Source organism: Pedococcus sp. P3_C7 (genome assembly GCF_056402615.1).
Window position 1 is genome coordinate 169624 of the sequence record NZ_JBFUHC010000006.1, and the last position, 57216, is coordinate 226839.

General features: G+C 69.7%; 52 protein-coding genes and 2 pseudogenes (2 of these 54 cut by a window edge). 11 read left to right on the top strand and 43 right to left on the bottom strand.

From position 1 onward, the window contains the following. The 5 genes from ilvC to AC1DS4_RS09155 all read right to left on the bottom strand — a co-directional run. A protein-coding gene (gene ilvC, locus AC1DS4_RS09135; protein WP_477615546.1) for a ketol-acid reductoisomerase crosses the window boundary here: on the bottom strand, positions 1–341 show its start. It extends 688 nt beyond the left edge of the window; the window shows 341 of its 1029 coding nt (coding positions 1–341); its start codon is at positions 339–341; the stop codon falls past the left edge of the window. A 116-nt stretch (positions 342–457) separates the two neighbouring features. Beyond that, positions 458–970 (bottom strand): acetolactate synthase small subunit, encoded by a 513-nt coding sequence (ilvN, locus tag AC1DS4_RS09140; protein ID WP_140741388.1) that lies wholly within the window; start codon positions 968–970, stop codon positions 458–460. 6 nt (positions 971–976) lie between these two features. After that, positions 977–2866, bottom strand: coding sequence for an acetolactate synthase large subunit (locus AC1DS4_RS09145; RefSeq protein WP_477632738.1), 1890 nt, complete (start codon positions 2864–2866; stop codon positions 977–979). Between the two features lie 264 nt (positions 2867–3130). Further along, a complete protein-coding gene (ilvD, locus tag AC1DS4_RS09150; protein ID WP_477632739.1) occupies positions 3131–4858 on the bottom strand; it encodes a dihydroxy-acid dehydratase in 1728 nt (575 codons plus the stop codon). Between the two features lie 124 nt (positions 4859–4982). Further along, entirely contained in the window at positions 4983–5507 is a 525-nt protein-coding gene (locus tag AC1DS4_RS09155) for a SixA phosphatase family protein (protein WP_477615549.1), read from the bottom strand. Between the two features lie 204 nt (positions 5508–5711). On the opposite strand from AC1DS4_RS09155, the gene AC1DS4_RS09160 reads away from it, so the two are divergent. After that, positions 5712–6821 carry a PLP-dependent cysteine synthase family protein gene (locus AC1DS4_RS09160; RefSeq protein WP_477632740.1) on the top strand — a complete coding sequence of 370 codons (1110 nt, stop codon included), beginning with the start codon at positions 5712–5714 and terminating at the stop codon, positions 6819–6821. Positions 6822–6906: 85 nt separating this feature from the next. On the opposite strand, the gene AC1DS4_RS09165 is transcribed toward AC1DS4_RS09160, so the two are convergent. The 3 genes from AC1DS4_RS09165 to AC1DS4_RS09175 all read right to left on the bottom strand — a co-directional run bounded on the left by AC1DS4_RS09165 (position 6907) and on the right by AC1DS4_RS09175 (position 9308). Further along, positions 6907–7191, bottom strand: a complete 285-nt coding sequence (locus tag AC1DS4_RS09165) for a MoaD/ThiS family protein (protein ID WP_477615551.1) — start codon at positions 7189–7191, stop codon at positions 6907–6909. Next, positions 7188–8276, bottom strand: a complete 1089-nt coding sequence (locus AC1DS4_RS09170; RefSeq protein WP_477632741.1) for a WD40/YVTN/BNR-like repeat-containing protein — start codon at positions 8274–8276, stop codon at positions 7188–7190. The genes AC1DS4_RS09165 and AC1DS4_RS09170 overlap by 4 nt, the downstream gene beginning before the upstream one ends. 114 nt (positions 8277–8390) lie before the next feature. Further along, positions 8391–9308, bottom strand: coding sequence for a 2-hydroxyacid dehydrogenase (locus AC1DS4_RS09175; protein ID WP_477632742.1), 918 nt, complete (start codon positions 9306–9308; stop codon positions 8391–8393). A gap of 107 nt (positions 9309–9415) precedes the next feature. On the opposite strand from AC1DS4_RS09175, the gene AC1DS4_RS09180 reads away from it, so the two are divergent. Next, the gene (locus AC1DS4_RS09180; protein WP_477632743.1) at positions 9416–10606 is read left to right on the top strand and encodes a PQQ-dependent sugar dehydrogenase; all 1191 of its coding nucleotides are present in this window, start codon (positions 9416–9418) and stop codon (positions 10604–10606) included. An 81-nt stretch (positions 10607–10687) separates the two neighbouring features. Here the strand turns inward: AC1DS4_RS09180 and gatB are convergent, their stop codons facing one another. From gatB to gatC, 3 genes are all read right to left on the bottom strand, one after another. Beyond that, a complete protein-coding gene (gatB, locus tag AC1DS4_RS09185) occupies positions 10688–12223 on the bottom strand; it encodes an Asp-tRNA(Asn)/Glu-tRNA(Gln) amidotransferase subunit GatB (RefSeq protein ID WP_477632744.1) in 1536 nt (511 codons plus the stop codon). A 5-nt stretch (positions 12224–12228) separates the two neighbouring features. Beyond that, on the bottom strand, positions 12229–13746 hold the full coding sequence (gene gatA / locus AC1DS4_RS09190) for an Asp-tRNA(Asn)/Glu-tRNA(Gln) amidotransferase subunit GatA (RefSeq protein ID WP_477632745.1): 1518 nt from the start codon (positions 13744–13746) through the stop codon (positions 12229–12231). A gap of 107 nt (positions 13747–13853) precedes the next feature. Next, positions 13854–14150 (bottom strand): Asp-tRNA(Asn)/Glu-tRNA(Gln) amidotransferase subunit GatC, encoded by a 297-nt coding sequence (gene gatC, locus AC1DS4_RS09195; RefSeq protein ID WP_477615557.1) that lies wholly within the window; start codon positions 14148–14150, stop codon positions 13854–13856. An 82-nt stretch (positions 14151–14232) separates the two neighbouring features. Here gatC and mce point away from each other — a divergent pair, with 82 nt between their 5' ends. The 3 genes from mce to AC1DS4_RS09210 all read left to right on the top strand — a co-directional run bounded on the left by mce (position 14233) and on the right by AC1DS4_RS09210 (position 17523). After that, a complete protein-coding gene (gene mce / locus AC1DS4_RS09200) occupies positions 14233–14673 on the top strand; it encodes a methylmalonyl-CoA epimerase (RefSeq protein WP_477615558.1) in 441 nt (146 codons plus the stop codon). A gap of 113 nt (positions 14674–14786) precedes the next feature. Next, entirely contained in the window at positions 14787–16127 is a 1341-nt protein-coding gene (gene ccrA, locus AC1DS4_RS09205) for a crotonyl-CoA carboxylase/reductase (protein WP_477632746.1), read from the top strand. Positions 16128–16176: 49 nt separating this feature from the next. Beyond that, entirely contained in the window at positions 16177–17523 is a 1347-nt protein-coding gene (locus AC1DS4_RS09210) for an AI-2E family transporter (RefSeq protein ID WP_477632747.1), read from the top strand. Positions 17524–17658: 135 nt separating this feature from the next. Here the strand turns inward: AC1DS4_RS09210 and AC1DS4_RS09215 are convergent, their stop codons facing one another. The 3 genes from AC1DS4_RS09215 to AC1DS4_RS09225 all read right to left on the bottom strand — a co-directional run bounded on the left by AC1DS4_RS09215 (position 17659) and on the right by AC1DS4_RS09225 (position 20277). Further along, complete coding sequence (locus AC1DS4_RS09215) at positions 17659–17958, bottom strand: hypothetical protein (protein ID WP_477623303.1); 300 nt, start codon at positions 17956–17958, stop codon at positions 17659–17661. Between the two features lie 51 nt (positions 17959–18009). After that, complete coding sequence (locus AC1DS4_RS09220) at positions 18010–19788, bottom strand: 3-hydroxyacyl-CoA dehydrogenase family protein (protein WP_477632748.1); 1779 nt, start codon at positions 19786–19788, stop codon at positions 18010–18012. An 84-nt stretch (positions 19789–19872) separates the two neighbouring features. Further along, positions 19873–20277, bottom strand: coding sequence for a hypothetical protein (locus AC1DS4_RS09225; RefSeq protein ID WP_477615563.1), 405 nt, complete (start codon positions 20275–20277; stop codon positions 19873–19875). A 79-nt stretch (positions 20278–20356) separates the two neighbouring features. On the opposite strand from AC1DS4_RS09225, the gene nucS reads away from it, so the two are divergent. After that, entirely contained in the window at positions 20357–21052 is a 696-nt protein-coding gene (nucS, locus tag AC1DS4_RS09230) for an endonuclease NucS (protein ID WP_477615564.1), read from the top strand. Between the two features lie 30 nt (positions 21053–21082). Here nucS and AC1DS4_RS09235 read toward each other — a convergent pair whose 3' ends face one another. The 5 genes from AC1DS4_RS09235 to AC1DS4_RS09255 all read right to left on the bottom strand — a co-directional run bounded on the left by AC1DS4_RS09235 (position 21083) and on the right by AC1DS4_RS09255 (position 25777). Further along, positions 21083–21706, bottom strand: coding sequence for a histidine phosphatase family protein (locus AC1DS4_RS09235; protein WP_477632749.1), 624 nt, complete (start codon positions 21704–21706; stop codon positions 21083–21085). Positions 21707–21808: 102 nt separating this feature from the next. Beyond that, positions 21809–22618 (bottom strand): DeoR/GlpR family DNA-binding transcription regulator, encoded by an 810-nt coding sequence (locus tag AC1DS4_RS09240; RefSeq protein ID WP_477623300.1) that lies wholly within the window; start codon positions 22616–22618, stop codon positions 21809–21811. Then, positions 22615–23505, bottom strand: coding sequence for a carbohydrate ABC transporter permease (locus tag AC1DS4_RS09245; protein WP_477632750.1), 891 nt, complete (start codon positions 23503–23505; stop codon positions 22615–22617). The genes AC1DS4_RS09240 and AC1DS4_RS09245 overlap by 4 nt, the downstream gene beginning before the upstream one ends. After that, a complete protein-coding gene (locus AC1DS4_RS09250) occupies positions 23502–24506 on the bottom strand; it encodes a carbohydrate ABC transporter permease (RefSeq protein ID WP_477632751.1) in 1005 nt (334 codons plus the stop codon). Before AC1DS4_RS09250 ends, AC1DS4_RS09245 begins: the two co-directional genes overlap by 4 nt. A gap of 2 nt (positions 24507–24508) precedes the next feature. Further along, positions 24509–25777 carry an extracellular solute-binding protein gene (locus AC1DS4_RS09255; protein ID WP_477615569.1) on the bottom strand — a complete coding sequence of 423 codons (1269 nt, stop codon included), beginning with the start codon at positions 25775–25777 and terminating at the stop codon, positions 24509–24511. A gap of 300 nt (positions 25778–26077) precedes the next feature. On the opposite strand from AC1DS4_RS09255, the gene AC1DS4_RS09260 reads away from it, so the two are divergent. Beyond that, the gene (locus AC1DS4_RS09260; RefSeq protein ID WP_477632752.1) at positions 26078–26974 is read left to right on the top strand and encodes an SIS domain-containing protein; all 897 of its coding nucleotides are present in this window, start codon (positions 26078–26080) and stop codon (positions 26972–26974) included. Beyond that, the gene (locus AC1DS4_RS09265) at positions 26971–28173 is read left to right on the top strand and encodes an N-acetylglucosamine-6-phosphate deacetylase (RefSeq protein WP_477632753.1); all 1203 of its coding nucleotides are present in this window, start codon (positions 26971–26973) and stop codon (positions 28171–28173) included. Before AC1DS4_RS09260 ends, AC1DS4_RS09265 begins: the two co-directional genes overlap by 4 nt. A gap of 64 nt (positions 28174–28237) precedes the next feature. On the opposite strand, the pseudogene AC1DS4_RS09270 reads toward AC1DS4_RS09265, so the two are convergent. The 4 genes and pseudogenes from AC1DS4_RS09270 to murA all read right to left on the bottom strand — a co-directional run. Further along, positions 28238–32227 (bottom strand): annotated as a pseudogene (locus AC1DS4_RS09270) (S8 family serine peptidase); the annotation flags it as partial. 177 nt (positions 32228–32404) lie between these two features. Then, positions 32405–34417, bottom strand: a complete 2013-nt coding sequence (locus AC1DS4_RS09275; RefSeq protein ID WP_477632770.1) for a protein meaA — start codon at positions 34415–34417, stop codon at positions 32405–32407. 153 nt (positions 34418–34570) lie between these two features. Then, positions 34571–34936 carry an STAS domain-containing protein gene (locus tag AC1DS4_RS09280; protein WP_477615572.1) on the bottom strand — a complete coding sequence of 122 codons (366 nt, stop codon included), beginning with the start codon at positions 34934–34936 and terminating at the stop codon, positions 34571–34573. 102 nt (positions 34937–35038) lie between these two features. Continuing rightward, on the bottom strand, positions 35039–36322 hold the full coding sequence (murA, locus tag AC1DS4_RS09285; RefSeq protein WP_477623296.1) for a UDP-N-acetylglucosamine 1-carboxyvinyltransferase: 1284 nt from the start codon (positions 36320–36322) through the stop codon (positions 35039–35041). An 81-nt stretch (positions 36323–36403) separates the two neighbouring features. Between murA and AC1DS4_RS09290 the strand changes: the two genes are divergently transcribed. Further along, complete coding sequence (locus AC1DS4_RS09290) at positions 36404–37036, top strand: cob(I)yrinic acid a,c-diamide adenosyltransferase (protein WP_477623295.1); 633 nt, start codon at positions 36404–36406, stop codon at positions 37034–37036. 45 nt (positions 37037–37081) lie between these two features. On the opposite strand, the gene AC1DS4_RS09295 is transcribed toward AC1DS4_RS09290, so the two are convergent. The 11 genes and pseudogenes from AC1DS4_RS09295 to AC1DS4_RS09345 all read right to left on the bottom strand — a co-directional run bounded on the left by AC1DS4_RS09295 (position 37082) and on the right by AC1DS4_RS09345 (position 45594). Then, on the bottom strand, positions 37082–37510 hold the full coding sequence (locus AC1DS4_RS09295) for a DUF2550 family protein (RefSeq protein WP_477615575.1): 429 nt from the start codon (positions 37508–37510) through the stop codon (positions 37082–37084). Positions 37511–37550: 40 nt separating this feature from the next. Further along, positions 37551–37820, bottom strand: coding sequence for a F0F1 ATP synthase subunit epsilon (locus AC1DS4_RS09300; RefSeq protein ID WP_477615576.1), 270 nt, complete (start codon positions 37818–37820; stop codon positions 37551–37553). A gap of 161 nt (positions 37821–37981) precedes the next feature. Beyond that, entirely contained in the window at positions 37982–39439 is a 1458-nt protein-coding gene (gene atpD, locus AC1DS4_RS09305; protein ID WP_477623294.1) for a F0F1 ATP synthase subunit beta, read from the bottom strand. Between the two features lie 18 nt (positions 39440–39457). Continuing rightward, entirely contained in the window at positions 39458–40357 is a 900-nt protein-coding gene (locus AC1DS4_RS09310; protein WP_477615578.1) for a F0F1 ATP synthase subunit gamma, read from the bottom strand. A 121-nt stretch (positions 40358–40478) separates the two neighbouring features. Further along, positions 40479–42050 (bottom strand): annotated as a pseudogene (gene atpA, locus AC1DS4_RS09315) (F0F1 ATP synthase subunit alpha); the annotation flags it as partial. 121 nt (positions 42051–42171) lie between these two features. Next, on the bottom strand, positions 42172–42984 hold the full coding sequence (locus tag AC1DS4_RS09320; protein ID WP_477623293.1) for a F0F1 ATP synthase subunit delta: 813 nt from the start codon (positions 42982–42984) through the stop codon (positions 42172–42174). Then, a complete protein-coding gene (locus AC1DS4_RS09325) occupies positions 42984–43559 on the bottom strand; it encodes a F0F1 ATP synthase subunit B (RefSeq protein ID WP_477615615.1) in 576 nt (191 codons plus the stop codon). Before AC1DS4_RS09325 ends, AC1DS4_RS09320 begins: the two co-directional genes overlap by 1 nt. 69 nt (positions 43560–43628) lie before the next feature. Continuing rightward, positions 43629–43835, bottom strand: a complete 207-nt coding sequence (atpE, locus tag AC1DS4_RS09330; RefSeq protein WP_056883533.1) for an ATP synthase F0 subunit C — start codon at positions 43833–43835, stop codon at positions 43629–43631. 117 nt (positions 43836–43952) lie between these two features. After that, positions 43953–44765 (bottom strand): F0F1 ATP synthase subunit A, encoded by an 813-nt coding sequence (gene atpB / locus AC1DS4_RS09335; protein WP_477615581.1) that lies wholly within the window; start codon positions 44763–44765, stop codon positions 43953–43955. A gap of 103 nt (positions 44766–44868) precedes the next feature. After that, the gene (locus AC1DS4_RS09340) at positions 44869–45126 is read right to left on the bottom strand and encodes an AtpZ/AtpI family protein (RefSeq protein WP_477615582.1); all 258 of its coding nucleotides are present in this window, start codon (positions 45124–45126) and stop codon (positions 44869–44871) included. Between the two features lie 15 nt (positions 45127–45141). Continuing rightward, entirely contained in the window at positions 45142–45594 is a 453-nt protein-coding gene (locus AC1DS4_RS09345) for a hypothetical protein (protein ID WP_477632754.1), read from the bottom strand. Positions 45595–45792: 198 nt separating this feature from the next. Between AC1DS4_RS09345 and AC1DS4_RS09350 the strand changes: the two genes are divergently transcribed. After that, positions 45793–46416: a GNAT family N-acetyltransferase gene (locus AC1DS4_RS09350; RefSeq protein WP_477632755.1), complete on the top strand. Its 624-nt coding sequence runs from the start codon at positions 45793–45795 to the stop codon at positions 46414–46416. Here the strand turns inward: AC1DS4_RS09350 and AC1DS4_RS09355 are convergent, their stop codons facing one another. From AC1DS4_RS09355 to AC1DS4_RS09365, 3 genes are read right to left on the bottom strand one after another with little or no spacing between them, the layout of a single operon-like run. Beyond that, positions 46417–47544, bottom strand: a complete 1128-nt coding sequence (locus AC1DS4_RS09355; protein WP_477623289.1) for an MraY family glycosyltransferase — start codon at positions 47542–47544, stop codon at positions 46417–46419. Between the two features lie 36 nt (positions 47545–47580). Next, positions 47581–48861: a serine hydroxymethyltransferase gene (locus AC1DS4_RS09360; protein ID WP_477623288.1), complete on the bottom strand. Its 1281-nt coding sequence runs from the start codon at positions 48859–48861 to the stop codon at positions 47581–47583. After that, entirely contained in the window at positions 48851–49600 is a 750-nt protein-coding gene (locus AC1DS4_RS09365) for an L-threonylcarbamoyladenylate synthase (RefSeq protein WP_477632756.1), read from the bottom strand. The genes AC1DS4_RS09360 and AC1DS4_RS09365 overlap by 11 nt, the downstream gene beginning before the upstream one ends. 82 nt (positions 49601–49682) lie before the next feature. Between AC1DS4_RS09365 and AC1DS4_RS09370 the strand changes: the two genes are divergently transcribed. Then, positions 49683–50789 carry a class I SAM-dependent methyltransferase gene (locus AC1DS4_RS09370; RefSeq protein WP_477646025.1) on the top strand — a complete coding sequence of 369 codons (1107 nt, stop codon included), beginning with the start codon at positions 49683–49685 and terminating at the stop codon, positions 50787–50789. 53 nt (positions 50790–50842) lie between these two features. On the opposite strand, the gene prmC is transcribed toward AC1DS4_RS09370, so the two are convergent. The 6 genes from prmC to AC1DS4_RS09400 form a co-directional block, all read right to left on the bottom strand. Beyond that, on the bottom strand, positions 50843–51700 hold the full coding sequence (gene prmC / locus AC1DS4_RS09375; RefSeq protein ID WP_477632758.1) for a peptide chain release factor N(5)-glutamine methyltransferase: 858 nt from the start codon (positions 51698–51700) through the stop codon (positions 50843–50845). After that, positions 51697–52782 (bottom strand): peptide chain release factor 1, encoded by a 1086-nt coding sequence (gene prfA, locus AC1DS4_RS09380; RefSeq protein ID WP_477632759.1) that lies wholly within the window; start codon positions 52780–52782, stop codon positions 51697–51699. Before prfA ends, prmC begins: the two co-directional genes overlap by 4 nt. Before the next feature lie 133 nt (positions 52783–52915). Beyond that, positions 52916–53140: a 50S ribosomal protein L31 gene (gene rpmE / locus AC1DS4_RS09385; protein ID WP_179420590.1), complete on the bottom strand. Its 225-nt coding sequence runs from the start codon at positions 53138–53140 to the stop codon at positions 52916–52918. Between the two features lie 109 nt (positions 53141–53249). Then, positions 53250–55319: a sensor histidine kinase gene (locus AC1DS4_RS09390; RefSeq protein ID WP_477632760.1), complete on the bottom strand. Its 2070-nt coding sequence runs from the start codon at positions 55317–55319 to the stop codon at positions 53250–53252. Then, on the bottom strand, positions 55316–56764 hold the full coding sequence (locus tag AC1DS4_RS09395; RefSeq protein WP_477615592.1) for a glycosyltransferase family 2 protein: 1449 nt from the start codon (positions 56762–56764) through the stop codon (positions 55316–55318). The genes AC1DS4_RS09390 and AC1DS4_RS09395 overlap by 4 nt, the downstream gene beginning before the upstream one ends. Continuing rightward, positions 56761–57216, bottom strand: partial view of a HEAT repeat domain-containing protein gene (locus AC1DS4_RS09400; protein WP_477615593.1) — the end only. Its footprint extends 597 nt past the window's final position; 456 of the gene's 1053 nt are visible here — the last part of the coding sequence; its start codon lies off the right edge, out of view — the gene reads right to left on this strand; its stop codon occupies positions 56761–56763. The genes AC1DS4_RS09395 and AC1DS4_RS09400 overlap by 4 nt, the downstream gene beginning before the upstream one ends.

The window sequence follows — 57216 nt, forward strand, 5'->3', positions numbered from 1 at the left end:
AACCGGATGTTGAAGCCGTGCCCGAAGAGCAGGCCGGCACCGTCCTTGAGGTTGGGCGCGATGTCGTTGGCATAGACGGTGCGCTGCACCTGGTCGGGCGTGAGGATGACGACGAGGTCGGCCTCCTTCACGGCATCCGCCACGGATCGCACGGTGAGCCCCTCGGCCTCGGCCTTGGCGCGGCTCTTGCTGCCCTCGGCGAGGCCGACGCGCACGTCGACCCCGGAGTCGCGAAGGTTGAGCGCGTGGGCGTGGCCCTGGCTGCCGTAGCCGATGACGGCCACCTTCTTGCCCTGGATCACGCTCAGGTCAGCGTCGTCGTCGTAGAACATCTCGGCCACGGTGGCCACTCCTTAGTGTTGTCTGGCTTGCTTCGGGTGATCAGTGAAATCTGTTGGACTGCAAAGACATTCAGGTATGCAGCGTGGCTTCGAACCGTCTGCGCCGCTCCCCTGCGCTAGGCCGTCCGCAGCGCCCGGTCGGTGATCGACCGCGTACCACGTCCGATCGCGACCATGCCGGACTGGACGAGCTCCTTGACGCCGAACGGCTCGATGACCTCGAGGAAGGCGGCGAGCTTGTCGCGGTTGCCGGTGACCTCGATGGTCAGGGTGTCGCTGGCGACATCGACCACTTTGGCACGGAACAGCTGAACCGTCTCGAGCACGTGGCTGCGGCTGTGCACGTCGGTGCGGACCTTGACCAGCAGGATCTCGCGCTGGACCGAGGCGGTGGGCTCGAGCTCGACGACCTTGAGGACCTCGATGAGCTTGTTGAGCTGCTTGGTGACCTGCTCCAGCGGCAGGGCGTCGACGTCGACGACCACCGTCATCCGCGAGATCTCCGGGTGCTCGGTGGGGCCCACGGCGAGCGAGTCGATGTTGAAGCCGCGCCGCGAGAAGAGCGCTGCGATCCTGGCCAGGACGCCGGGCTTGTTCTCGACGAGGACCGACAGGGTGTGCTTGCTCATCGCCATCTACCGTCCGTCCTTGTCTGCGTCCTCGGGCTGCTCGGTGGCCTCGTCCTCTTCACGGTCCCACTGCGGCGCGGTGTCCTTCGCGACCTGGATGGCGTCGTTGCTGACCCCGGCCGGGACCATCGGCCAGACCATCGCGTCGCGGTGGACGACGAAGTCGATGATGACCGGGACGTCGTTGACCTCCATGGCCTTCTTGATGGTCGCATCCACGTCTTCCGCACGCTCGCACCGGAGTCCGACGCAGCCGTAGGCGTCAGCCAGCTTGACGAAGTCGGGGATGCGGCGGCCGACCGAGGTGTGCAGGTCAGTGTTGGAGTAGCGCTTGTCGTAGAACAGGGACTGCCACTGGCGGACCATGCCCAGGCTGCTGTTGTTGATGATCGCGACCTTGATCGGGATGTTGTTGATGACGCAGGTCGCCAGCTCCTGGTTGGTCATCTGGAAGCACCCGTCCCCGTCGATGGCCCACACCACACGGTCCGGCTGGGCGACCTTCGCACCCATGGCGGCCGGCACGGCATACCCCATCGTCCCGAGGCCCCCGGAGTTGAGCCAGGCGTTCGGGCGTTCGTACTGGACGAACTGGGCCGCCCACATCTGGTGCTGGCCGACGCCGGCGACGTAGATCGACTCGGGTCCGCTGAGGGCGCCGATGCGCTCGATGACGTACTGCGGCGGCACGCCCTCCTCGCCCTCGGGCGAGGTGTAGCCGAGCGGGAAGGTGGACTTCCAGCCGGCCGTCTGCTCGCGCCAGGCGTCGTAGTCGCCGACCGTCCCGGCTTCGTGGTCGGCAGCCACCGCCTTGACCAGCTCACTGATGACCTCGAGCACGTCGCCGACGATCGGGACGTCGGCGTTGCGGTTCTTGGAGATCTCGGCGGGGTCGATGTCGGCGTGGATGACCTTGGCCTCTGGTGCGAACGTGGACAGCTGGCCGGTCACCCGGTCGTCGAAGCGCGCACCGAGGGTGATCAGCAGGTCGGACTTCTGGAGGGCCGTGACCGCGGCGACCGAGCCGTGCATGCCCGGCATGCCGAGGTGGAGCGGATGGCTGTCGGGGACGGCGCCCCGCGCCATCAGGGTGGTCACGACGGGGATCTGGGTCAGCTCGACGAACTCGCGCAGGGCGTCGGAGGCATTGCCGCGGATCACGCCGCCACCGACGTAGAACACGGGCCGCTTGGCCTGGGCGATGAGTCGAGCGGCCTCGCGGATCTGCTTGTTGTGCGGCCGGGCGACGGGCCGGTAGCCGGGCAGGTCGTACTTGGGCGGCCACGCGAAGGTGGTCTTCGCCTGGAGCGCATCCTTCGAGATGTCGACGAGGACGGGGCCGGGCCGGCCCGTGGAGGCGATGTGGAACGCCTCAGCGATGACACGAGGGATCTGCGAGGCGTCGGTGACCAGGTAGTTGTGCTTGGTGATCGGCATCGTGATGCCACGGATGTCGGCCTCCTGGAAGGCATCCGTGCCGATGGCGGCGGAGGCGACCTGGCCGGTGATGGCCACGATCGGCACCGAGTCCATGTAGGCGTCGGCGATGGCGGTCACGAGGTTGGTGGCACCCGGACCGGACGTCGCCATGCAGACCCCGACCTTGCCGGTCGCGCTGGCGTATCCCTCCGCCGCGTGGCCGGCGCCCTGCTCGTGGCGGACCAGGATGTGGCGGACCTTGACCGAGTCGAGCAGCGGGTCGTAGGCCGGCAGGATCGCCCCGCCGGGAATGCCGAAGACCGTGTCGACCTCCATGGCCTCGAGGGAGAGCACGAGGCTCTGGGCGCCGGTCACCTGGGCGGGAACCTTCGCCCTCGCCTGCTCGGCCAGCCTGGAGGGGCTGGGCGCGCTGGCTGGACTCGGGGCCGGACTCGGGGCCGGTTTCGTGTCGCTCACGTCTCTACCGCTTTCGGTTCTCGCTGGTGCTGGACCACGCTGATCTGCTCACGCTGTGCCTGCTCACGCTGTGCCTGCTCACAAAAAAGCCCTCCAGTCCTCGGGTGAGGACGACGGAGGGCAGCGCGCTGGCTCAAGGAGCCTGCGCGCTAATGAAGTACGAGAATTCGTGCCACACGAGAACTCTCCCGCGCGGCCCGAAGGGTGTCAACGTGCGAGACAACGGGTCCCACGATCCGGACCTGTCGTCTCAGTCACAGACCCTCAGCCGCAGACGGCCCCGCCGCTGGCACTGCCGACGAGCTTGCGGTACTTGGCCAGGACGCCGCGGGGGTACTTGGACTCCGGCGGCACGAAGCCCTCTGCGCGACGAGCCAGCTCTGCCTCGTCGACGTGGACGTCGAGCACGCCGTTCGCCACGTCGAGCGTGATGCGGTCACCGTCCCGGACGAACGCGATGGGTCCGCCGTCGACCGCCTCCGGCGCCACGTGTCCCACGCACAGACCGGTGGTACCGCCGGAGAAGCGGCCGTCGGTCAGGAGCAGCACGTCCTTGCCCAGCCCGGCACCCTTGATGGCACCGGTCACGGCCAGCATCTCGCGCATCCCCGGGCCGCCCTTGGGTCCTTCGTAACGGATGACGACGACGTCGCCCGCCTGGAGGGATCCCTGCGCGACGGCGTCCATCGCAGCGCGTTCGGCGTCGAACACCCTGGCGGTGCCCTCGAAGACGTCGGAGTCGAAGCCGGCCGACTTGACCACAGCGCCCTCGGGGGCCAGCGAGCCCTTGAGGATCGTGATCCCACCGGTCTTGTGGATCGGCTCCTTCATCGCCCGGACGACCTTGCCGTCGACGTCGGGCGGGGCGATGTGGGCGAGGTTCTCGGCCATCGTCTTGCCGGTGACGGTCAGGCAGTCGCCGTGCAGGAGCCCCGCGTCGAGCAGCGCGCGCATCACGACCGGCACTCCCCCGACCCGGTCGATGTCGGTCATGACGTACTGGCCAAACGGCTTGACGTCGGCCAGGTGCGGCACCCGGGCCCCGATGCGCGAGAAGTCGTCAAGAGTCAGGTCGACCTCGGCCTCGTTGGCGATCGCGAGCAGGTGCAGCACGGCGTTGGTCGAGCCACCGAAGGCCATCACGACGGCGATGGCGTTCTCGAACGCCTCCTTGGTCATGATGTCGCGTGCCGTGATGCCCCGCCGCAGAAGACCGACGACAGCCTCACCCGACTTGCGGGCGAACCCGTCGCGGCGGCGGTCGGTGGCGGGCGGCGCCGCCGACCCGGGCAGGGACATCCCGATGGCCTCGGCGACCGAAGCCATCGTGTTCGCGGTGTACATGCCGCCGCAGGCACCTTCGCCCGGACAGATCGCGCGCTCGATCGCGTCGACGTCGGCCCGCGACATCAGCCCCGCGGCGCACGCCCCGACGGCCTCGAAGGCGTCGATGATCGTCACCGTCTTCTCGGAGCCGTCCGAGAGCTTGGCGATCCCCGGGAGGATCGACCCGGCATACAGGAAGACGCTGGCCAGGTCGAGGCGCGCCGCGGCCATGAGCATTCCCGGCAGCGACTTGTCGCAGCCGGCGAGCAGGACCGAGCCGTCGAGCCGCTCCGCGTTCATGACGGTCTCGACGGAGTCGGCGATGATCTCGCGGCTCACCAGCGAGAAGTGCATGCCCTCGTGGCCCATCGAGATGCCGTCACTGACCGAGATGGTGCCGAACTCGAGGGGGTAACCACCGGCCGCGTGCACGCCGTCCTTGACGGCCTTGGCGAGCCGGTCGAGGGACAGGTTGCAGGGCGTGATCTCGTTCCACGAGCTGGCCACGCCGATCTGCGGCTTGACCCAGTCGTCGTCACCCATGCCCACCGCGCGCAGCATGCCGCGCGCGGCGGTCTTCTCGATGCCGTCGGTCACGTCACGGCTGCGCGGCTTGATGTCGACGCCGTTGGTGGCTGCCCCCGTGGCGGGTTCGGTGGTCGTCATGGGCCGAGTCTAGAACTCGGGTCCACAGGGTGGGACGCCGGTCTCACAAGCCGAAACCGCCGGGTATGCCGTGCGGTTCCCAGCGCCGCCAGCCCTGCGGACACCAGCGGGGCCACCTGCGCGGTCAGCCGCGAGAGACGTGGCAGCGCTCAAGCGCGGCCGTTCCGAAGTCGAGCCCGGACCAGGGCCCGGCATAGCGCAGGACGGCGAGCGACGACGTCGGGAACCCGGCGGCCAGGCACTCGTGCGCCGCCGACGAGCCGTCGCCCTCGGACAGCCCGCTGGCGAGGGCTGCCATCGTGGGGTTGTGCCCAACCACCATCACGACCTGCGCCTCCCCCGCCGATTCCCGAACCGTCTGGAGCACGGTCTGCGCGCCGCCGGAGTAGATGCCGTCGGCGTACTCGATGGTCTCGCCGCAGGCTCCTCCCTCGACCGCCGCGGCCCACGTCTGTCGGGTGCGCATCGCCGTCGAGCACAGCACCAGCTCGGGACCGAGCTCATGCTCGTGCATCCAGACGCCGGCCGCCCGGGCATCGCGCCTGCCCCGGCCGGTGAGCGCGCGCTCGTGGTCCGGCTTGCCGATGACCTGCTCAGCCTTGGCGTGGCGGAAGAGGATGAGCACCTTGTCATCACTGGCGAGGGTCATACCCCGAGCATGGACCCGTTGGACCTCAACAACCAGTCTTGACAGCAGCGCTCAGGGCGCGGCGACTGCCGCCCCGGATCAGCCGCCACGGCTGAGCGAGCCAGCCACCTCGGCCCGCTACCCTTCGTCCCACCACGACGAGGTGGACCCGAGGCAGTGAACCCGCGGCCGCGGCATACCTCTCCGCCCAGTGAGGAACGACCGATGGAGCAGCCGCCCGCCCTGATCGACGTCAGGGCGACCGCACCGACCGACCGGCCCTGGCTCGACGAGGCGATCCGCCGGATCCAGTCCGACGCCAACCGCAGCGCCGACACCCACCTCGTGCACGTGCCGCTCCCGGGGCTGCCCGACGTCGACCTCTACCTCAAGGACGAGTCGACGCACCCCACCGGCAGCCTCAAGCACCGCCTCGCGAGGTCCCTGTTCCTCTACGCCCTGTGCAACGGTGAGCTGCACGACGGGACCACGGTCATCGAGGCGTCGAGCGGTTCCACGGCGGTGAGCGAGGCGTACTTCGCCCGGATGCTCGGCCTGCCCTTCATCGCCGTCATGGTGCGGACGACCAGCCCGGAGAAGATCGCCCTCATCGAGCGCGAGGGCGGCCGGTGCCACTTCGTGGACGACGCGGGCGAGGTGTACGAGGTCGCGCGCCAGCTCGCGGACGAGCGCGACGGCCACTACCTCGACCAGTTCACCTATGCCGAGCGCGCGACCGACTGGCGCGGCAACAACAACATCGCGGAGTCGATCTTCGAGCAGATGGGTCGCGAGCGGCACCCGGTCCCCCACTGGGTCGTCGTGGGCGCGGGCACCGGCGGCACCAGCGCGACCATCGGGCGGTACGTCCGCTACCGGGGCCTGGCCAGCCAGGTGTGTGTCGTCGACCCCGAGCACTCGGCCTTCCTCCCGGCGTTCTGCGGCGACGACGCGGGCGTCACGGCGGCGTGCGGGTCGCGCATCGAGGGCATCGGCCGGCCGCGGGTCGAGCCGAGCTTCGTCCCGAGCGTCGTGGACCGGATGATGCTGGTGCCCGACGCCGCCTCCGTCGCGGCGATGCGTTTCCTCACCGAACGCACGGGGCTGCGCGGCGGCGCATCGACCGGCACCAACCTGTTCGGCGCGTTGCGCCTCGCGTGCGAGATGGCCGAGCGGGGCGAAGGCGGGAGCATCGTCTCGCTGCTCTGCGACGGCTCGGAGAGGTATGCCGGCACCTATCGCAACGACGCCTGGCTCGCCGAGCGAGGGTGGGACCTCGAACCCCACCTCGCCGTGCTGCGAGCGGCGTGGGACGAAGGGGCCTGGACCGCCTGAGGTCCACGACTTGTTGCCGCCTGCTTGTCACCGGGAGCCGAAATCGGCGGTTGGTGACGACGAGGTGGCAACAAGTGGGGGGCGATCAGCCGCCGGACACGGCGTTGATGACGTGGACCGTCGAGTTCGGGGTGACCGCGGTCTGCACCCCGTCGGCACGCTTGGCGTCCTCGCCGTCCACGAAGATGTTGACGTGGCGGCGGATCTCGCCGCGCTCGTCCCGCACGCGCGACGCCAGGATCGGCCACGGCTCGAACGCCCGGTCGAGCACATCGGCGAGCGAGGCCTGGGCGCCCAGCTCGACGGGCAGCTCGGCCGCACCGTCGGCCAGCTCGCGCAACAGGCCCGGGAGCACCACGCGAGCGGTCATGGAAGCGTGACCGCCCGCACGCAGAGCACGTCCGGCAGCTGTTCGACGACGCGCGTGAACGAGTCGCCGCCGTCGACCGACGCGTAGACCTCGCCGTTGCGCGTGCCGAGGTACAGGCCCGGCTCCTCGGGGTGGTCGTCCAGTCCTGCGGCATCACGCAGCACGTTCGTGTAGCACGGGGAGGGCAGTCCGTCGTGCTGGGTGCGCCACGTCGCCCCGGCGTCGTCGGTGCGCTGGACCTGGAGCTCGGCTCCCGGTGGGATGCGCTCACCGTCGGAGGCGATCGGCACCAGCCACATGGTGTCCCCGCGACGGGGATGCGCCAGGGCGGTCATGCCGAAGTTCGTCGGCAGCCCCGCCTCGATCGACGTCCAGGTGACCCCGTCGTCGTCCGAACGGTAGACGCCCCTGTGGTTCTGGGCGTAGAGCCGGGTCGGGGTGCCGCTGTCGCGCACCACCTTGTGGACGCATTGCCCGAACTCGGGCCACTCGTCGTGCGGCTGGAAGTAGGCGTGGATGCCAGTGTTGCCGGGGTTCCACGACGCCCCGCCGTCACGGGTGTTGTAGACGCCACCGGTGCTCATCGCGACGAGCATGCTGTCGGCGTCGACCGGGCTCGGCAGGACGGTGTGGATGGCTCCGCCACCGAAGCCCTCGCCCCACTCGGGGCGGTGGGGGTGTTCCCACAGCCCCCGGTTGAGCTCGAACGTCTCGCCCCGGTCCGCGCTGCGCCAGAGCCCCTGGGGTTCGGTGCCGGCCCAGACCACGGACGATTCGTGCGGGTCGGCCACCAGCTGCCACGTGGCCTTGAGCGCCGTGTCGGTGTCCTCCGGGAAGCGGATCGACCCGTCGGGGTGCTCGACCCAGCTGGCCCCGAGGTCGTCGGAGTGCTGCAACGACGGACCCCAGTGCGACGAGCGGAACCCCACGAGCAGCCTGGTGGGGTCGGTGCGGGTGTCGAACAGCAGCGACAGCACCTCGCTCATCAGGAAGTGCGGACCCTCGACCCGCCACGACTGCCGGTCCTCACTGCGAGCCAGCCACAACCCCTTGCGTGTGCCTATTCCGACGACGGTCTCACCCATGTTTCCCATACTGGCACTCCTCTGGCCGTCCGACACGTGTTGTCGGTATCGACCCGGAAGCACCGCAGAACTCATCGGAGCGCAGGCCGGAATCCTCCGTGCCAGCGCGAGTGGTCAGACCAGGTTTCGCAACGGTCTCCCGGCGGCATACGCCCCCAGCTGCTCCTGCAGCAGGCGCGCGGCGCGTGGCATGAACGCGGTCGAGGCCCCGCCGACGTGCGGAGTGATCATCACTCCCGGCGTGGTCCACAAGGGGTGGTCGGGGGGCAGCGGCTCGGGGTCGGTGACGTCCAGGGCAGCCCGGATCCGGCCGGCCGCCGCGTGCCGCACCAGCGCGTCGGTGTCGACGACCCCGCCCCGCGCGACGTTGACGACCAGGGCACCGTCGGGCAGGGCAGCCAGGAAGTCGTCGTCGACCAGGCCCGCTGTGTGCGCGCTCAACGGCACGATCACGATGACGACGTCATGCAGCGGCAGCAGGTCCGGCAGCTCGTCGACCCCGTGGACGGACCGCACGAGCTCGTCCCCCGCCCGCGCACGGCTCGCCACCGCCGTCACCTGGACCTCGAACGGCGTGAGCCGGGCAGCGATCGCCCGCCCGATGGCGCCGTAGCCCAGCACCAGCACCCGTTTGTCGGCCAAGGCGTGGTGGAACGTCGAGGGCAGCCAGGTGCGTTCCCGTTGGGCCGCAAAGAAGTCCGGGAAGTCGCGCAGGCTCGCCAGCGTGAGCGCCACCGCCAGCTCTGCCGTCGAGGCGTCGTGGACCCCGGTGGCGTTCGCAAGCCTCACTCCGTCGGGCAGCACGGCCTGCACGTCGTCGTAACCGGCCGTCAGGAGCTGCACGAGCTCGAGGTTGGGCACGTGCGAGAGGGCGCCCAGCCGACCACCGGCACCGATGTACGGCGGCACGACGACCCTGATCTCCTCGGCCCGCTCCGGAGCGCCGTCGAGCTCCCACACGGCGAGCTCGACCCCCGTGATCGGTCCCACCACGTTCACCCATTCCTGCCCCGGCAGGGTCACCAGCGTCATGTCTCCCACGCTAGCCCCGAGACCCCACGCGGTGGCGGCACGTCCGCCCGGGGGCGAGGACCCGCCGCGGTCAGGTGCGAACGCGCCCACGTCACGCACAATGGGGTATGCCGCGTGCACCGCTTCGTCGCCGGCGCACCTCCGCAGGGGCCGCTGCCACCACCGGGGTGGCTGCCGTCCTGCTGGTCTGCGGGTGCTCGGGCACGAACGGATCCGGCGACAGGACGACCGTCTCGGCCCCCGTGCTGACCACAGCCAGCACCACCTCGACGCCGAGCCGCTCCACCACGAGTGGCGCCACGACGACCCCGACAACGACCCCAACCAGGGCCATCCCCGCGACCTCCACCCTCGCGACCAACCTCGACGTCCCGTGGGCCATCGCGTTCCTCCCGGACGGCTCCGCCCTGGTCACGCTGCGCGACAAGGCGCAGCTGCTGCACCTCCGCAGCGGCCGGGCGCCGAAGGTGCTCGGCGAGATCCCGGGTGTGCGACCCGATGGCGAGGGCGGGCTGCTGGGCGTGGCGGTGTCACCACGGTTTGCCAGCGACAAGAGCATCTTCGTCTACTTCACCGCCGCGGACGACAACCGGGTCGTCCGGCTGACCTTCAGCGGCGGGAAGGCGACGAAGCCGACCGTGGTGCTGCGCGGCATACCCAAGGCAGGCAACCACAACGGCGGGCGACTTGCCTTCGGCCCGGACGGCTACCTCTACGTCACCACGGGCGACGCCGGCCACTCCGAGCGTTCCCAGGACGAGCGCGCCCTCGGCGGGAAGATCCTGCGCATCACGACCGACGGCAGACCCGCGCCGGGCAACCCGTTCGGCAACTCCCCCGTCTGGACGTACGGGCACCGCAACGTGCAAGGCATCGCCTGGGCCCCCGACGGACGGATGTTCGCGAGCGAGTTCGGACAGAACACCTGGGACGAGCTCAACCTGATCGTGCCGGGTCGCAACTACGGCTGGCCGGTCGTCGAGGGACGGGCGGGTCGCTCGAAGTTCACGGACCCCCTCGCCCAGTGGGCGACCTCCGACGCGTCTCCGAGTGGGATCGCCGTGGCGAACGGCGCGGTCTGGATGGCAGCCCTGCGGGGTCAGTCACTGTGGCGAGTTCCGTTGACTGCCAATGGCATCGGCACCCCCAAGCGACTGCTTCACGGCCGCTACGGCAGGCTCCGCGACGCAGTGGCGGGTCCGGACGGACGGCTGTGGGTGCTGACCAGCAACACCTTCCGCGGCAGCCCGCGGGCCGGCGACGACAAGCTGGTCGCGCTCAACCTGGCAACCCTCTAGCGCCCGCGCATACCTCACCCCGTCTTTGGAAGTGGGACGTCCGGATATCCGGAAGTCCCCCTTCCAACAGGGGCGACGAACTCAGGTGAGCTTGGCCAGGATCAGCTCGCGGGCCTTGCCTGCGTCGGCCTGGCCCCGCATCTCCTTCATCACCTGACCGATGAGGGCACCGGCGGCCTGGACCTTGCCGTCGCGCACCTTCTGGGCCACGTCGGCGTTGGCCTCGATGACCTTGTCGACAGCCGCCTCGAGGGCGTCGTCGTCCTGCACCAGCTCGAGCCCTCTGGCGTCGGCGACCTCGGTGGGCGTGCCCTCACCGTCGATGACGCCGTCGAGGACCTGGCGGGCCATCGAGTCGTTGAGGCGGCCCCCACGGACCAGACCGTCGAGCTCGGCGATGTGGGCAGGCGTGACGCCGAAGTCCTCCACGGAGGTGCCGTCGACGTTGGCGCGACGGGCCAGCTCACCGGTCCACCACTTGCGTGCGCCGGCCGGGGTCGCGCCCGCAGCCACCGTCTCCTCGATCAGCGCGACCGCCCCGGCGTTCATGACGTCACGCATCTCGAGGTCGCTGTAGCCCCACTCGGCCTGGAGCCGCTTGCGGCGAAGGCCAGGGGCCTCGGGCAGGGTGCCGCGGAGCTCCTCCACCGTCTCGCGCGTCGGTGCGACGGGCACGAGGTCAGGCTCCGGGAAGTACCGGTAGTCCTCGGCGTCGGACTTCTCGCGGCCACTCGTCGTGACCCCGGTGTCCTCGTGCCAGTGTCGTGTCTCCTGGATGATCTTGTCGCCCTTGTCGAGGATCGCCGCGTGCCTGGTGATCTCGTACCGCACCGCGCGCTCGACGCTGCGCAGGGAGTTGACGTTCTTGGTCTCGGTGCGGGTGCCGAGCGGCACGTCGTCCTGGCTCTGGTCCCCGGTGGCCTTGGGGCGCAACGAGACGTTGGCGTCACAGCGCAGCGACCCCTGCTCCATCTTGACGTCGGAGACGCCCAGGGCGCGCAGCAGCTCGCGCAGCGCACCGACGTACGCCTTGGCCACCTCGGGCGCCCTCTCACCGGCACCGGTCAGCGGCTCGGTGACGATCTCGATGAGGGGTATGCCGGCCCGGTTGTAGTCGACCAGCGAGTGGTCTGCGCCGTGGATGCGTCCGGTGGCGCCACCGATGTGCAGCGACTTCCCGGTGTCCTCCTCCATGTGCGCGCGCTCGATCGCGACGCGGTAGACCGTGCCGTCGGACAGCTCGACGTCGAGGTGGCCCTCGAAGGCGATCGGCTCGTCGTACTGGCTGGTCTGGAAGTTCTTCGGCATGTCCGGGTAGAAGTAGTTCTTCCGGGCGAACCGGCACCACTGCGCGATCTCGCAGTTGAGCGCGAGGCCGATCCGGATGGCCGACTCCACCGCCTTCTCGTTGACGACGGGCAGCGCACCCGGCAGCCCCAGGCAGACCGGGCAGACCTGGGTGTTGGGTTCGGCGCCGAACTCGGTGGCACACCCACAGAACATCTTGGTCGCGGTGTTGAGCTCGACGTGCACCTCAAGACCCATCACGGGGTCGTAGCGCTCGAGCGCCTCGTCGTAGTCGACGATCTCCTCGGCGGTGGCCGTAGCGGTGTTCATCGTGGTCACGCTCCCTTCGCGGTCAGCTGGGGGGCCTTGGCCAGCAGTGAGCCGCCCCACCTGTCGACGAGCATCTTCTCGAGGGCCGCGCCCACGTTGTAGAGCCGCTCGTCCTTCGTTGCCGGCGCCAGGATCTGGATGCCGGTGGGCAGGCCGTCCTCGTCGGCCAGGCCGCTCGGCAGTGACATCCCGGGCACCCCGGCGAGGTTGGCGGGGATGGTGGCGACGTCCTGGAGGTACATCGACATCGGGTCGTCGAGCTTGTCGCCCAGCTTGAACGCGGTGGTGGGTGCCGTCGGGCTGACCAGCACGTCGACCTGACCGAAGGCGGCCTCGAAGTCATTCGCGATCAGCCGGCGGACCTTCTGGGCCTGGCCGTAGTAGGCGTCGTAATAACCGCTCGAGAGCGCGTAGGTGCCGAGGATGATGCGGCGCTTGACCTCGTCGCCGAAGCCGGCGTCACGAGTGGCCGCCATGACCTGCTCGGCGCTGGGGTCGTCGACACCCTCGGGCAGGACCCGCAGGCCGTAACGCATCGCGTCGAACTTGGCCAGGTTGGAGGACGCCTCACTGGGCAGGATCAGGTAGTAGGCCGCGAGCGCGTAGTCGAAGCTCGGGCACGACACCTCGACGACCTCGGCACCGGCCTCCTGGAGCAGGGCGACGGACTCGTCGAAGCGCGCGCGCACGCCCGCCTGGTAGCCCTCGCCACCGAGCTCCTTGATCACCCCGACCCTGAGCCCCCTGACGTCCGCGCGGCGTGCGGCCTCGACGACCGAGGGCACCGGGGCGTTGATCGAGGTGGAGTCCATCGGGTCGTACCCGCCGATGACCGAGTGCAGCAGCGCAGCGTCGAGGACGGTGCGCGTGCACGGGCCCGCCTGGTCGAGGCTGGAGGCGAGCGCCACGAGGCCGTAGCGGGACACCCCGCCGTAGGTCGGCTTGACCCCGACGGTGCCCGTGACCGAGGCCGGCTGGCGGATCGAGCCACCGGTGTCCGTGCCGATCGCCAACGGCGCCTCGTAGGCCGCGACGACGGCTGAGGAGCCACCTCCCGACCCGCCGGGGATGCGGGTGAGGTCCCACGGGTTGTGGGTGGGGCCGTAGGCGGAGTGCTCGGTGGACGAGCCCATCGCGAACTCGTCCATGTTGGTCTTGCCCAGGATCGGCATGCCGACCGACTTGAGGCGGGCCACGACGGTGGCGTCATAGGGCGGGATCCACCCCTCGAGGATCCTGGACCCGCAGGTCGTCGGCAGTCCCTGGGTCACCATCACGTCCTTGACGGCGATCGGCACGCCGGCGAGGACGTGGAGCTCCTCCCCGGCTGCGCGCCGCTCGTCCACGGTGCGGGCCGCCGCGAGGGCACCCTCGCCGTCCACGTGGAGGTAGGCGTGCACGTCGGCGTCGACGGCCGCGATGCGGTCGAGGTGGGCCTGCACCACCTCGACGGAGCTGAGCTCGAGGGAGCTCAGCGCATGCGCGAGCTCGGCGGCGCTGGAACGGGTGATGTCGGAGTTCACGGGTGGTGGTCCTCGGTCTGTCGCTGGTGGGACGCGGACATGGGGTCGGCGGCGGTGGCCGCAGTGGGCCGCAGTGGGCGCGGCGGGGCTCGGTCTGGCGTGGCCCGTCAGTCCTCGTCGAGGATGCGCGGCACCGAGAAGCGCTGCAGCTCCTGCTCCGGCGCCCCGGACAGGGCGGCCTGCGCCCCGAGCGACGGACGGACCTCGTCCGGGCGGGTGACGTTGGTGAGCGGCAGCGGGTGGGACATCGGCTCGATGTCGTCCGCGGCGACTTCCTGCACCTTGGCGACGGACTCGAGGATGACGCCGAGCTCTCCGACCATCCGGTCGAGCTCGGCATCGGACAGGTCGATGCGGGCGAGGCCGGCGAGGTGCGCGACGTCGTCCCGGGACAGTGCGGACATGGTCGCCAGTCTAGGGGCGCGGTCTGGAGCGTGACGCATCGCTCATGTCGCGGCATACCCGGCTCGGCCTAGGCTGGCGACCATGACTGAACTGCCCACCGAGCTCTTCACCGCGATCGACCACGTGGGGGTCGCGGTGCGCGACCTCGACGAGGCGATCACCTTCTACCGCGACACCTACGGGATGACGCTGGCGCACCAGGAGGTCAACGAGGAGCAGGGCGTCCGCGAGGCGATGATGGCGGTCGGCGGCAGCGGGTCGCACATCCAGCTGCTGGCGCCCCTGTCACCGGAGTCGACGATCGCGAAGTTCCTCGACCGCTCCGGGCCGGGCGTCCAGCAGGTTGCCTACCGCGTGGAGGACGTCGAGGCCGTCAGTCAGGTGCTGCGCGACCGCGGTCTGCGGCTGCTCTACGACGAGCCGCGGCGCGGCACGTCCAACTCGAGGGTGAACTTCATCCACCCCAAGGACGCTGGCGGCATCCTGGTCGAGCTCGTCCAGCCTGCCCACGAGACCCACTGACGGCTGGCGTGAGGTAGGTCACCGCGTGACCGGAGTCTCACCAGCATCCCGATTGCCTTACTCCGCAGTAGTTTCGCCTGCAGCCGTGCCGACGACGCCGAGGAGACAGACCCATGCAGGAAATCCGCGACGCCATCCTCTCCGGGGACCGCACCCGGGAGACGTATGCCGGGTTGGCCATTCCCGAGACCTACCGCGCCGTGACGGTGCACAAGGACGAGGTGGGCATCTTCGAGGGCCTGCCCACCAAGGAGAAGGACCCGCGCAAGTCGCTGCACCTCGACGACGTCCCGGTGCCCGAGCTCGCACCCGGTGAGGCGCTCGTCGCCGTCATGGCCAGCGCCATCAACTACAACACCGTGTGGACCTCGATCTTCGAGCCGGTGTCGACCTTCGGGTTCCTCGAGCGCTACGGCCGCACCTCCGAGTTCGCCAAGCGGCACGACCTGCCCTACCACGTGGTCGGCTCCGACCTCGCCGGTGTCGTCCTGCGGACCGGGCCCGGAGTCACCAAGTGGACGCCGGGCCAGGAGGTTGTCGCGCACTGCCTGTCGGTCGAGCTCGAGGACGCCGAGGGCCACAACGACACCATGCTCGACCCGCAGCAGCGGATCTGGGGTTTCGAGACCAACTTCGGTGGCCTCGCCGAGCTCGCCATCGTCAAGTCCAACCAGCTGATGCCCAAGCCGGCCCACCTGACATGGGAGGAGGCGGCCTCTCCCGGCCTGGTGAACTCCACGGCATACCGCCAGCTGATCTCCAAGAACGGCGCCGCCATGAAGCTGGGCGACCGAGTCCTGATCTGGGGCGCCTCAGGTGGTCTGGGGTCCTACGCCACCCAGATGGCGCTGTCCGGTGGCGCCACCCCCATCTGCGTCGTCTCCTCGCCGGAGAAGGCCCAGATCTGCCGCGACATGGGCGCCGAGCTGATCATCGACCGCAGCGCCGAGGGCTACAAGTTCTGGAACGACGACAACACCGCGCAGGATCCGCGTGAGTGGCAGCGGCTCGGCAAGAAGATCCGTGAGCTCACCGGCGGTCACGACGTGGACATCGTCTTCGAGCACCCCGGGCGCGAGACCTTCGGGGCCAGCGTCTACGTCGCGCGGAAGGGCGGCACCATCGTCACCTGTGCCTCGACGTCGGGCTACATGCACGAGTACGACAACCGCTACCTGTGGATGAACCTCAAGCGGATCATCTCGAGCCACTTCGCCAACTACCGCGAGGCGTGGGAGGCGAACGAGCTCATCAACCGTGGCCTCATCCACCCCACCCTCTCCAAGACCTACACCATGGACGAGGTCGGGCAGGCTGCGCTCGACGTGCACCGGAACGCCCACCAGGGCAAGGTCGGCGTGCTCACCCTCTCCCCCGAGGCTGGGCTCGGCGTGACGGACGCCGAGAAGCGGGCCGCCCTGCTCCCGCAGATCGACCGGTTCCGCAACACCTGACCTGCGGCGATGCCCGGGCGTCGTCCTGCCGTGCCATAGGCTCGGACCCATGTCAGCCCTGGACAGGTGGCGTGAGTTCCGCCGCGCTCAGCGCGCCGCCCTGCTCGCCAGCAACCATCCGCACCAGGTCGCCGAGTCCGAGACGACCTTCTCGCCGACCGGCCTGCTCGCGGACATCCTGCCCGCTCGCCGGTCGGGCGACGACGGGGAGGCCGGCGCTGACGGACGCCCCGACGGGGGCCGCGACCAGGGACTCGCCGACGGGAGAGACAACCGCATCGACGAGGGCGACGACCAGGAGCGTGGGCGTGGCCAGGAGCAGGGGCGGGGCCGCCGCTACGGACAGGCCGGGAGACCGCTCAACCGGCAGTCACCGTTCTACATGGGCTTCGTCGGGGGCATCGGCGTGCTCACCGCCCTGCTGCTGTGGCAGACCCTGGGTCGGCTCACCACGGTCCTCACGCTCGTCGTCATCGCCTTCTTCCTCGCCCTCACGCTGAACCCGCTCGTCGAGTTCCTCACCAGCCACGGCATGCGCCGCGGCGGAGCCGTGGCGGTGGTCTTCGCCGGCGTCGTGGCCGTCTTCACCCTGCTCGGACTCGTGGTCGTCCCACCAGTCATCACCCAGGGCAGCGACCTCGCGCAGAAGGCCCCCGACTACCTCGACCAGATCCTGCGCAGCAACTTCGTCAAGGACCTCGACCGGCACTACGACGTCGTCGACAAGATCCAGGCCGAGTTCAACAAGCGGATCACCGACGGCAACTTCATCAGCCAGGTCTTCGGCGGCGTGCTCGGCGTCGGGGCCGCCGTCATCGGCGGCATCTTCCAGACCTTCACCGTGCTCGTCCTGACGCTCTTCCTGCTCGCGTCCTTCCCGCGGGTCAAGCAGGGGGCCTATGCGATCGTCCCGGCCTCGCGTCGTCCCCGGGTCATCTCGCTGTCAGAGGAGATCATGCGCAGGACGGGCTCCTACGCCGCGGGCCAGGTCGCCGTCGCGACCATCAATGCCATCTGCTCGTGGATCATGATGTTGATCGTCGGCATCCCGTATGCCGCGGTGCTGGCGGTGGCGGTCGGCTTCCTCGGGCTCATCCCGATGGTCGGTGCCACGATCGGGGCCTCGGTCGTCTGCCTGGTCGCGGTCTTCGACGAGCCCAAGAAGGCCGTGATCGCGATCATCTACTACGTGGTCTACCAGCAGGTCGAGAACTACGTCGTCGCGCCCAGGATCATGCAGCGCACCGTGTCGGTTCCGGGCGCCGTCACCGTGGTCGCGGCCCTCGCCGGCGGCACGCTCCTCGGTGTCCTCGGTGCGCTCCTCGCGATCCCCGTGGCAGCCGGCCTGCTGCTGCTCTACGAAGAGGTCCTGCTGCCGCGGCAGCGCCGTCATTGATCTCGCTGGCCAGCGTGCTGGTGCGGCCATCCGCGCCACCAGCGCCACGGATCGACCTGGATTCGCGCCTGTCACGTTCATCCGTGCCACTGACGCCCCAGATCGACGGCCGAGGACGCCGGGGTCTGGGGTGGGTCAGCGGGTGGCGCCGCGGGTGTGCCGGCGGTCGCGCGCCTCCCAGCAGGGCGTGTGCCAGTGCCGACGGTCGTCCAGGCCACCCATCCCCTCGGCGGGCCACGCCACCACGTGCGGCGTGCCCATCGGGATGTTCTGCTGGCAGCCCGGACACAGGTAGGCGCGGCTCGCACCACTGCCGGTGACGCGGCGAACGAACCACTCGCCCCCGGCATACCCCTCCCGACGTGCGGTCCCCCCGACCGCGCGGTCGAGGTTCAGCGGGGCGTCGTCACGGCGACGCCGGTTGGCTCGGGGCATGGATCCGATTCTCGCAGAACCGCACCAGCGCCCTCGCCGCAGCGGCGGCGTTCAGGCGTAGGTGCGGAACCCGCGCCCCGTCTTGCGGCCGAGGTAGCCGGCCGTGACCATGTGCTCGAGCAGCGGGGCCGGCGCGAAACCGGGCTCGCGGAACTCGAGGTAGAGCTCGCGCTGGATCGCCAGAGACACGTCGTTGCCGACGACGTCGAGCAGCTCGAACGGCCCCATGGGCAGCCCGCAGCCGGTCTTCATCGCGGTGTCGATGTCGTCGGCAGTCGCGTAGTTGGCGTTGAGCATCTTGACGGCGTCGTTGAGGTAGGGGAACAGCAGTGCGTTGACGATGAACCCCGAGCGGTCGCCACACGTGACGGCGTGCTTGCCGACCTTGGCGCAGACGTCCTGGACGGTCGCGACGACGTCCGGCGCCGTCGAGACCGTGTGGACGACCTCGACGAGCTTCATGATCTGGGCGGGGTTGAAGAAGTGCATCCCGATGACGTCCTGCGGGCGCGAGGTGGCGGCCGCGCAGTCGACGACGGGCAGCGACGACGTCGTGGTGGCCAGGATCGCGCCCGGCTTGCAGATCTCGTCGAGGTTCTCGAAGAGAGCCTTCTTCACGGCCAGGTCCTCGACGACGGCCTCGACCACGAGGTCAGCGGTGGCCAGGTCGTCCAGGGACGTGGTACCGGTCAGGTGGCCCAGCGCCGCGGCGCGGTCGTCCTCGCTCAGCTTGCCGCGTTGGACGGCCTTCTCGAGCGACTTGGTGATGGCCGCCGTGACCGCGTCGACCTTGGGCTGGCTGCGGGTGACGTAGAGGACGTCGTAGCCGGCCTTGGCGAAGACCTCGATGATGCCGGTCGCCATGGTTCCCGAACCCACGACACCGACGGTGCGCACCTCGCGCAGGGTGGCCCCGGACTCGCCGGCCGACGCCGGGGTGAGCGCGTCGTCGACGACCTGGCTGCTGCCGGGCTCGGCGTAGGTGTAGAACCCACGGCCGCTCTTGCGACCCTTGAGTCCGGCGCTGACCATCTGCTTGATGACCGGGCTCGGGGCATGCAGGCGGTCGCGGCCCTGCTTGTACATCGTGTCGAGGATCTCGTAGGCGGTGTCGAGTCCGATCAGGTCCATCAGCGCCAGCGGACCCATCGGGTAGCCGCAGCCCAGCTTCATCGCCGCGTCGATGTCCTCGCGGCTGGCATAGCGCGACTCGAACATCGAGACGGCGTGGTTGAGGTAGCCGAACAGCAGGGCGTTGGCGATGAAGCCCGCCTTGTCCCCCACGATGACCGGCTGCTTCCCGAGCCGGATCGCGAGCGCCTTGACGTCCTCGAACGCCTCGTCCTCGGTGACGACGGTGCGGATCACCTCGACGAACTGCAGCACGGGGGCGGGGTTGAAGAAGTGCATTCCGACGACCCGCTTGGGGTTGCCGGTCGCCACCGCGATCTCGGTGACCGACAGCGACGACGTGTTGGTCGCGAGGACGGCATCGGGGCCGACGATCGCGTCGAGCTTGCCGAAGAGCTCCTTCTTGAGCTCCAGGTGCTCCGGCACCGCCTCGACGACGAGCTGGCAGTCGGCGAGCTCGTCGAGGCTCGACGTGAAGTGCACTCGCGCGTGCAGCGCCGCCTGGTCCTCCTCGCTCAGCTTGCCGCGGCTGACAGCCCGACCCGTGGAGTGCTCGAGGACCCCACGTCCCTTCTCGACCGCCGCCTGGTCGACCTCGACTGCCACGACGTCGATGCCGTTCCGGGCGAACACCTCGACGATGCCCGCACCCATGGTGCCGAGACCGATTACTCCGACCTTGCTGAACTCACGAGCCATGCCGCGAGTCTGGCAGAGCAGGTATGCCGCGTGGACCCCCGGGCAGCGTGACGGTCACCACCCTGCCTGCTCGGTCACCAGGTCTCACCAGTCGTGACCGGCCCCGATCAGTGCGGACTCCATGTGGAAGCGCTGCTCGCGGGACAGCCCGCGGATCGCGGTCGGCACCGGGATGTCCACCGCCTTGCAGTAGTCACGCAACGCGTGGTCGTAGGCCAGTCGCGCCGACATCAGCCGCTCGGCCTTGCGGGGCTGGTCCCCCTCCTCGACCCGGCGGATGTGCGCGGCGAGACGGCTGAGCTCCAGGGCCAGCAGGACGGGCGGGATGGGTTCCACCGCTGGGCGCCGTGAGGCGCGCCACGACTGCGCCCTGGTGACGGTGGGCTCGAGCAGCCTGGGTGGCTGGCCCGTGGTGAGCCAGCGCACCCCACTCACGAGGGTGCCCATCACGAGAGCGAGACCGGCAACGTTGCCCAGGACGGACGGCATACCACTCACCTCTTGCCCATGAGTGTGCGCTCAGCACCCCGGCACGCGCAACGGTCCGCGGGCCGTAGAGTGACCCCTCGTGCGGCTGGTCATTGCGAAGTGCTCGGTGGACTACGACGGGCGTCTGTCGGCCCACCTCCCCCTGGCGACGAGGCTCCTGCTCGTCAAGGCGGACGGTTCCGTGCTCGTCCACAGCGACGGCGGCTCCTACAAGCCGTTGAACTGGATGTCGCCCCCGTGCGCAATGGCCGAGGTCGAGCCCGAGACCCACGAGGCCGCCGACGGGGTCACCGCCGTGTGGCAGGTGCAGCACGCGAAGTCGGAGGACCGGCTACGGGTGCTCATCCACGAGGTGCTCCACGACTCCGCGCACGACCTGGGCGTCGACCCGGGGCTGATCAAGGACGGCGTCGAGGCCCACCTCCAGAAGCTGCTGGCCGAGCACATCCACACCCTGGGCGAGGGCTTCAGCCTCGTGCGACGTGAGTACATGACGGCCATCGGCCCGGTCGACATCCTCTGCAAGGACGCCACGGGCGGCTCGGTCGCCGTCGAGATCAAGCGCCGGGGCGACATCGACGGCGTCGAGCAGCTGACCCGCTACCTCGAGCTGATGAACCGCGACCCGCACCTGTCCCCCGTCACGGGCGTCTTCGCCGCCCAGGAGATCAAGCCCCAGGCGCGCACCCTGGCCACGGACCGTGGCATCCGCTGCGTCACGCTCGACTACGACGCCCTCAAGGGCATCGACAACAGCGAGCACCGCCTGTTCTAGCCGGGGACGGAACGGCACGACCGACAGGAGCTAGACGACGGCGCGGTCGGTCGATCCCGGCCAGCTGAGCACCTCGAAGCCGTCCCCGTCCACCGACACCTCGGCCACGGCGCAGTTGGGGAGGTACTTGGCGGCGGCGAGGTCGTCGCGGACGTTCCCGGAGATCCGCGGCAGGACGAACGACATGACGCCGCCGTGCGAGAAGACCAGCACGGTCTCACCCCTGAACTGGTCGGCGATCCCCTGCAGCGCCTCGCGATACCGGGCCACGACCTCCTCCCCCGTCTCCCCGCCGGGGATGCACCGTCGCAGGTCGCCGTGCAGCCAGGACTTGAAGACCGAGGCGAGCTCCGGGTCGTCGTGCGGCCGACCAGCCAGGGCCCCGACGGAGAACTCCTCCAGCCCGGGGACGGCCCGCGCCTCGACCCCGAGGGTCCGCGCGGCGATCGCGCCCGACTCGATGGCCCGGGCGAAGGTGCTCGTGTAGACCCGGGCGATCCTGCGGGTGGCCACTGCGGCGGCCAGGGACTCGGTCTGCTCGACGCCCTTCGGCGACAGCCAGCCACCCTCGTCGGACAGCACCGACGGGTGGCCGTACTCGGCGTCGCCGTGGCGCGCGATGAGCAGGGTGGCGGCGCAGTGCAGGTCGCTCATGGCTTCGAGGGTAGAACCCGCAGCGGCTCCCGAGTGATCTGTGCCACCGAGCGACCGTGCGATGGTGGGTATACCGCGTGGCGCTGGTGTGAGGCGGGCGCCTCAGACGATCTCGACCGTGACGCCGGCCGCCCGGATCTCGGCCAGCGCGGCAGCCGGTGCGGTCGCGTCGGTCACGAGCACCTGGATCCGCTCCGAGGAGCAGATCCGGGCAAAGGCGCGTCGACCCACCTTGTCCCCAGTGCTCACGACCACCACGCGGTCGGCGCGCTGGACCATGAGCGAGTTGATCCCGGCCTCGCCCTCGTGCTCGCACGTCGCGCCGCCGACGGCGGACACGCCGTCGACGCCCAGGACCACGGTGTCCAGCCACAGCTCGCTGAGCACCATCGAGGCCAGCGGGCCCGAGAGCTCATAGGACTCGGGCCGCGCCACCCCACCGAGCGAGACGCAGCGGATGAACGGCCGCAGCACCATCTCGGTCGCGATGTTGAGCGCGTTGGTCACGACCGTGATCGAGGGACGCCGGGACGACGCCGCGAGGTCTGCCCTGGCCGCGAGCTTGCGCGCGGTGGCGCTGGTCGTCGTGCCGCCGTTGAAGCCCACGACGGAACCCTCCGGAATGAGGTCGGCGGCGCAGGCGGCGATCCGCTCCTTGGCCGAGTCGCCGCCCCCCTGCTTGTAGCGCACGGGCAGGTCGTAGGCCACCGCGCTGGCCACCACGCCGCCGTGGGTGCGGGTCACGAGCTGCTGGGCCGCGAGGTCCCCGAAGTCGCGACGCACGGTGGCCTCGGAGACGCCCAGCGACTCCACCACCTGGGCGACGCTGAGCCGCCCGTGCTCGGCGAGCAGGCCGAGCAGCGCACTCCAGCGCGCGCCACGGTCCATGCTGCGCCCGTCCGGCTCGCTCACTTGACCGCTCCGGAGGTGAGTCCGCCCACGAGGTGCTTCTCGATGAGGGCGAAGAGGATCACGACAGGGACGATCGCGATGATCGAGGCCCCGAACAGCTGGTCCCAGTTCTGCTCGTAGCCCGTGACGTAGGAGTTGATCCCGACGGTGAGCGGCTTCTTGGCGTCGTCGAGCATCAGGGTCAGCGCCACGACGTACTCGTTCCACGCTGCGATGAAGGTGAAGATCGTGGCCGTCACCAGACCGGGCAGCGTGAGCGGAAGCATGACCCGCCACAGGGTGCCGAGCCTCCCGCAGCCGTCGAGCTCCGACGCCTCTTCGAGCTCGCGCGGGATCGAGGCGAAGAAGCCGTGCAGGATCCAGATCGCGAAGGCCAGGTTGAACGCCGCGTTCGTGAGGATGAGGGCGAGGTAGGTGTTGACCAGGTTGACCGTGAAGAACTCGCGGTAAATGCCCACCACCAGGGAGGTCGGCGAGAACATCTGGGTGACCAGGACCAGGAACAGGAAGGCCATCCGCCCACGGAACTTGAAGCGTGCGGTGAAGTAGGCCGCCGGGATGGCGACCACGACGACGATCGCCGTGGAGGCGACGGCCACGATCACCGACGTCCGGAGCCAGTGGAGGAAGCGCTCGTCGCCGAGGACCTCGGAGAACGTCGTCCACTTCCACACCTCGGGCAGGACCGAGGGCGGCGTCCGCACCACGTCACTGCTCGGACGGAACGCGTCGAGCAGCATGACGAGGTAGGGCCAGACGAAGGCGAACGCGACGCCGAGGCCGATGAGGGGCATCGCCCACGGGCGGATGCCGCGCCAGCCGCTCGGGCGGGCGGGCTCGGGTGCCGCGCCACGCGGCATACCCTTGGTCGTGGTCGTGGCGGTCACGACTCCTCCTCGCGCCAGCGGGAGACCCGCAGGTAGACAAGCACCGCCACGAGGATGAGGCAGACGTTGAACAGGCCGGCCGCAGCCGACTGCCCCACGTCCTTCTCCGCGCTCTTGAAGGCGAGCTTGTACATGAACGTGATCGTCGTGTCGTGGCTGAAGCCCGGGTTGGACTCGTTGAGCGTGTAGATGATCGGGAAGCTGTTGAAGACGTAGATCATGTTGAGCACCGTGGCCACGAGGATCGCCGGCCGCAGCAGGGGCAGGGTGATCAGTCGCCAGATCTTCCACGGCGACGCCCCGTCGATCCGGGCCGCCTCGTAGACGTCGGTCGGGATCGCGTTGAGGCCGGCAACGAAGACGTACGCGGTGAACGGGATGGACACGAAGACGCCGACAGCCACCATCGAGGACATGATCAGGCGGTCGCTCCCGAGGAAGTCGATCGGGGTGTCGACGATGTGCAGGTCGAGCAGCACGGCGTTGAGGGTGCCGTAGTAGTAGCTGTAGATCAGGGTGAACAGGCGCGCGGTGATGACCAGCGACGCCGCCCACGGCACGATCACGGCCCATCGGACCAGCCGGCGACCCCAGAAGTCCTTGGTCAGGAACTGGGCCAGACCCAGGCTGATCAGGATGGTCAGCACCACGACGGCCACGACCCAGACGAGGGTGTTGGTCAGGACCGTGCCGAGGCTCTCGTTGGCCAGGACGTTGCGGTAGTTGTCCAGCCCGGCGTCACCCTTGCGCAGACCGGTGATCGAGTACCGCGAGAGCGAAGCCCGCACGAGCTCCACCGCGGGCCAGACGACCACCCCGAAGATCAGGGCGAGCGCCGGGCCGAGCCACAGCAGCGCGGTCCAGCCGGAGACTCGTCCGCCGCGACCGTGCCGTGCGGACCGGACTCCCCGATGACGGCTCGGCGGCGAGGGCGGGGCGGATGGTGCGGGTGCGGCCGGTTGCCCGACCACACCCGCTCCAGCCCCGATGGGCTGGGTCACGCTCAGCCGCCGGCTTCGGCGGACTGCTGGAGCTTGTCCAGGACCGCCTTCGGGTCGCCGGTGACAGCCGTTCCGAGGTTCTGCTGCACCGCGAGCTTGACCTTGTCCCACGTGGGGTCGTCGGTCGGCGTGAGGTGGGCGTTCGGCAGGGTCTCGAGGTAGGTCTTCAGCGCGGCGTCGGAGGAGAACTCCTGGATGCCGGACTTGGTGACCGGCAGGAAGCCCTCTGCCTTGATGAAGGTGTTGACCTGGTCCTTCTGGTAGTAGAGGTCGTAGAACGCCTTGACCGCGTCCTGGTTCCCCTTCTTCTTGAAGGCCATGAGGTAGTCGGTGACGCCGAACGTCTGCGGCGTCCCACCGTCAGCCTTGGTCGGCATCGGCGCCACGGCGTAGTCGACCTTCTTGTCCTTGTCGAGCGTCCCGGCCAGCGGGGAGAAGCCGACGACCATGCCGACCTTGCCGGACGCGAACAGGTCGAAGGCGTCCTGCCGGTTGGACTTGCCGGGGTTGTTCTGGGTCAGCTTCTTGGTGGCCAGGCTCTTGAGGAAGGTCAGCGTCTCGACGTTCTCGGGGCTGTTGATGGCCCACTTGCCGTCCTTCTTCCAGTCACCGCCGTTGTTGAACAGCCAGATCGAGAACTCGCCCTGGGCCTCCTCCGGGCCGAGTGGCAGGCCGTAGCCGATGGTGCCCTTGCCGAGGTCCTTGATCTTCTGGGCGTCCGCCTCGAACTCGGCCCAGGTCTTGGGCGGCGCGGCGATGCCGGCCTCCTTGAAGAGGGTCTTGTTGTAGAACATCGCCCGGGCCGAGCTGAGGTCGGGCATGCCGTACATCTTGCCGTTGTAGGTGCCCGACTTCACGAACGCGTCGAGCAGGTCGGACTTCACCGAGTCGGACAGCACCTCGTCGGAGCTGTACAGCAGGTCGTCCTTGGCGTAGCTCGCGTAGGCGTTGAGGTTGAGGATGTCCGGCGGGTTGTTGTTCTGGACCATCGTCGAGCTCTGCTGGTCGATGTCGTCCCAGCTGACGATCTGCACCTCGAGGGTGTTGCCCGTCTTGGCCTTGTACGCCGTGGCGAACTGGTCCCAGAAGGCCTTGGTGTGGTCCTTGGAGTACTCGGCTGCGACGAGCTTGATCGTCGTCCCCTTCTTCGATCCTCCTCCGCCGTCGGTGGAACCGGCTCCCGTCCCGCCTCCGCAGGCCGCGAGGCCGAGTGCCACGACCGCGGTCCCCGCGATCAGACCTGCAACCGGCAGGTGTCGTCTGGTGCTCACGTCATACCTCACATCTCTCGTGGACGATCAGGCGCCGTTGCCTGACCGGTTCCGCCCCTGATCGCTCCAACATTGATCGTTTCGTAGCGGTTAACGCGCGCTTCGCTCAGGATCAGCGAGGCTCGAGAACACACTGGCCCCACACCGTGGTCCAGTCAAGCCTCCTGGCGGAGGAATTTGAGGCAATCTCAGGGGTCAATCCAATCAAACCGGGGTAAATAGGCCCTCCTCTTGACTGATCGAATCTGATGGAAGACCATCTAGTTCGGTCTTATCCACTCACTGAAGGAGTTCCGCGTCGTGTCCACCACGCATCTGGCCGCCGAGATCGCCACCCAGCCCGCCGACTGGCGAGCCGTCCTGAGCCGGGTGCCCGAGGCCCGCGCGGCCCTCCCCTCCGACGGCGCCCGCGTCGCCGTCACCGGGTGCGGGACGTCCTTCTACATGGCCCAGGCGTATGCCGCCCTGCGCGAGTCGGCGGGCCACGGCCACACCGACGCCCATGCGGCCAGCGAGTTCCCGCTCGAGCGCACCTACGACCACGTCGTGGCCATCTCCAGGTCGGGCACGACGACCGAGGTGGTGGAGCTCCTCGAGGCACTGAACGCTCGCGGACAGGTCACCACCGCCATCGTCGCGACCGAGGGGACGCCCATCCCCTCCCTGAGCACCCACCAGCTGATGCTGCCGGAGGTCGACGAGCGGTCGGTCGTCCAGACCCGCTTCGCCACCACGACCCTCGCGCTGCTGCGAGCCACGCTGGGCGAGGACCTCACGAGTGCCATCGCCGACGCCGAGGACGTCCTCGCGCAGGACGCCGACACCGCGTTCGCAGGCCTGCGCGACGTCGAGCAGATCACCTTCGTGGGACGCGGCTGGACCAACGGGCTCGCCCAGGAGGCAGCCCTGAAGCTGCGCGAGTCGGCGCAGTTCTGGACCGAGGCCTACCCCGCCATGGAGTACCGCCACGGCCCCATCAGCATCGCGACCGCGGGACGGGCGACGTGGGCCTTCGGAGAGGTCCCCGAGGGGCTGCCGGAGGACGTCCGCGCCACCGGTGCCCACTTCGAGCACCGGGACATCGACCCCTTGGCCGACCTCGTGCGCCTGCACCGACTCTGCGTCGCCAAGGCGGAGCAGGCCGGCGTGGACCCGGATCGACCCCGGCACCTGTCACGGTCCATCATCCTCACGTGACCCCTGCGACCCCGAGCGCCCACCGCATCCTGCTCACCGGCACCGTCGTCCTGCCGGACCGCGTCGTGGCCGACGGCGCCGTCGCCGTCACGGACACCGTCGTCACGTATGCCGGTGAGCGCAGCTCCCTGCCTCCCGACTGGGTGGGTGTCGCCTCACCACAGGGGTGGCGTCCGGGGTTGACCCTGCTGCCGGGTCTGGTCGACATCCACTGCCACGGCGGCAACGGTGGCGAGTTCGGGCCGGATGTCGAGAGCGGGCGCAGGGCCGCCACGCACCACCACGACCACGGATCGACCACGGTCATCGGGTCACTCGTGTCGGCCCCGGCACGGACCCTGCTCGACGGGGCACACGCCCTGGGCGAGCTGGTGCGCGGTGGCGAGCTGGCCGGCATACACCTCGAAGGGCCGTTCCTGTCCACGGTCCGGTGCGGCGCCCACAACCCTGCCGCCCTCATCGACGCCGACGTCGCCCTGGTCGAAGACCTGGCCGAGGCGGGCGGGGAGGGTTCGTTCGCCCACATGACGTGGGCGCCCGAGCGCGACGGAGGCGACGCCGTGCCCACGGCACTCGCTCGGGTCGGCGCTCTGGGTTCTTTGGGGCACACCGACGCCGACTACAGCCTCGCCTCGCGCGCTCTGGAATCCGTTGCGGCACAAGGCGCCCGGGGTGGGCTGCCGCTCGTGACCCACCTCTTCAACGGCATGCCACCGCTCCTGTCACGGGCACCGGGACCGGTCGCCGCGTCGATCGCCGCAGCCGCGCGGGGCGAGGCGGTGCTCGAGCTGATCGCCGACGGCGTCCACCTCGACGGTGGCACGGTGCGGATGGTGTTCGACGCGGTGGGAGCCGACCACATCGCCCTGGTCAGCGACGCGATGGCTGCCAGCGGCCTCCCTGACGGCGCCTACTCGCTGGGCGGCCTCGACGTCACGGTCCGCGATCGGGCCGCCCGCCTGACCGACAGCGGGAGCCTCGCCGGCGGGGTGAGCACCCTCGTGGACCAGGTGCGCTGGCTGGTCGACGGGTTGGGCATCCCGCTGGCCGACGCGGTGAAGGCGGCCTCTGCGACCCCGGCGCGGGCGCTGGCGCTGCCAGGGGTCGGGTCGCTGTCAGCAGGATCCGCAGCCGACCTCGTCGTCGTTGACGAGGACCTGTCGGTGCAGCGGGTGCTGCGACGCGGCACCTGGCTCTGACCCACGCCTTTCCACTTCTGGCCGAGACGGCTCTGGGCCCCTGCCGAGAGGCGACCGCCGCCGAGGCCGAGGGGTTGTAGGCCCCGGACCCGTTGTAGGTCGCCGTCAGCTTGTGCGTGCCGCGCGCCAGGACCGGCGCCCGGTAGACGGCCTTGCCCTTGGTCACCACGACCTTGGCCAGCACCTTCGAGCCGTCCCGGAACGTCACCGTTCCGGTGGCAGCCGACGGGCTGACCGTGGCGGTCAGGGTCGGGCGGTAGCCCTTGAAGAAGTCGCGGTCGTTGGCACTGAGCGAGGTCTTGCTCACCAGCCCCTTGACCGTGACCTTGACGACAGCGGAGGTGCTGGCGTTCGTGATCGCATCTCCGTTGTAGGTGGCCGTCATCGAGTGCGTCCCACGGGTCTGGCCCGACGCGGTCCACATCGCCTTGCCACCGCTGACCGCCACCGTCTTGACGACCTTGCCGCCGTCCTTGAAGGACACCGTCCCGGTCGCGGTGGACGGCGTGACCGAGGCCGTGAAGACCGGCTTGCCGCCGTAGGTGTACGACGTCGAGCTCGAGGTGAGCCTGGTCGACGACGCAGCCTTCACCGCGACGACCTGTGCCCTCGCACCATCGGTGTTGAGGTGGTGGATGAGCAGCAGACCCTGCGGCTTGTCCGAGGAGTACGACGCGTCGTCGCGACGGACATTCAGCACGGCGCCCGGGGCGTCGGTGCTGAGCATCGTGCCGTAGTCGTCGCTGTAGGCCGCCAGCGCGGGCGAGGCCACGCTGAGGGTCATCGGAGCAGCCTCGGAACCAACCGCGTCGACCTGACCGGCCTCTGCGGTGTAGGACTCGACCCAGTACTTGATCTTGGGCGTTGCACCCGCGACCAGACCTGCCTCGCTCAACGCACCCACGGAGACCGGAAGGGCCAGTGAGTCGCTGTTGAAGAGGTTGGTGTCGAAGGAACCGTCGACGTTGTTGACGGACTCCGGGCCGTAGTTGGCTGACGAGTCGAAGATCGAGTGGAACCGGTTCGGCCCAGTACGAAGGTCGACGACGTCCACGACGAAGTAGTCGTAGTCGTCCGTGGTGGACACCCTCGTGTTGTAGGCCACGGCCTCCGGGCCCGGGGTCGACGGGTTGGTGTCGAGGTACACGTCGAACTCGGTGTACGAGGCCGGCGTGCGCCAGGGACCGTAGCTGCTGACCCCGAAGCTGAGCTTCGAGCCGCCGATGTCGGCGGGGGCGTACAAGAAGGCGTCCGAACCCGTACCGACGTAGCGCAGGTCGGCCGAGCGGTCGTCCGCGAAGGCGATGCAGTCGACGACCAGGGCCGAGGAGCAGCTCGGGATCTTCGGGCTGCTGGCCTGCAGCTGGAAGGTGGACACGGTCGACTCGTAGCCGGTCGTGCCAACGCCCTGGGAGACACCCAGGCCGCCGAGGGCCAGCGTGCCGTTCTTGACCGCACCTGCGCCCGTGACCGTGCTCTTGGCCGCGGCCGCCATGGCCGAGGCCGGGCGGGGAGCGGACCACACCGGCACGCGAAGGGCCGAGCCCGGCGTGAGACCGGCAGGCGTCAGCACCATGCGGCCACTGGCGTCAGCGCGGTAGCTGCGGTCGATGCCGTAGGTCAGCGGGTCCTTTGCCGTGGTGGGGTCCGGGACCGCCGTGAGCGCCGAGCGCGTGATGGTGGCCGTGACCGTGACGTCAGCAGAACCGCCGGCCGGGAGGCTGACCTGGCTGGGGCTGAAGGAGTACGTCACACCCGGGGACGGGTGTGCTGCCTGGTAGCCGATCGTGTACGACGCCGACCCGGTGGGGCGCTTGTTGACGACGTGCACGGTCTTGGTCAGGGTCGTGGTGGCCGCAGTCACGGCAACCGGCCCGAAGGAGACGCTGACGGCACCGGGGGTGTCCTTGACGTAGGCCAGGGTCGTGGTGTCGACGGCGGCGTCGGCCTTGACGCGACCGGAACCGACACGCTCAGGTCCGTAGACCGCACCCGTGTGGTTCGGGCTGACGAAGACGTCCTGGGTCGCCGTGTTCATGATGGCGGCCTTGACCTCCTCGGAGGTCCACGTGGAGTGGGCGCCACGCACGAGCGCGGCTTCGCCGGCCACGTGCGGAGAAGCCATGGAGGTGCCGCTCTCGGCGATCCCCTCGTTGCCCGTGCCGACGGCGACGGAGAACGTGGTCACACCGGGGGCTGCGACGTCGGGCTTGACGTTGCCGGCGATGCCGACACCCCGCGAGGAGAAGCCCGCGACCTGGTCGACGGCGCCCGGGCTGACGATGGTCACGCTGTTGCGCAGCGCGTTGGTCATCGTCACCTTGACCGGGGTTCCCCCGTCGAGCTGTCCCTTGATCGCGACGGTCGCCTGGTTGACGGTGAGCATCGCCGGGATGTCCACGTCACCGGTCACGCCGGCAGAGAACGCATTCACGTCGCTGCCGAAGATGACCCCGGCTGCGCCGGCCGCCTTGGCCTGACCGGAACGACCGACCGAGCCACAGCGACGGCCCGTGCCGTCGAACCACTTGGTCATGACGATCTTGCCCACGACCTTGGCCGCATCCGCGGTGGAGAAGGCCGAGCAGCCATCCGTGTTGTTCGTGGCCGAGGCCGTCTGGCTCCAGTCGCCGAGGGTGACGACGTCGGTGTTCGTCAGGCCGGGCTTGGTCGCCCAGTCGTAGGCCACCGACTTCAGCGCCCCGAACACGTTGTCCTGGGTGCCGTCGACGGTGCCAGCCGGCTCGATGCCGCTGGGGCTGTCGACCTGGAGGCCGTCGACCACGGAGTCACGGTCGTCGGACGCGGCGACGGCGAGCACGCGCGTGGCGTTGCCCGGCGAGCCGCCCACCTCGTAGACGTCGCCGCTGTTGCCGATCGAGGCGACGACGACGGTGCCGAGGGCGGCGAGGTTGTTGGACGCGACTGCGTCCGGGTCGTCCGGGGAGCCGTAGCTGGAGCCCAGCGACATGTTGACGACGTCGAGGCGGTCGGACAGGTCACCGTCGCCATTGGGGTCAGCCGCCCAGTCGAGGGCCTGGCCCACGACGCTGGTGTCGCCCTCGCAGCCGAACACCTTGAGTGCGTAGAGCGACGCACCGGGTGCGACGCCGGGACCGATGGCCAGGGACGCGGGGTCGATGTCGGTGGCGTAGCCACCGGTGTAGGTCGCCCCCGCCTTCGTCACGCCGAGACCGGCCGCCGTGCCGCTGACGTGGGAGCCGTGGCCCTCGCAGTCCAGCGGGTTGGGGTCGGGCACCGGAACGGCAACGCCGTCACCGGGGTTGTAGGCGTCACCCGCGAAGTCGTAGCCGCCGACCACCTTGGCGGTGGGCGTGAAGGTGTTCGAGGCCTTGGCGGTGGCGTATGCCGCGCCGGTGCCAGGTCCGCCGAAGTCCGCGTGCGTGTAGTCGATGCCGGTATCGATGACGCCGACTCGGACGCCTTCACCGGTCTCGCTGCGTCCCTTCCAGACCTCCGGGGCTCCGATGAGCGGCACCGACGAGGAGTTGGACGGGGACTTGGGCGTGATGCGGTGGACCGCCTTCACGCCGGGGATGGCGGCGAGTGCCTTCAGCTTGCTCGCATCGGTGCGCACGGCGATACCGGAGTACAGGGCGTGCGCGCGGTAGAGGGTGCGCGCCTTCGTCTGCGACTCCCCGAAGCGGGCCTCGACCGACGCCTGGGCGCGCTTGATCGTGGCCGTCTGGGTGCGCGCAGCGAGCCGGGCTGCCGAGCCACCCCGCGACCGAGCCTGGCCGTAGGCAGCCGACGCGGGTGCCGGGTCGAGCTCGATCATGACGTCGACCGGGCCCTTGGCACCCACGAGGCTGCGGTCGAGCTTCTCCGCCTGTGACCGCTGGGTGCCCAACCCGAAGGAGCCCGCACCGGTGAGTCCTGCGGGAACCTTGTGGGCGGTCCCGCGGTGCTTGACCGGGCTGGGCTGGGTGCTCGCCATGGCCGGCGCAGCGCTGAGGGCTGCCGCAGCCACTATCGACAGGGCACTGACGCCGACGACAGCTGTGTAGCCGCGGCGCCTTCCCTGAGATTCCATCGACACGTGGTCTCCTTCTGCGCGCGGCCACGACCATTCGCCCCGGGGATCGCCCGTCACGTGTGAAGGACACGCGCCCCCACTGGTTCACCACGCCGTCGCTGAAATTAGGCCATTGCGGCGCGAGCCGGACGCGAATCGCCACAACGCGCACAAAACTTTTTGCGTGTCGGTCCCTCAGCCGGTCGCGGCGGCCGTCTCCAGCCCGCGTGCGGACCTGATGATCGTCACGAACTGGCCCATGATGTCGTTGAGTCCGAAGTCCTTCGGAGTGAAGACCGCGGCCACGCCGAGGGCGCGCAACGCGCGGGCGTCGGTGTCGGGGATGATCCCTCCGACGATCACGGGCACGTCGCCGGCACCTGCCGCTCGCAGGCCGGCGAGGATCTCGGGCACCAGCTCCATGTGCGAGCCCGACAGGATCGAGATCCCGACCAGGTGCACGTCCTCGGCGACCGCGGCTGCGACGATCTGCTCCGGCGTCAGCCGGATCCCCTGGTAGACGACCTCGAAACCGGCATCGCGCGCCCTGACGGCGACCTGTTCGGCGCCATTGCTGTGACCGTCGAGCCCCGGCTTCGCGACGAGGACACGCAGCTTCTCCCCCAGCTCCTCACCGGTTCGGCTGACCTCCTCCCGAACCGCCTTCAGCTCGTCACTGCCGCCGCTGGAGACACCGACCGAACCCGAGACCCCCGTCGGGGCGCGGAACTCGCCGAACTCCTCTCGCAGCGCCTGGGCCCACTCACCGGTGGTCACCCCGGCACGCGCGGCCTCGAGCGACGCCGGCATGAGGTTCGCTCCACTGCGGGCGTCGGCGCCGAGGGCAGCGAGGGCCGCGGCCGCGCGCTCCCGGCCACGCGGCTCGGCGTCACGCCGTTCGCGCCACTCCCGGACAGCCGCTGCCGCCTTGGCCTCCACGTCATGGTCGACGGTCTGGATGGCCGCGTCCAGGTCCGCCGTGAGCGGGTTGGGCTCGGTGGTCTGGAACCGGTTCACGCCCACGACCACGTCCTCGCCGGCCTCGATCCGCTGACGACGCAGCGAGTGCGAGGCCACGAGGGCCGACTTCATGTAACCGCTCTCGACGGCCGGAACAGCCCCGCCCAGCTCCTGCACCCGGGCGATCTCAGCCTTGGCGCCGGCGACGAGCTCGGCCACCTTGCCCTCCACGACGAGGGACCCGGTGAACAGGTCGTCGTACTCGAGCAGGTCGGACTCGAAGGCCAGCACCTGCTGCATCCGCAGCGACCACTGCTGGTCCCACGGTCGCGGCAGGCCCAGCGCCTCGTTCCAGGCCGGGAGCTGCACCGCCCGGGCGCGGGCGTCCTTCGACAACGTGACGGCGAGCATCTCCAACACGATCCGCTGCACGTTGTTCTCGGGCTGGGCCTCGGTCAGGCCGAGGGAGTTGACCTGGACGCCGTAGCGGAAACGGCGTTGCCTGGCGTCCGTGACGCCGTAGCGCTCGCGGGTCAGCTCGTCCCACAGCTCGACGAAGGCCCGCATCTTGCACATCTCCTCGACGAACCGCACGCCGGCGTTGACGAAGAAGGAGATCCTGGCGACGACCTCGCCGAACCGCTCCGGCGGCACCTGGCCGGAGTCGCGCACCGCGTCGAGCACGGCGATGGCGGTGCACATCGAGTACGCGATCTCCTGTACCGGAGTCGCGCCCGCCTCCTGGAGGTGGTAGCTGCAGATGTTGGTCGGGTTCCACTTGGGGATGTCGGAGACGGTGTAGGCGACCATGTCGGTGATCAGGCGCAGCGAGGGGCCCGGCGCGAAGACGTAGGTCCCGCGGGACAGGTACTCCTTGATGATGTCGTTCTGCGTCGTGCCGGCGAGGGCGCGGACGGCCGCAAGCGGGTCGGCGCCGGTCGCCTCGGCCTGCTCCTCCGCCACGACCTGGTACATCGCGAGCAGCCACATCGCCGTGGCGTTGATCGTCATGGACGTGTTCATCTGGTCCAGGGGGATCTGGTCGAACAGCGCGCGCATGTCACCGATGTGCGAGATCGGGACACCCACCTTGCCGACCTCGCCGCGCGCCAGAGGGTGGTCAGGGTCGTAACCGGTCTGGGTCGGCAGGTCGAAGGCGACCGACAGGCCGGTCTGGCCCTTGGCGAGGTTGCGACGGTAGAGCTCGTTGCTGGCAGCGGCACTCGAGTGGCCGGCATACGTGCGCATCACCCAGGGGCGGTCACGCTCCGGACGGGACGGTGCTGACGCATCGGTCACGGACGCCGGGCTGACGGGCGACGCTGAGGGGGAGGTCGGGACGTCACTGTGCTCAGCCATAGGGCCGAAGGTACCGGCGGCGGTGTGCGCCGAGGGAGCCGTTCAGGCGGTGACGGCCACCACAGTGGCGGCGGGGACGGCCTCGCGGAGCACCAGCGCACGGTCCAGGCGTGATGCACGCAACAGCCGACCGGTGCGCTCCGTCATGTCGACGACGGCCAGCCGGCGACCCGCACGGCGGGCTCGGTTGTAGGCCTCGACGAGGACTCCCAGCCCGGTGGCGTCGCCGATCTCGGCGCCCGCGAGCCTCATGTGGACGTCCCCGCAACCCGTGTCGATGATCTCGTGCAGGAGTAGTCGTACGTCGGGGACGGAGTGCACGTCGATCCGGCCGATGATCGCGACCTCCTGGCCGGTGTGCATGGCACGAACCTGGACCGGAAGAGCCCCGGTAGCGCTGATCGACATGCGAACCCCCTTGTCCGTGAACATTCACCCACAAGGACGCCTGGTTGGGGGGCTTCGGTTGCCGCGACCCAGATCAAGATCTGGTAAAGGTGCTGAGACGGCTCAGACGAAGGGGTCGTCATCCGGCTCACGCGTGACGTCCGCCCCCAGCCCCTGCATGCTCTCGGCGAACCCGGCATAGCCGCGGTCGATGTGCTGGGCACCGCTCACCGTCGTGATCCCGTCGGCCACGAGCCCCGCGATCACCAGGGCCGCCCCGGCCCTGATGTCACTGGCCTCGACCGGCGCTCCCGACAGCGTCTCCACACCGTGGACCATCACGTGGTGGCCGTCGATGCGGGTCTCGGCACCGAGCCGGTTGAGCTCCTGGACGGTGCGGAACCGAGCCTCGAAGAGGTTCTCGGTGATCATCGCCGACCCCTCGGCCACCGCGTTGCACGCCAGGGCGAACGGCTGGAGGTCGGTGGGAAAGCCGGGATAGGGCAGCGTGGCCACGTCGAAGGCCTGCGGTCGACGGCCTCCGGAGTCCACCCGGAACCCACGGTCCGTCGTCGTCACGGTGGCGCCGCTCGCCCTGACCAGTTCCAGCGCACTGAGGAGGTGCTCCGGCCGGGCTCCCACCACCTCGACGTCGCCGCGCGTGGCGGCCGCCGCGAACGCCCAGGTGCCGGCCGCGATCCGGTCGGGGACGACGGCGTGCTCGGTGGGTCGCAGCGACCGGACACCCTCGATGTCGATCACCGACGAGCCGGCCCCGCTGATCCGGGCGCCCATCGCGATGAGCATCTCCGCGATGTCGACGATCTCGGGCTCGCGGGCGGCGTTCTCCAGGCGGGTCGTCCCCCGCGCCAGGACCGCGGCGGTCAGGACGTTCTCGGTGGCGCCGACGCTCGGGAAGTCGAGGCGGATCTCGGCCCCGTCGAGCCCCCCGGGCGCCTCCGCGACGAGGAAGCCGTGGGTGACGTGGACCCTGGCCCCCAACGCCTCGAGTCCTGCGGCGTGCAGGTCCAGGCCACGCGACCCGATGGCGTCACCACCGGGGATCGCGACGTCGGCCGCACCGGTGCGCGCGACCAGCGGGCCCAGCACGGCGGTCGAGGCTCGCAGGGCGCGGACCAGGTCGTAGTCGGCGCGGTGCCCGATCTGGTCCGGCACCTCGATCTCCACGACACCGGCGACGGCGTCGTAGTCGACGGTGCAGCCGAGTCGGCGCAGGAGCTCGGCCATGATCGTCACGTCGAGGATGGCCGGGACGTTGGTCAGCCGGGTGCGACCCACCGCGAGCAGCGCTGCCGCCATGAGCTTGAGGGCGCTGTTCTTGGCGCCCCAGACGGCCACCTCGCCGCGCAGCCTGGTGCCGCCGACGACCCGGAAACGTTCTGCCACCCGCCCACCCTATGCGAGTGCACAGGCACGGGTATGCCGGGTGGTGACGTCCTCGACGCCGCCGTCTGAGAGGCTGCAGCCATGGTCAACCTCACGCGCATCTACACCCGCACGGGCGACGACGGCCAGACCCACCTCGGTGACATGAGCAGGACGAGCAAGACCGACGTGCGGCTGCTCGCGTACGCCGACGTCAACGAGGCCAACGCCGCCATCGGGGTCGCCCTCGCCGCGGGCGAGCTGCCCGACGACATCAGGGCGACCCTGCTGCGGGTCCAGAACGACCTGTTCGACGTCGGCGCCGACCTGTGCACGCCGCTCCAGGAGTCGTACGAGTACCCACCGTTGCGCGTCGAGGCCGCTTGGATCGACGAGCTCGAAACCGACTGCGACCACTACCTCGAACGGGTGGAGAAGCTCCGCTCGTTCATCCTGCCCGGCGGCACCGTGGGATCGGCTCACCTGCACGTCGCCACCACGGTGGTCCGCCGCGCGGAGCGGCAGGCCTGGGCAGCCATCGCGGCCTACGGCGACCAGCCCGGCTCTGGAACCAAGGGCGAGGGTGGCGTGAACGTCCTGACCGCGAAGTACCTCAACCGGCTGTCCGACCTGCTGTTCGTGCTCGCCCGCGTTGCCAACCTCCCCATCGGGGGTGACGTCCTCTGGCAGCCCGGCGGCGGCCGTGCCGAGGGTCCTGGGAAACGGAAGGCCTAGCGCGCACCGACCGCGCCGGCCCCCTGGCGACCAGAGCGCCTGCCCTCAGGCGACGTTGACGTTGAAGCCGGGAGGCGAGCTCTCCAGCCAGCTGCGCATGGCCGTGTAGGCAGAAGGCGCCAGGGCGAGGGAGAAGGTGTCGGTGCCGTAGTGGCAGTCCACGGTCACGGCCTCGGGGAGCCCGGCGATCGTGGTCTCCGGCAGCGTTGGCGGCCCGAGCTCGAGACGGGTCCGGTCCCACGTCCTGGCCGACCGCGGCGACGGGCCGATCAGGGTGTACCACTCGAGGCTGGAGCCCGAGAACCGCAGCAGCCCCAGGCGGTACTGAGACCGACCGTGGGGCTGGAGCGCGCAGAGCATGAGCGGCGCACCGGAGGCGAGCAGCCGGCGCCGCACGAAGATGTACGTGAGCGCGAGGACCGCAAGCAGGATGAGCGCGCCGGCGACGATCTCCGCGGAGATGACGGGCGACATGCTCTCTCCTTCCGAGTGTCCCGGCTGAGTGTCCCGGCGGCTAGGCCTTGAAGGCCGAGGCGTCTACGGCCTCGGCGATGATGATCACCTTGTCGCGGTCGACCGACAGGAACCCGCCGTCGATGGTGGCGGACTGCGAACCCTCGCCGGACTTGATCCGGACCTCACCCTCGACCAGGACGCCGAGCAGCGGGGTGTGGCCGGGCAGGATGCCCAGCTCGCCGTCGACCGTGCGGGCCACGACCATGTCGGCGTCGCCTTCCCAGACCTTGCGGTCCGCTGCGACGAGTTCAACCTGCAGGGTGCTCACGATGTCCTCCGGTGGTACGGCACGAGTGGTGCGTGTGAAGTCTATCGGCCCGCGGTGGGTGCCCCGCCGACCAGTGGTATGCCGTGGGGCCGACCCAGTGCGGCCGGCCTCAGTGGCATTCCAGTTACGTCTCGTTGTCCTCAGGGACGGCGTCCGCCGACCTAGAGGCTCTTCTCGATCTCGGCAGCCTGGCGCTCGACGTCGTCGAGGCCACCACACATGAAGAACGCCTGCTCCGGCACGTGGTCGTACTCGCCGTCGGCGATCTTGGTGAACGCCTCGATCGTGTCGGCCAGCGGCACGGTCGAACCCTCGATGCCGGTGAACTGCTTGGCGACGTAGGTGTTCTGACCGAGGAAGCGCTGGATGCGACGGGCACGGTTGACGAGGATCTTGTCCTCTTCGGAGAGCTCGTCGATCCCGAGGATCGCGATGATGTCCTGGAGCTCCTTGTTGCGCTGCAGGATCTGCTTGACCCGCACCGCGGTGGAGTAGTGGTCCTCCGCGATGTAGCGGCGGTCCAGGATCCGCGAGGTGGAGCTGAGCGGGTCCACGGCCGGGTAGATGCCGAGCGAGGCGATCTCGCGGGACAGCTCGGTCGTCGCGTCGAGGTGGGCGAAGGTCGTCGCCGGGGCCGGGTCGGTGTAGTCGTCGGCCGGCACGTAGATCGCCTGCATCGAGGTGATCGAGTGACCACGCGTCGAGGTGATCCGCTCCTGGAGCGTGCCCATCTCGTCGGCCAGGGTCGGCTGGTAGCCCACGGCGGACGGCATCCGGCCGAGGAGGGTGGAGACCTCGGAACCGGCCTGCGTGAAGCGGAAGATGTTGTCGATGAAGAGCAGCACGTCCTGGTTCTGCACGTCGCGGAAGTACTCCGCCATCGTCAGCGCGGAGAGCGCGACACGAAGGCGGGTGCCCGGCGGCTCGTCCATCTGGCCGAAGACGAGGGCGGTCTGGCCGAGGACGCCGGCCTCCTCCATCTCGACCATGAGGTCGTTGCCCTCACGGGTGCGCTCGCCGACACCGGCGAACACCGACACACCACCGTGGTCGCGGGCGACACGGGCGATCATCTCCTGGATGAGCACCGTCTTGCCCACGCCGGCGCCGCCGAACAGGCCGATCTTGCCACCCTGCACGTAGGGGGTCAGCAGGTCGATGATCTTGATGCCGGTCTCGAACATCTCGGTCTTGGACTCGAGCTGGTCGAAGGCAGGGGCCTTGCGGTGGATGCCCCAGCGCTCCTTGACCTCGAAGGTCTCACCCTCGGCGAGGTTCATGACGTCACCGGTCGTGTTGAAGACCTTGCCGAGCGTCACGTCGCCCACGGGGACCGTGATGGGGCCGCCGGTGTCCTGCACCTGCGTGCCGCGGACGAGGCCGTCGGTCGGCTGGAGCGAGATGGCGCGGACCATGTTGTCGCCGATGTGCTGGGCGACCTCGAGGTTGAGGTTGTTCTTCTCACCCGAGAGCTCGACCGTGGTGGTCAGCAGGTTGTACTGCTCGGGCATCGCGTCGGCGGGGAACTCGACGTCGACGACCGGGCCGATGATGCGGGAGATGCGGCCGATGCCACCGGGGGTGGCGGCCTTGGTCTCTTCAGTGACAGTGGCAGTCATTGGTTTCTCTCTACCTTCTCAACTGGCGTCGGCGAGGGCGTCGGAGCCGCCCACGATCTCGCTGATCTCTTGGGTGATCTCGGCCTGGCGAGCCTGGTTGGCCAGCCGGGTGTACTTCTTGATGAGCTCTTCGGCGTTGTCCGTGGCCGACTTCATGGCCCGCTGGCGCGAGGCCAGCTCGGACGCGGCAGCCTGCAGGAGGCAGTTGTAGATGCGCGCACCCACGTACTTGGGCAGCAGCGCGTCCAACACCTGCTCTGCACTCGGCTCGAACTCGTAGAGGGGCAGGACGTCGTCCTCGGCGGGGGCCTCTTCACCCTCGACCACCTCGAGCGGCAGCATGCGGATGACGTCGGGCTCCTGCGTCACCATGTTGACGAAGCGCGTGAAGACGATGTGGACCTCGTCCACCCCGCCCTCGGCGAAGTCCTGGTTGAACGCGGCGACGAGCGCGTCGCCGATCTCCCGCGCCACCTCGAAGGTCGGCTGGTCGGTGAACCCGGTCCACTCGTCCGCGAACTCACGCTTGCGGAACTTGTAGAACCCCACCGCCTTGCGGCCGACGAGGTAGGGGACGACCTCCTTGCCGGCGCCCCGCAGGTCGCCGATCAGGCGCTCGCTCTCCTTGAGCACCGAGGAGCTGTAGGCGCCGGCCAGACCGCGGTCGGACGTCACCACGAGGACCGCCGCACGGCGGACGTCCTCGTGCTCGGTGGTCAGCGGGTGGTCGACGTTGGAGAAGGTCGCGACGGCCGAGACCGCTCGGGTCAGGGCGCGCGCATAGGGCGAGGACTCCCGCACCCGCTGCTGCGCCTTCACCACGCGGGAGGCTGCGATGAGCTCCATGGCGCGCGTGATCTTCTTGGTCGCCTGGACGGACCGGATGCGCTGGCGGTAGACCCGCATCTGCGCTCCCATATGTTGCCGCCTCTCTCAGTTTCGTGTCGTCGTGTGCTGCACGTCTTGGTCCTGCACTGTCGGGTATGCCGCGTGGGCGGCACGGTCGCTGCGGTGGGGGGGGGGGGGGGGGGGGGGGGGCGTGGCCCACGGGGGTGTTCTCGGCGCCGGACGCCTGGAACTGCTCCTTGAACTTGGTCACGGCCTCTTCGAGTCCGGCGCGGGTCTCGTCCTCGAACTTCTTGGACTCGCGGATCGCACTCAGCAGACCGGACTTCTCGCGGCGCAGGTAGTCCAGGAACTCGCTCTCGAAGCGGGACACGTCCTCGACGGCGACGGAGTCGATCTGACCCGCGGTGCCGGCCCAGATGGACACGACCTGCTCCTCGACCGGGAACGGCGCGGCCTGGCGCTGCTTGAGGAGCTCGACGAGGCGGGCACCCTTCGCGAGCTGGGCGCGGGAGGCCGGGTCGAGGTCCGAGGCGAACATCGCGAAGGCCTCCATCGCGCGGAACTGCGCGAGGTCGAGCTTCAGACGACCGGAGACGTCCTTCATGGCCTTGATCTGCGCGGCGCCACCGACTCGGGAGACGGAGACACCCACGTCGATCGCGGGACGCACGTTGGCGTTGAACAGGTCGGCCTGGAGGTAGATCTGGCCGTCGGTGATGGAGATGACGTTGGTCGGGATGTACGCCGAGACGTCGCCGGCCTTGGTCTCGATGATCGGCAGACCGGTCATCGAGCCCGCGCCCAGGTCGTCGGAGAGCTTGGCGCAACGCTCGAGCAGGCGGGAGTGCAGGTAGAACACGTCACCCGGGTAGGCCTCGCGGCCCGGCGGGCGGCGCAGCAGCAGCGACACGGCGCGGTAGGCCTCGGCCTGCTTGGACAGGTCGTCGAACACGATGAGGACGTGCTTGCCCTGGTACATCCAGTGCTGGCCGATAGCCGAACCCGTGTAGGGCGCGAGGTACTTGAAGCCCGCCGAGTCGGACGCGGGGGCCGCGACGATCGTGGTGTACTCCAGCGCGCCGGCCTCCTCCAGGGTGCCGCGGACGGCAGCGATGGTGGAGCCCTTCTGGCCCATGGCGACGTAGATGCAGCGGACCTGCTGCTCCGGGTCTCCGGAGTCCCAGTTCTGCTTCTGGTTGATGATCGTGTCGACCGCGACCGTGGTCTTGCCGGTCTGGCGGTCACCGATGATGAGCTGGCGCTGGCCGCGACCGATGGGGGTCATGGCGTCGACGGCCTTGAGGCCGGTCTGCAGCGGCTGGTGCACCGACTTGCGCTGGACCACCGTGGGCGCCTGGAGCTCGAGGGCGCGACGCTCGGTCGTCTCGATCGCGCCGAGGCCGTCGATCGGCTGGCCGAGGGGGTTGACCACGCGACCGAGGAACGCGTCGCCGACCGGGACCGACAGGACCTCTCCGGTGCGCTTGACCTCCTGGCCCTCCTCGATCTTGGAGAAGTCACCGAGGATGACCACACCGATCTCGTGGACGTCGAGGTTGAGCGCGAGGCCCAGCGTGCCGTCCTCGAACTCGAGCAGCTCGTTGGTCATGCACGACGGCAGGCCCTCGACGTGCGCGATGCCGTCACCGGCGTCGCTGACCCGGCCGACCTCTTCGCGCGAGGCCGTCCCGGGCTCGTAGGACTGAACGAAGTTGTCCAGCGCGTCCCGGATCTCCTCCGGACGGATCGAAAGCTCCGTCATGTGATCTCTTCTCCTCGATTGCTGGCCCGGTGGGTCGGGCCAAAGTCTGTGGTGTGGTCCAGCTTCTTCAGTTGTGGTGCGGTATGCCGCGTTCTTGGTGTCGTGGCGCTGGGGCGGTGGGTCAGCCGGCGATGTGCCGGCGGGCCTCGTCCAGGCGCCGCAGCACGGTGCCGTCGACGACCTCGTCACCGACCTGGACCCGGATGCCGCCGAGGACCTGCTCCTCGATGACGACCTGGAGCAGGACCGGCTTGCCGTAGATGGTCTGCAACGCTGCGGACAACCGGTCGCGCTGCTGCTCGGTGAGGTCGGTCGCAGCCGTCACGACCGCGGTGATCTGCTCACGACGCCTGGCCGCGAGACCGAGGTAGTGCTCGAGCGTGCGGTCCAGCTTGCGACCACGCGGATGCAGCACGGCCTGGCGAGCCAGGTGCACCGTCTCCTCGCTGGCCTTGCCGTCGAGCAGCTGGCTCACCACGCCGGCCTTGGCGTCGACGTCGCCCTGGCGGTTGGTGAGGCGGTCGCGGAGCTCGGGGCTGCCCGCCACGATGCGCTCGAAGCGGAACAGCTCGTCCTCGACCCGGTCGATCCGGCCGGCCTTCTCGGCGCCCGCGAGGATCGACGTGACGGCAAGCTCCTCGAGGGTGTCGGACAGGTCACGCTCGGTGGACCAGCGCTGCCCGACGAGGTTCTTGACCACGACGATCGCCTCGGCAGAGACCTTGCCTTCGAGCAGGCGCTCGGCGAGGGTCTGCTTCTCGACGCCCTCGCGGGACGGGTCGGCGAGGGCGCGGCGAAGGGTGGCCGACCCGTCGATGACGCCGACGACCGCGAGCAGCTCGTCACCGAGCGCGCGACGGTCTGCCCCACCGGCGAGCGCGGCGTCGAGCGCCTTGCTCCCGGCGATGGCGGCCGCACGCGACGATCCACGCATCAGGCGTCCTCCCCGACCTTCTCGGGCTGGATCTCCCCGGCCTCGAGCTCGGCCAGGAACCGGTCGACGATGCCCTTCTGGCGGGTCTCCTCGTGCAGCGACTCACCCACGATGCGGCTGGCCAGGTCGGTCGACAGGCGACCCACCTCGGCACGCAGCGAGACGACCGCCTGCTGGCGCTCGGCCTCGATCTGCTTGTGGGCCGCCTCGGTGATGCGCGCCGCCTCGGTCTGCGCGTGACCGCGCATCTCCACGACGATGGCCGCACCCTGCTCGCGAGCCTCCTCGCGGATCCGCGCAGCCTCGGCACGAGCCTCGGTCAGCTGGGCCTGGTACTGCTCCAGTGCCGCCTGGGCCTGCTGCTGGGCCTCCTCGGCCTGCTGCATCCCGCCCTCGATCGCGGCGGTGCGCTCGGCGTACGCCTTCTCGAGGTTGGGCACGACCTTGGTGGCCACGACCCAGTACAGGATCGCGAAGGCGATGACGCCGAAGATCAGCTCACCCCAGAGGGGCAGGATCGGCAGGCGTTCGCCGGTCTTGTCCTCGGCGGCGGCCGCGACAACCACCTGCGTGATGCCGGTGAAGTGCTGCACGGGTTCTCCTAGTGCTGTGGTGCCAGGGGGCGTTGGGCTGGGTGGTTCGGCTTACTTGAAGACGAACGCGAGAACCAGACCGAAGATGGCCAGCGCCTCGGCGAGGGCGAAGCCGAGGATGGCGATGCCCTGGAGGACGCCGCGCGCCTCGGGCTGGCGGGCGACACCGTTGATGTAGGCGGCGAAGATCAAGCCGATGCCCACACCGGGGCCGATCGCAGACAGGCCGTAGCCGAGGATGGCGATGTTGCCAGTCATGTCAGAGGTCCTCTTTCGGTTATCAGATCCGTCGGCACCTCGCCGAGCGGGAGTTCGTGTGGCGTATTCAGTTGTGGGTCTGGCGGTCCTGCACCGAGCCTCGAGGCCCGGACGATCTCAGTGCTCGTCGGCGAGGGAGCCGGCGATGTAGGTGGCTGCGAGCAGCGTGAAGATGTAGGCCTGCAGGAACTCGATCAGTCCCTCGAAGGCGGTCAGCACGAAGGCCATGCCGAAGGAGCCGACGCCCGCGACCTTGAGCCCGAGCCCGCCGTGGATCAGCATGTACTCGCCACCGGTGATGAACAGCAGCAGCAGCATGTGGCCGGCGAACATGTTGCCGAAGAGTCGCAGCGCGAGCGTCAGCGGGCGGGTCACGAAGTAGGTCAGCAGCTCGAGCGGGATGATCAGCACGTAGATGCCCTTGGGCAGTCCCGGCGGGATCATGTGCTTGACGTGTCCCCATGCGCCGTTCTTCTTGATGCCCACAGCGTGGTAGATCACGAAGACCAGCAGGGTGAGCGCGATCGGGAAGCCGATGCGGCTCATCGTGGGGTACTGGATCGGCGGGATGATGCCGAAGAGGTTGTTGACCAGGATCAGCATGAACATGCTGAACAGCAACGGGACGAACTTGAGGAAGTCGTGGCTGCCGATGATGTCGCGGGCCACGCCGTTGCGCACGAAGTTGTAGGCGTTCTCGGTGACCCACTGGCCCTTGCCCGGAACGACCGCTGCACGCTTGGTCGTCGCCACGAGGAACCACGCGATCAGGCCCACGGAGATGGCCAGGACCACCATCGGGCGGGTGATCGCGAAGTCGCCGTGCCCGATCAGGGGCTGGTAGAACTCGGCCGGCGTGGGGGCGTGGAAGCCCTCGCCCTCACCGCCCTCGGCAGCCAGGCTGATGGTGCCCAGCACGTTCAGACTCACAGGTTCTCCTTGAGCTTTGCGTTCGAAACAGTCCACGGGCCAACGAAGGCAGCGTTCTCGCGCCCGGGCCCGGCATACACAGGGGGGAGCTGACCTGCGGAAGTCATTGCGTACCGTACCGGAACCACACGAGGTACAGCGACAGGGCCATCCCACCCACGATCCCCACGGCAACCAGCCACGTCGTGCCCAGCCAGCGGTCCAGTCCCCACCCTGCCGCGCCGAACATCGCCGGCCCGGTGATGAGGTAGGACACGACGTTCCACATCCGTGCTTCGTCGAGTCGCTGATGACCCGAGTCTGCCTGCTGCAGCGGTGTCTGCCGGGACTCCGGCGACGGCTGCGAGGACGGTGTGGTCACGGTGAGCTCCCATGGTCATGTGGCCGAGCCCCCATCCTGCCCGGTTTCCTGCGGTGCGTCGAAAGCAAGCCTGCGGGAACGGACGAAGGCGATCACCTGGAACACCTGCCACACGAGCGCGACGGCGAGGACGGCGACACCGAAGGCGGTGCCGTCCAGCCAGGACGCGTCCTGCAGGGCGATGATGACGAGAAGAAGGAAGATCATCTGGCCCATGAAGACAGCCAGGGCGCTGGCGAGGAAGCGCAGGGGGTCTGACGCCCCACCCAGCCGGCGCATGACCAGCAGGCCGAGCGCGAAGAAGACCATGGCGATCGCGAAGCCGAGGGCAGCGCCCAGGGCCGCCTTGCCACCGCCTGCGACGGCCGCCACGACGACGGCGACCGGTCCGACAGCCAAGGTCGGGAGAAAGGCCCCACGCAGCATCACCGCGAACGGGTCGCGGTCGGTGTGCGGAGCTGCGCTCATCGGTCTGGCCTGCCTGATTCGTCGGGGCTGCGGTGCCTGGCGAACGGGGTGGTCTGCACCCTCCTTGGGGTGCTTGTGAAAGGTATCACAAGCGTTCGGACCCCGCTACCGGGGGTCCGTGCCCGGGTGCCGCCGCGCGTCGCTTGGCACGGATCTCCTTGGCTGTGACGGGATTCCGGGCACCGATAGCCTCGGCGCATGCCAGCGACTCCCCCGACCGGTGACGCCCTCCTGGGCCGGTTCGTCCGCCTCGACGTGATGGCGCCCGGCGACGCGGAAGGCCTGCACGCGGTCTACACCGACCCGGCCGTCTACGACCAGGGCTTCATCATGCGACCGCCCCCGGCCGACCTCGCCGCCACCCGCGCGGACACCGCCGGGAACATCGCGGCACACGCTGCCGGCCGCACGGCGTACACGGTCCGGCTCACCGGCGAGGGTGGGCTCGGCGAGGCCGGCACGATCGTGGGCACCTCCTCGCTCGGCGACGTCGACCTCGCCAACGAGCGGGTGCACCTCGGCTGGACGATGTACGCGTCCCGGTGGTGGGGCACCCAGGTCAACCCCGAGTGCAAGCTGCTGCTGCTGGGACACGCGTTCGACTGCGGGTTCGGTCGGGTCAAGATCCAGACCGACGCGGTCAACCTGCGCTCGCAGGCGGCCATCGCCAAGCTCGGTGCCACCCGTGAGGGCATCCTGCGACGGCACACCAAGCGCGCTGACGGCAGCTTCCGCGACACGGTGGTCTTCAGCGTGCTGGCGCAGGAGTGGCCGTCCGTGCGGGCCGGCCTCGAACGACGACTGGGTATGCCGGGCGGCTAGCTAGCTGGCGGCGTCAGTCAGCTTCGGGCGGTGTCCCGGGACGGACCACCGGGGCAGCCAGATGGTCAGCACCCCGGTGACGACGACGGCGGCCAGCACTCCCCCGCCGGCGACCCTGGCGTCGTCGATGAAGATGAAGCTCACCGACCCGAGCGCGGCGACCGCCGCCCACAGCCACAGGAGGAACACCGCGCGGCGGTGACCGTGACCGAGCTGGAGCATGCGGTGGTGCAGGTGCTGCTTGTCCGGGTGCCACGGTCGCTCACCGCGCCGGGTCCGGCGGACCACGGCCAGCAGGATGTCGACCAGAGGCAGCAGGATGATGGCCGCAGGGACCACCAGCGGCAACAGGGTCGCCGCGACAGGGTTCGTGCTCACCTGCGCGGGCGTGACGTTCCCCGTGGTGGAGATCGTCGCGGCGGCGAGCAGCAACCCGAGCAGCAGGGCGCCGGAGTCGCCCATGAAGAGCCGGGCCGGGTGGTAGTTGTGCGGGAGGAACCCGACGCAGCAGCCGATCAGCGCCGCCGAGATGAGGGTCGCCGACGAGAAGACGTTGGGCGGGTCGTAGCTGCGCGAGATGCCGTAGCTGTAGATGAAGAACGCCGCACCCGCGATGACGACGACGCCGGCGGCCAGCCCGTCGAGGCCGTCGATGAAGTTGACGGCGTTCGTGAACAGCACGACGGCAAAGACCGTCAGCCCCACCATGATCGGCTGCGGGAGCACGGTCACGCCGCCGATCGGCAGCTGGTAGAGCAGCACCCCGCTGAAGGCCATGATCCCCGCGGCGATCATCTGGCCGCCCATCTTGGTCAACCAGTCCATCTCACGGATGTCGTCGATCGCGCCGATCACGCACACGATGCCGGCGCCCACGAGCACCCCGCGGAGCTCTGGCCCCAGCCGGAAGACCTGGCCGAGGAACGGCAGGTGGCTCGCCGCGACCATCGAGGCGGCGAACCCCAGGTAGATCGCCACTCCCCCGAGCCGCGGGATCGGGGTCGAGTGGACATCCCGGTCACGCACCGGCGTGAAGGCGCCCGTCCGCACCGCAACAGCGCGCATCAGCGGCGTCGCGGCATACGTGATCACCGCGGCGACCATCAGGACGAGGAGGTACTCGCGCACCTAGGCGTGTCTCCCAGAGCTCGGGTGGGTCGGGACTCAGCCTCGAGGGTAGGCCGGGAACCTGGTGACGAGGTCCGTGACACTGGCGCGGACCTCCTTGGAGACGGCGTGGTCGGGGTCGGCGTCACCCTCCGTGACGGCCTTGGCGATGAGTTCGGCGATCTCGCGCATCTCGTCGGTGCCCATGCCCTGGGTGGTCACGCACGGCGTGCCGACGCGGATGCCGCTGGCGATGTTGGGCTTCTGCGGGTCGAACGGGATGGCGTTCTTGTTGAGGACGATGCCCGCGGCGTCGGCCCGCGCCTCGGCGTCGGCGCCGGTGACGCCCACACCCTGGAGGTCGTGCAGGCTCAGGTGGGTGTCCGTGCCGCCGGTCGTCGGACGGATCCCCCGCTCACCCAGCGAGGTCGCGAGGACAGAGGCGTTCTCGATGACCTGCTTGGCGTAGGCCTGGTACTCAGGAGTCGCGCACTCCTTGAAGTTGACCGCCTTGGCCGCGATCGTGTGCATCTGGGGGCCGCCCTGCATCATCGGGAAGACGGCCTTGTCGAGCTTGGCCGCGTGCTCCTCCTTGCAGACGAGAGCGCCCGAGCGTGGTCCGCGCAGCACCTTGTGGGTCGTGAAGCTGACGACGTCGGCGTAGGGCACGGGGCTGGGGATCGCCTTGCCTGCGACGAGGCCGATGAAGTGGGCGGCGTCGACCCAGAAGATCGCGCCGATCTCGTCGGCCAGCTTGCGGAAGAACTCGAAGTCGATGAGCCGTGGGATCGCCGACCCGCCGGCGAGGATGACCTTGGGTCGGTGCTCCTTGGCGAGGCGCTCGACCTCGGCGTAGTCGATGTTCTCGGTCTGCTTGTCGACGCCGTAGTGCACGGCATTGAACCACTTGCCGGAGAACGACACCTTGGTGCCGTGCGTGAGGTGGCCGCCCATCGGCAGGGCCATCGCGAGGATGGTCTCGCCGGGCTGCATGAACGCGCCGTAGACCGCCTGGTTGGCGCTGGCGCCGGAGTGCGCCTGGACGTTGGCGTGGTCGGCGTCGAACAGGGCCTTGCACCGCTCGATCGCGAGGATCTCGGCCTTGTCGACCTCGGAGCAGCCGCCGTAGTAGCGGCGACCCGGGTAGCCCTCGGCGTACTTGTTGGACAGCGTGGAGCCCAGTGCCGTGAGCACCTGGGGGCTCGACATGTTCTCCGACGCGATCAGCTGGAGACCTCCGCGGATGCGGTCGAGCTCGGAGACGAGCACCCCCGCGATCTCGGGATCGAACGACTCGAGGGCACCGAAGTCGGAACCGTAGAAGGTGTCAGCGCTCATGGGTGTCTCCTGGCAGGGGGCTGTCGACGGTGGGATCCGCAGGCAACTCTATTGCCTCGTCGTGCGCGACCTCGGGGGTGCCCGACGCGTCGTCCTCCGAGGCGTCCTCGGTCTCGAGCACGGCCCTGATCTGCTCGACAGTGATGGCTCCCGCCCTGAGCAGGACGAACTTCTCGCCGGTGCAGTCCAGGATCGTCGACACCTCGGTGCTCGTGGTCGGCCCGCTGTCGAGGTAGACGGTCACGGCAGCACCGAGCTGGGAGGCCGCCGCCGTGACGGTCGTGGCCGCCGGCTGGCCGGTGAGGTTGGCGCTGGTCACCGCCATCGGCCCCACCTCGCTCAGCACTGCGAGCGCGATGTCGTCCTGGGGCATCCGCAGCGCGACGGTGCCGTTGGTCTCACCCAGGTCCCACATCAGCGAGGACTGGGCCTTGAAGACCAGGGTGAGTGGCCCTGGCCAGAACTCGCGGATCAGGTCGCGCGCCCAGGCCGGCACGTCGGTCGCCAGCCCGTCGACGGTGCGCACGCTGGGCACCAGCACCGGCGGAGGCATCTCGCGACCGCGGCCCTTCGCAGCGAGCAGGGACGCCACCGCCTCGGCCGAGAACGCGTCGGCACCGACGCCGTAGACCGTGTCGGTGGGCAGGACGACGATCTCCCCGGCGCGGACCGCCTCGACCGCCTTGGCGACGCCCTCGACACGGCCTTCTTCGGTGCTGCAGTCATAGACCGGACTCATGCTCGCCAGCCTAGGACCCGTCGCAGGTCAGTACGTCAGGTGGCCGAGGGCAGGGCCCCACGAGCGGCGGCACCATGTCGGGATGAGCAACACCACCTTGCCCCCCMCGACGCCCCCGCCGACGACTCCGACCACCGACGAGCTTGCCGAACGGATCTTCGGGGCCCTGCTCGGCACCGCCGACATCATGTCCATCTACCTCGGGGACCGGCTCGGCTGGTACCGCACCCTCGCTGCTGACGGCCCGGCCACGGCACCGGACCTCGCCGAACGCACCGGCACCCACCCACGGTACGCGCGCGAGTGGCTGGAGCAGCAGGCCGTGACGGGCCTGCTGGCCCTCGACCGCCCCGACGACGACCCTGACGCCCGCGTCTACTCGATCCCGGCGGCCGCCCAGGAGGTGCTGACGGACGAGAGCAGCCTGAGCTACCTGGCTCCGCTGGCGCGCATGTTCGCGGCCGTGGGTCCGCAGCTCGGCGGGTTGCTCGACGCCTACCGTCACGGCGGTGGGGTGAGCTGGGACCAGCTCGGGACCGATGCCCGTGAGTCCCAGGCCGATGCCAACCGGCCGTGGTACGACCTGCGGCTCGCTGACGCCCTGGCCGCGGTCCCGTCCGTGCACGATCCCCTGTCGGCTCCCGGGGCAACGATCGCCGATGTCGGCTGCGGGGCCGGCTGGTCCAGCATCGCGCTGGCCAAGGCCTATCCCGGCGCCACGGTCCACGGGTACGACATCGACGCCCCTTCGGTGGCGATGGCCACCGCCAACGCCACGGAGCAGGGTGTGGCCGACCGGGTCACGTTCACGGCCGGTGACGCCGCGGGTATGCCGGTGGGGCAGTTCACCGCGGCGTTCGCCTTCGAGTGCGTCCACGACATGCCCCGCCCGGTGGAGGTGCTGGCCGCCGCGCGGGCCTCGCTCGCGCCGAACGGCTTCATGGTGGTGATGGACGAGGCGGTCGCAGAGGAGTTCGCCCCGGACGGCGACGAGCTCGAGCGCGTCATGTACGGCTACAGCCTGCTGATCTGCCTCCCGGACGGCATGTCCGGCCACGACAGCGTCGGCACCGGCACGGTGATGCGTCCCTCGACCCTTCGTCGCTATGCCGAGCAGGCCGGCTTCAGCTCCCTCGAGGTGCTGCCGGTCGAGGACTTCGGGTTCTGGCGGTTCTACCTGTTGCGCTGACGGCCGTCGGGTCGGGCGAGGCTGTCGTCTCGACCCGAGCCGCGGCGCCGGGGTCAGGCCCGGATGGCGGTGGTGGCTCGCGGACGACCGGTCAGGTCGTCGTGGTCGGCCACCTCGGCCCACTCGCCGGTCCGGCGCAGGGCGCCCGGCAGCGTGACTCCCTGGCTGTCGGCGTGCTCGATGACCAGCAACCCACCGTGGCGCAGCAGCACAGCCGCGCGCGCCGCAACAGCCAGGGGGATGGCAAGACCGTCCTCGCTGCCGCCATAGAGCGCGAGCTCGGGATCGTGGTCGCGGACCTCGGGATCGAGCGGCACCATGCCGAGCGGGATGTAGGGCGGGTTCGACACGACCACGTCGACCGTCCCCTCCAGCTCGGGGAGGGCCTCGGTGGCGTCGCCCTGCCGCAGGTCGACGGCGAGGCCGGAGTCGGCGACGTTGCGCTCGGCCCAGGCGTGCGCCTCGCGACCCAGCTCCACGGCATACACGGTCGCGGCCGGCACCTCGTCGGCGACCGCGAGCGCGATCGCGCCCGAACCGGTGCACAGGTCCACCACGAGCGGCGCCTCCAGTGCGAGTGCGGCGTCGATGGCCAGCCCGGCGACGAACTCGGTCTCGGGCCGCGGCACGAAGACGCCGGGCCCCACGCTGAGCTCGAGCCGGCGGAACCCCGCCCGCCCGGTCAGGTGTTGCAACGGGATCCGTGCACCACGTTCCGCGACGAGACCTGCGTAGCGATCGAGGAAACCGGGATCGGCCTCGTCGAGCATCACCATGCGACGCCTGACCTCCGCGACATCGCTGCCGAGGGCGAACGCGGCCAGGGCGACGGCGTCCGCCTCGGGCGAGGGCACACCCTCCTCGGCGAGCTCAGCCGTGGCCCGCACGACCTCCGATCGCAAGGTCGTCACTGACCGGCGCCCTCGGCGACGGCCGCCATCTGGGCGGCCTCGTCGGCGTCGACGGCGGACTGGACCACTGCCTCGAGGTCGCCGTCGAGCACGGCGTCGAGGTTGTAGGCCTTGAAGCCCGTGCGGTGGTCGGACAGCCGGTTCTCGGGGAAGTTGTAGGTGCGGATCCGCTCCGAGCGGTCGACCGTGCGGATCTGGCTCCGTCGGGCCGCACTCGCCTCGGCGTCGGCGGCCTCCTTGGCGACCGCATGGAGCCGGGCGCGCAGCACCCGCATCGCCGACTCCTTGTTCTGGAGCTGGCTCTTCTCGTTCTGGCAGGACACCACCACCCCCGTCGGCAGGTGGGTGATCCGCACAGCCGAGTCGGTCGTGTTGACCGACTGGCCGCCGGGCCCGGACGAGCGGTAGACGTCGATCTTGAGGTCGTTGGCGTCGATGGTGACCTCGACCTCCTCCGCCTCGGGCATGACCAGGACCCCGGCCGCGGACGTGTGGATCCGGCCCTGGCTCTCCGTGACGGGCACCCGCTGCACGCGGTGCACGCCGCCCTCGTACTTCAGCCTCGCCCAGGGGCCCTCCCCCAGCGCCGGCGTGCCCTTGGCCTTCACCGCCACCTGCACGTCCTTGTAGCCGCCCAGGTCGGACTCGGTCGCGTCGATGACCTCGGTCTTCCACCCGCGCCGCTCCGCGAACCGCAGGTACATCCGCAACAGGTCGCCGGCGAACAGGGCCGACTCCTCGCCACCCTCACCGGCCTTCACCTCGAGGATCACGTCGCGGTCGTCGTCGGGGTCGCGCGGGATGAGCAGCCTGCGGAGGGTGTCCTCGGTCTGGGTGAGACGTGCCTCGAGCCCGGGCACCTCGGCGGCGAAACCCTCGTCCTCCTTGGCGAGCTCGCGCGCGGCCGCCAGGTCGTCGGACGCAGCATGCCACGCGTGGTATGCCGCGACGGTCGGCGCCAGCGCGGCATACCTCTTGTTCAGCTTGCGGACCAGGTTCTGGTCGCCGAAGACCTCGGGATCCGCCAGCTGCTTCTCGAGGTCGGCATGCTCCTGGACGAGCGCTGCAGCGGACTCCAACATGAGGGCTCCTGAGGTCGTGCGGGTGGTGGTGCCGGGTGGTGGTGCGCGGACGGCGACGTGGCAGGACGGCGAGGCGGGGAAAGCAATGCGCCGGCCCTGACCCCCAGGGGTCAGGACCGGCGCATCGGGAAAGCTACTTGCTCTCGGCAGCGGCCTTCTTGCCGTAGCGGGCCTCGAACCGGGCCACGCGGCCACCGGTGTCGAGGATCTTCTGCTTGCCGGTGTAGAACGGGTGGCACTGCGAGCACACCTCCGCGCGGATCTGGCCGGAGGTCGCGGTGCTGCGAGTGGTGAACGTGGACCCACAGGTACAGGTGACCGTGGTCTCGACGTACTCGGGGTGGATGTCCTTCTGCAAAACGTGCTCCTTGAGTCATGTGGCCGGGTCGGCTGGGCGGGTTGCCCTGGACGTGTCCATGCCGTGAACCGGTCAGCAGTCAAGTGTGCCAGAGAGCGGCGCACATCTCCTAAACGGTGGACAGGGTGCCGACATTCCCCGTCGGCAGGGCCACCCGGATGACGGTCCCCTCGCCCTCGACCGAGTCGATGGACAGCTCGCCACCGTGGCCCTCGACGATGGCCCGCACGATTGCCAGGCCCAGACCCGTGCCGGGGATGGCGGCGGCTGTGGCGTTCGAGGCGCGGAAGAAGCGGCCGAACAGCTGCGGCAGGTCCCCCTCGGGGATGCCGATGCCGGTGTCGGCCACCGTGACGACGACGCGACCGTTGGCTTCCGCTGCGCCGATGGTTGCCTGCCCGCCGGACCTGGTGAACTTGACCGCGTTCGACCCGAGGTTGATGAGACTGCGCTCCAGCTGACCCCGGTCGACCCGGATCAGGAGTTGGGGGTCGATGGGTTCGACGACCAGCGTGACGCCGGCCGCGTCGGCCACGGGGCGCAGCATGTCGGCAACGTCCGCCACGAGCTCGTCCACGGCGACTTCCTCGACCGAGGACTGCAACCCGGTGGCCTCGATCTTGTTGAGCACGAGGAGGTCCTCGATGAGGCCCCGCAACCGGTTGGCGTTGCGTCCGATGATGTCGAGGGCACCACGTTGTCGCGTGGAGAGGTCACCGAAGTCACCGTCCTCGAGGAGCTCGAGGTAGCCGTTGATGGAGGTCAGCGGGGTCCGCAGCTCGTGCGACACGGTGGCCATGAAGTCGGTCTTCTGGCGGTCGAGTGCGGTGAGCTGGTCGACCTGCGCCTCGCGCATCTCGCGCAGCCGAAGGTCGACGATGGACTGGGCGACGTAGCCCGCACACTGCTGGACGGCCTGGATCTCGTAGCGGCGCCAGCGCCTCGGGGTGTCGACGGTCATCAGGGACAACACGCCCAGGCCCTGCTCGCCGATGCCCACGGGCACCATGAGGAGCGACTTGGCGCCGGTGGCGCGGTAGAACCGCCCGGCGCGGTCCTGCGTCTGGACCTCCGCGTGGAGGAAGTCCGAGAGGACGAACACGGTGGCTTCGCGGCGCAGCTCGTCCCCGACTTCCTTGACCTCGCCGGCGAGTGATGGTGGCAGCGCCCCGAGGTCGGGCAGGTCGTCGCGGTGCCACTGGGTCCGCTGGTCGATCACCCCCGACTCGTCGTGGGTGTAGAGCATGATCCGGTCGACGGACAGGCCCTGCCCGAGCATCGCGCAGACGGTGTGCAGGGCGGAGTCGATGTCCGGCGCCCCGTGCACCACCCGGGCGACGTCGAGCACCAGCTGGTGGGCGAGCAGGACGACCGACTGCTGCTCCTGGAGCACCTGGTTGGAGCGGGTCAGGCCGTTGAAGTCGGCAGCCAGCCCGCGAACTTCCGCGGCGCCGGTTTCGACGTCGGCCAGGGCGTCGCGGTCACCGTCACGCTGGCGCTCGACGACCGATCGCAACCGCTCCAGCGGGCCGCTGACCGATCGCTCCAGCAGCCGCCACCCACCGAGCACGATGGCCATGGCCAGCACCATGGTGCCGGCCGCGATCGCCACGATCCTCTGGACCGAGTCCCGCGCGCCCTCCCGAGCCGCGTCCCGCTCGAGTCGGATTGCCTCGTGCAGACCCCGGTTGCTGGCGCGGAACTGCCGGAACCGGTCGATCGCGTCGGCCTCGAGGACGCTGCGCGCCGACGGGGTGCCCTGCGCGCCGACCTCGGCTGCCCGCGCCGCCTTGAACCACGCGTCGACGGCAGCGCGCTGGGTGCCCAGCAACGCGGCATACCTCGAGCGGGTCTCGGCGCGGATCGTCGGTGACCTCAGGGCGCGTTCGATGGTGGCGAGGTCCGAGGAGACCGGGTCGCGCTTGAGGTCGTAGCGCGTCAGCGGGGCGGAGCCGCCGATCAGCTGGCTCCACCCGGCGTTGGCCTCGGTCATCTCGATGAGGACGGCGTTGTTGGCGTCGAAGGCGGGGCCGTAGGACAGCGTCAGCGCCTGGACGTCGCGACTCTGGCTGGTGATGTTCGAGAGCGACGCGATCGCGACGATGGGGAACAACAGGACCAGCGAGAGCCCGAGGACCCTGAGCTGTCCGGAGACCGAACGGCTGCCGAGCTTGGTCACTCGCCCGCCTCGCCGAAGCCGGTGCGGGTCATCACACCCCACACCTGCTTCTTGCGCCGCAAGCTCGCCCACCAGCCCTCGAGGCGCCACCACACGGTGAGCTGGCGGTAGCCGACGTTCTCCAGCACCGACGCGACCAGGGTGAGCCCGAGGTCGCGCCACCGTTCGTGACGGTGGAACGACCACTCCTCGGCGGCCATGGCCGACAGCGTCACGAGGACCGCGAGACCGTAGGCCAGCGCGAGGAACAGCAGCGCGTAGGGGATGTTGACCACGCCGAGGACCAGCGCGAGCGGCACGATGATGATGCCGAAGAACTCCAGCAGCGGGGCGAAGAGCTCGAAGACCCAGTAGTAGGGCAACGCGATCAGGCCGACCTTGCCGTAGCGGGGCCGCAGCAGCATGCCGCGGTAGGCCCACAGCGTCTCCCACAGCCCGCGGTGCCAGCGTCGCCGTTGGTTGCGCAGCACCGAGAAGGTGGAGGGGACCTCGGTCCACAGGACCGGCTCCGGGACGAACCCGACGCGGTAGTCGCGCTTCTCGTCGTGCAGCTTGCGATGGATGCGCAGGACCAGCTCGAAGTCCTCACCGATGCTGTCGGGGTCGAGCCCACCGACCTCGACGACGACGTCGCGGCGGAACAGGCCGAACGCCCCGCTGATCAGGATGAGGGCCCCGAAACGCGACCACCCGGTCCGGCCGAGCAGGAACGCGCGGAGGTACTCGACCACCTGGATGCGGGCCAGCCACGGCTTCGGCATCTGGACCTTGACGATGCGCCCGGAGACGACCCGACTGCCGTTGACGGGCCGGATGGCACCCCCCGCTGCCACCATGCGGATGGGGTCGTCGGCGAACGGCTGGGTCACCCGGAGCAGGGCGTCGGGCTCGAGGATCGAGTCGGCGTCGATCATGGCGACGAGTGGTTCGGTGGCCGCGTTGAGGGCGACGTTGATCGCCTCGGACCGGCCGGAGTTCTCCTTGCGCACCACGAGCAGCCGGGTCCGACCGTCACGGGGCACGTGCACGTCGATGATCCGGGCCCGGATCGGGACGTCCTGCGGGATCTCGCGCGGGATGGGGACCAGGTCGAAGGCCGCGCGCAGTCGCTCGAAGGTCGCGTCGGAGCTGCCGTCGTCGACGACGACCACCTCGTGCCGGGGATAGCGCAGCGAGAGCAGCGCCTGCACCGAGGTCACGATGCCCATCTCCTCGTTGTGGGCCGGCACGAGGAGTGAGACCCCCGGGGTCAGCGCACCACCGAAGGTCTCGACCACGGCCTCGCGACGGCGGTGCTGGGCCCGGAAGTCGATGCTGGCCAGGACGATCAGCAGGAGGTAGGAGAGGTTGATGACCGCGAAGTAGACGAGGATCGGCACCGAGCTGAAGTCCATCACCCAGACCACCGCGGCCCGGAGGCCGTCGACGGAGCCCTCCCAGCTCACGCCGCGCTCCCCTTCAGGCGGGCCAGGGCCAGTGCCGTCTCGACAGACGCGTTGGTCGGCGCCGACTCGAGCACGGCACGCCCGGCCGGGCCCAGGGCAAGGAGCGAGGTGGCCGCCATCTCGGCCAACCGCGGATCCGGGTCGCCCAGCAGCTCGCCCAGGCCGTCGACGGCAGAGGGTTCGCCGAGCTCACCCAGGGCCGCGGCGCAAGCCCGACGCAGTGATCGTGGCCGGTCCGCTGCGGTCTGGCGCAGGAGCCCCGCCACGTCCTCGGCCCGGCCCATCCGTCCGAGGGCGACCGCCGCCGCCTCACGCACGGTGTGGTCGTCGTCGCTCGCCAGGGCGACGCGCAGCGCGTCCAGGGACCGCGAGAAGCTGCCCTCTCCGCTGAGGTATGCCGCGACCGTGCGAGTGGTCGGGCTGCTCGCCGACAGGGCGTTCACCAGCGACCC

Excerpts from the sequence above, each read along its gene's own strand:
- AC1DS4_RS09280 (WP_477615572.1), bottom strand. The coding sequence starts at position 34,936 with ATGTCGATCAGCGCTACCGGGGCTCTTCCGGTCCAGGTTCGTGCCATG.
- ccrA (WP_477632746.1), top strand. The coding sequence starts at position 14,787 with ATGCAGGAAATCCGCGACGCCATCCTCTCCGGGGACCGCACCCGGGAG.
- prfA (WP_477632759.1), bottom strand. The coding sequence starts at position 52,782 with ATGTTGGAGTCCGCTGCAGCGCTCGTCCAGGAGCATGCCGACCTCGAG.
- AC1DS4_RS09160 (WP_477632740.1), top strand. The coding sequence starts at position 5,712 with ATGGAGCAGCCGCCCGCCCTGATCGACGTCAGGGCGACCGCACCGACC.
- ilvD (WP_477632739.1), bottom strand. The coding sequence starts at position 4,858 with ATGACGACCACCGAACCCGCCACGGGGGCAGCCACCAACGGCGTCGAC.
- AC1DS4_RS09155 (WP_477615549.1), bottom strand. The coding sequence starts at position 5,507 with ATGACCCTCGCCAGTGATGACAAGGTGCTCATCCTCTTCCGCCACGCC.
- AC1DS4_RS09295 (WP_477615575.1), bottom strand. The coding sequence starts at position 37,510 with ATGTCGCCCGTCATCTCCGCGGAGATCGTCGCCGGCGCGCTCATCCTG.
- AC1DS4_RS09350 (WP_477632755.1), top strand. The coding sequence starts at position 45,793 with ATGCCAGCGACTCCCCCGACCGGTGACGCCCTCCTGGGCCGGTTCGTC.
- AC1DS4_RS09290 (WP_477623295.1), top strand. The coding sequence starts at position 36,404 with ATGGTCAACCTCACGCGCATCTACACCCGCACGGGCGACGACGGCCAG.
- atpE (WP_056883533.1), bottom strand. The coding sequence starts at position 43,835 with ATGACTGGCAACATCGCCATCCTCGGCTACGGCCTGTCTGCGATCGGC.
- AC1DS4_RS09360 (WP_477623288.1), bottom strand. The coding sequence starts at position 48,861 with ATGAGCGCTGACACCTTCTACGGTTCCGACTTCGGTGCCCTCGAGTCG.
- mce (WP_477615558.1), top strand. The coding sequence starts at position 14,233 with ATGACTGAACTGCCCACCGAGCTCTTCACCGCGATCGACCACGTGGGG.
- AC1DS4_RS09215 (WP_477623303.1), bottom strand. The coding sequence starts at position 17,958 with ATGCCCCGAGCCAACCGGCGTCGCCGTGACGACGCCCCGCTGAACCTC.
- AC1DS4_RS09320 (WP_477623293.1), bottom strand. The coding sequence starts at position 42,984 with ATGCGTGGATCGTCGCGTGCGGCCGCCATCGCCGGGAGCAAGGCGCTC.
- atpD (WP_477623294.1), bottom strand. The coding sequence starts at position 39,439 with ATGACTGCCACTGTCACTGAAGAGACCAAGGCCGCCACCCCCGGTGGC.
- gatB (WP_477632744.1), bottom strand. The coding sequence starts at position 12,223 with ATGAACACCGCTACGGCCACCGCCGAGGAGATCGTCGACTACGACGAG.
- AC1DS4_RS09175 (WP_477632742.1), bottom strand. The coding sequence starts at position 9,308 with ATGACGCTGGTGACCCTGCCGGGGCAGGAATGGGTGAACGTGGTGGGA.
- AC1DS4_RS09235 (WP_477632749.1), bottom strand. The coding sequence starts at position 21,706 with ATGAGCGACCTGCACTGCGCCGCCACCCTGCTCATCGCGCGCCACGGC.
- ilvN (WP_140741388.1), bottom strand. The coding sequence starts at position 970 with ATGAGCAAGCACACCCTGTCGGTCCTCGTCGAGAACAAGCCCGGCGTC.
- AC1DS4_RS09310 (WP_477615578.1), bottom strand. The coding sequence starts at position 40,357 with ATGGGAGCGCAGATGCGGGTCTACCGCCAGCGCATCCGGTCCGTCCAG.
- gatC (WP_477615557.1), bottom strand. The coding sequence starts at position 14,150 with ATGTCCGCACTGTCCCGGGACGACGTCGCGCACCTCGCCGGCCTCGCC.
- AC1DS4_RS09165 (WP_477615551.1), bottom strand. The coding sequence starts at position 7,191 with ATGACCGCTCGCGTGGTGCTCCCGGGCCTGTTGCGCGAGCTGGCCGAC.
- AC1DS4_RS09225 (WP_477615563.1), bottom strand. The coding sequence starts at position 20,277 with ATGCCGTCCGTCCTGGGCAACGTTGCCGGTCTCGCTCTCGTGATGGGC.
- AC1DS4_RS09180 (WP_477632743.1), top strand. The coding sequence starts at position 9,416 with ATGCCGCGTGCACCGCTTCGTCGCCGGCGCACCTCCGCAGGGGCCGCT.
- AC1DS4_RS09220 (WP_477632748.1), bottom strand. The coding sequence starts at position 19,788 with ATGGCTCGTGAGTTCAGCAAGGTCGGAGTAATCGGTCTCGGCACCATG.
- AC1DS4_RS09170 (WP_477632741.1), bottom strand. The coding sequence starts at position 8,276 with ATGGGTGAGACCGTCGTCGGAATAGGCACACGCAAGGGGTTGTGGCTG.
- AC1DS4_RS09275 (WP_477632770.1), bottom strand. The coding sequence starts at position 34,417 with ATGCGCACGTATGCCGGCCACTCGAGTGCCGCTGCCAGCAACGAGCTC.
- AC1DS4_RS09365 (WP_477632756.1), bottom strand. The coding sequence starts at position 49,600 with ATGAGTCCGGTCTATGACTGCAGCACCGAAGAAGGCCGTGTCGAGGGC.
- AC1DS4_RS09345 (WP_477632754.1), bottom strand. The coding sequence starts at position 45,594 with ATGAGCGCAGCTCCGCACACCGACCGCGACCCGTTCGCGGTGATGCTG.
- AC1DS4_RS09210 (WP_477632747.1), top strand. The coding sequence starts at position 16,177 with ATGTCAGCCCTGGACAGGTGGCGTGAGTTCCGCCGCGCTCAGCGCGCC.